This is a genomic window from Parabacteroides sp. merdae-related_45_40, from assembly GCF_001915675.1.
The window spans coordinates 1-50,202 of sequence record NZ_MNQY01000136.1; the positions used below are offsets into that span (position 1 = coordinate 1).

A 50,202-nucleotide genomic window follows, 5' to 3' on the forward strand; every position below is an offset into this window, starting at 1 on the left:
AAACGTTCCGTCATCAAACTATAGACAGAGCCATCAATCACATCATTACCATAAGCAATTGCTTTTTGATAGGCAGCTGGTGCCTCTCCACCTTTACCACCTTCTTCCAATGCTATACCCTTATCAATATACAACTGGCAAAGATTATGCTGAGCCGCACCTCTAACCAGACGTCCCATTGTTCCAGTAGTTTCCGGCAAATCATTCAAGATCGCTTCCAACTCGTCAATAGCATATTGATAAGTTTCCAGACGACTACTGCGCTTAAAATCATAACGTGGAGTTGTCGTAATTTCCGTTACAAGAGGAACACCTCCATATAATTCACCCAAATTCCGATAAGCAAAAGCCCTGAAAAAACGAGCCTGAGCCATCACATAAAGCTTTTCAGCTTCCGAAGTCCAAGATATCTGAGGAAGTTCTGCCGCATACAAAGCAAGATTCGCTTTCGATATTAACTGATACCAATGTGAATAATTAATATAAAAAACTTCCGTAGTTGAATTCAATATACTATAATCATTGAAACGGTTACTACGACGGATAGTCGCCACGTCAAACATATCCGTTCCATTCCCTCCACGAAAGACAAAGGCAGTATTACTTTCTTCAGTCATACACATCATAACACGTACATGGGAATAGCAGCCGACCAACACTTGATCAACCTGTTCAGAAGTAGAGAAGACATTATCTATCGTATAAAATGTTTCAGGATCTTCTTCCAAAAACTTAGAATCATTACAGCTACCAAGTAAACAAACACTCAACAAGCCACAAACACTATATTTTAATACATTTTTCATTTCCGTATATTTTATCTGTTAGAAACTGATATTTGCACCCAAAGAAAAAGATGTCAATACAGGATAAGTATTTTCGCTAACGGTAACACCAACCTCAGGATCTCCTCCCTGCCATTTGGTTATCGTAAATAAGTTTTTCGCCGTAAAGAATACTTTCAAATTTTGGATATTTACTTTTTGCACCCAAGGTTCACGGAATGTATATGACAAGGTCACATCCTGCAAGCGAACGAATGCCCGGTTTTGCAATCCTAAGAAACGTCCGCCATCATCATTAAATGTAGCTGCTGGATATTCATTACTTTTATTCTCAGGAGTCCACCAAGGTATATAGATACCATTGGTATTGAATCTACCGGAGCCATTTGTCAAATAAGCGCCTTTATTAGACTTTTGATAATATCCACCGCCGCCAAATGTGCCGGTCAGCATAAAGTATAAATCCCAATTTTTGTATGTAATCGTGTTACTCATATTCAACTTGAAGTTAGGCGTAGAATATCCCAAAATAATACGGTCTGCAGAAGTAATCACTCCATCATTGTCCATGTCTTTATATTTAGGGATACCTGGAGTCGCACCATTCGCTTTCATATATTCAACATCCGTCTCTTGTACTATGCCATCTTGCAGATAACCATAGATAGCCCCTAAAGGCTTCCCTATAAAACGAGAGTTCGAGATATCGTCATCTTCTCTCCCATCACCATCTAAATCTTCACCGTATAGATGGATCAATTTATTGCGGTTCAGCCAAAATGTCAAGTTTGTCGTCCAATACCAATCCTGTGTATCGATATTCACGGAACGAATTGTCAATTCGACCCCTCTGTTATTAACCTGCCCCATAGAGGACTTCATATTTTTAAAACCTGTCATAACAGGGATATCTCTCGTAAATATCTGATCTGTTGTTTTAGAAAAATAAAGATCCAGATCTACAAACAAGCGGCTACCTAACCAAGCAGATTCAAAACCTGTATTCCAAGATTCTGTCGTTTCCCAACCTAAATTGGCATTGCCAAGTGCTTTCTGATTCAATCCATAGATAATATCGCTGCCCCCAAACTCATAGCGAACACCACCAGAAGCACCATTGTTAATAGTCGACAATGTTCCATAAGGATCCAACCCCTGATTACCGTTCTTACCCCAGGATAACTTCAATTTCAAATCATCTAAATATGAAATTGAAGACATAAACTTTTCACTGCTCAATCTCCAGGCACCACCAAATGCAAAGAAATCTCCCCACTTTTGATTAACCCCAAAAACAGAAGCTCCATCACGACGATAAGAACCGGTAAAGAAGTAACGATCATCATATGAATAAGATGCACGTCCCAAATATCCGATATTGGAACGCTGGTTATTATCCATATTGACTTTCTGGACTGTAGCTTTATGCAAACCATTTATACCTAAAGTCGTATTACCATTTGCGGCAAAGTTTGAACCAGTAGTTTCTATCATCTCGTATTTTTTCCTATCACGCGTAGCAACGGCAGTCAGATCAATTGAATGTTTTCCAAATGTATTTTTATAGTTCAGGATATTATCGATCACCCAACTGTCTGTCGTATTATTATTAATCTTTCCATTCGCACTTGCTAACAAACTTTGGAGCGTCGCTGGGGAATAACGGGTTTCATCATCATAAGCACCTTCCTTAACAAAATACCCTTCATAATAGAAATCTCCAGACTGGTTTTTGCTTAAGTTTCCGGCATAATTAAAACGATAGCTCAAACCTTCAACCCAAGGGAGTTTGACTACGGCATAAGCATTTGCACGGAAATTGTTTCGTATATCCTTATTGTCACGAACACTCTTGTCGGTATTCCACAAGGCATTTACACTCGACTGTGTATACGGGTATTTTTCCAACAATTTTTCCGACTCATTTCTATACATCACACCGTAAGGAGATGTTTGCGTAGCCTCACCAATGTTAGCTCCCACACCCGAATAATCAGACTTAGTAAATGCAGCATCCACACCGATCTGCAACCAACTTGTTATATCTGTATTGATTTTTGCCAAGGCCGTTATTCTATTATAATCATCGCCAATGACCACACCTTGATTATCCGAATAGGCAGCAGACAAATAGTAATTCATTTTCTCTCCAGCCCCGGAAACTGCTACTTGGTAATCCTGTACCCAACCTGTACGGGTTGACGCATCTAACCAATTTATCTCCCTGCCGGCTTCCATATTGGCCAATTCCTGAGGCTTCAACCAACTTAAATCCGAACTATTATTTCGCGCCATCACAGACTCAAGCCATTGTTCTCCTTTCATCAAATCCGGTTTATTCTGCCAAGTCTGCATACTACCCGTAGCATTAAAAGTGACAACAGGCTTTCCGGTTTTTCCTCTTTTAGTCGTTATAATAATCACGCCATTTGCCGAACGGGAACCATAGGCTGCGGCTGATGTCGCATCTTTCAATACATCATAAGAAGCGATATCATTCGGGTTTATATCATTAATGCTTCCCATAAAAATCACTCCGTCCACTACAATCAACGGATCATTCGACCCGGATATGGACTTTTGTCCGCGCATCTGCATGCTCGGTTCCCCACCGGCAGAATTAGTCGCACCGATATCCAAACCTGAGACATTGCCTTTCAGAGATTCCAATGCATTCAAATTCGGAGACAGGGCAATCGGAGAATTTTCCAATTTAACGGAACTGACAGAACCAGTGAAATCTTTTCTTTTTGTCGTTCCGTAACCAATAACAATGACTTCATCCAACGTCTCCGTATCTTCCCTCAATAATACATCCAACGTATTGTTCTTTCCTACCGGAATTTCCTGTGTAATGTATCCGATATAGGAAACAACCAAAATACTGTTCGAACCCACTTCAAGCGAATATTGTCCATCGATATCCGTAATCGTTCCATTTGTTGTTCCCTTCTCAACAATATTTGCCCCGATTACCGGTTCACCGCTTTGGTCCTTAATAATACCGGTAATCTTCCGGGTATTCTGTTGGGTCGACGAAGATACATAACCGAGGGCAGATAGTACAATTTGATTGTTTTCTTTAATTATATAAGTGATCTGTGCCTGTGACTTTATCTGTTCCAACACATCCCGGATATCTTCTCCCTGGGTAGAAACCGAAATCTTTGTATTCAGACCGGATAGATTGTCATTATAGAAAAATCGATAATCACTTACTTTTTCAATTTCGCGAATCACCTCGCGAGTGGATTTGTTTTGCATGGATAAGGATATCTGTGCAGAAAGTATCGTACCCGAAACAAGGCAAAAACTTCCAATTGTGATTCCTTTCCGTAATAAATTCTTTAAGGTATTCATTTTTTTTAGAGTTCTCCATTAATTAGTAATAAATTAATCAGGTAACTTTGTGTCTGAAATCAAGTGGTGAGAAGCGATGATTTCAAATTAGCAAAATTACATTGCGTAGATCTCAGGTGTGTCTATCCTATTAGATACACCTGCGTTTCTTTATACTTCCTTCCCCATAGGCATTCTGTTTATGTTAATTCCATTCTGTTATTTTCTCTCCTCTATAATAATTTCGCCACCAACCTTTTTGTACATGATCGGTGCCGTAAGACTAATCAACTCAATCACATTGTCCAGACTATTATTTTTGATGACTCCGGAAAAACGATAATGCTTTACCTTTTCAGAAGTAAACCGTACTTTCACATTGTATAAACGATCCAACATTACAGCTACTTCTTCCATCGTTGCTCCCTTAAAAACAAGCTCATTATCCTTCCACATCCGGGCATAAGCCGCAAGGTCATCCGACACAATCATTCTACGCGAAGACTTATCAAAACTCAAACTCTCATCAGGCTTCAATATGACTTCATCTTTTCCTACCGACGTACGAACTTTTCCCTCGAAAAGAGTTGTTGTCAACTCTCCATCTTCCTGATAAGCTTTCACATTGAAAGTTGTACCTAACGCCTCGACCTCCATTTCTCCGGCTTTCACAATAAATCGCAAAGTGGTATCTTTGGCTACTTCAAAATAGCCTTCTCCAGACAAAACTACCTGGCGATTCCCTTTTCCATAATCACCATTATAGGTCAATTCCGTATGAGAATTCAACCAGACTTTTGTCCCATCCGGCAATATGACACTTGCCCGCTGTCCTTTATCGACTAAAACTTTATAGACCTGAGACGAATAATTTTCCGTTTTATCAACCAAATTCATATATAGATGAACAGAAGTCGTCAAGCCTAAAAGAAACACAACAGCCGCGGCATACGGCAACCATTGGCGAAACAGTCGCTTTCGAACTGATTTTTCTTCCATCTTCCTCTCTCTTCCTGCATGTATCCGGCTCTGAATATTCCGGAACATCCGATTCTGAATTTCGACCGGAAGTTCCTTTCCCTCCGCCTCTGTCCAAGAGTGTCGATAATGTTGAAACAACATCTCACGGACTTCAGGTTGTTTGAACCATGTCCTCAACTCATGTTCCTGTTCAGCAGGAAGTTCACCACGCATAAAGCAATCCAGCAACTCGATGTATATATCTTTTCTTTCCATCTTCTATATTGTATATCCTTCACAAGGGAAAATCACTTACAAAGGCATTTGTATTTAACACTGATTAACTAAATAGCAAAAAAGGAGTATCCACCTCTTATCTGAGGGCAGTTTGGAACGTAAATATTGAAAAGAGCGATAAAGCTGTGTCTCTACCGTTTTTTCTGAAATGGACAATTTATGGGCAATTTCTTTATTTGATAGTTGTTCAAGGCGGCTTAAACGAAATATTTCTCTTCGGGCGGGAGGAAGGTTTTCAATTAAATGGTCAATATATTCAAGAAGGGAATTCACTTCATGTTGTTGTTCTTCCTTTGAATTGTCGCTTAGATCAATATTCTCAACATGCAACGTTGCATGTTGAGACAGACGGAATTCCGTCTCCTTAAAAACTAAATGCCTGGCAATCGTAAAAAGATAAGCCGTAATCCCCAACTCTAGTTCTATCTGCTCATGCTTTTCCCAAATTTTCAGAAAGACATTCTGTGTCAAATCCTCTGCGAGAGATTTATCAAACAATAAAGAGTTAATGAAGTTATACACCTGAGGGCTATAAGTCCAATACAAATCCTCAAAAGCTTTTTCTTCACCAGCTTTCAAGCGTTTTAATAAATCTTCATTGACTCTCATTTTATGTCGTTTTTTGTAAATATGCATTAGACAAATTTACCCAAGTATATACAATAAACTATATACTTGGGTAATATATTTAGAGGAGACCACTATCTCCACAAAAAATTACAACGATTCAATATCCGAACAATTCTTCCTGTGTCAGTTTCTGGATCGGACCATATTGTGACAAACCTTTCAGATCGAGATCCTTTTCATCGCCTAATACACAATAGATATAGGTACGCCCTTTCACCCATTTTTCCTGGAATGCCTTGATTTCAGGCAATGTCATTGTCTGCGCCTTCTCGAACAGTTCTTTACGGCTGTCCGTGTTCAGACCTAAATCCTGGGCATTCAGATAAGACCAAAGAACATCCGATTTGGTAATACGCTCCGTACGCAAACGGGTAATAAGAGCATCTTTAGCCAAGTTGAACGCTTTTTCTGATTCCGGCATATTATTGATAATTTCATCGAAAGCTTTCATCGCATCAATCATCTTATCATTCTGAGTCGCAATGAACGTACGGTATACATACGGATATTTCAGTTTGGACGGAGTAATAAGGAAAGCTCCTGCAGAATAAGCCAGCCCACGCGATTCACGCATTTCCTGAAATACGATCGCGTTCATGCCGCCACCGAAGTATTCGTTATACATATTCAATGTAGGTTGGATAGCCGGATCGAACTTTTCACCTCGGTTAGAGACAGCAGAGAAATAAATCTGTTTAGCATCATACTGTGCAAGCAGAACTCTATTTTCAGGAGTTTCCTGCTGGCTAAACTCAATTGCTGCCGGAACCGGTTGCAACTGTTCAGGGACATTATGATATTGTTTGATGATGTCCAGAACGGCCTGTGGTTTTTCCGGACCATAATACAAAATCTTATGATCGAATGAGTTGATCTTATGAATGCGATCGACCAGTTCCTGCGGGTCCATCTGCTGCAACTCGGCAGTTGTCAGCACATTTGTAGCAGGAGACTTCGGCCCCCAGATAGCATACTGGATCAGTTTGTTGAAATTCTGTCCCTGGTTCAATTTAGCATCAGTCCTTTTTTTCAAGATATCACCTGCAAGGTTTCCATAAGCCTCCTTATTAACCTGTGCATCGGCCAAGATCTCTTCAAACAGAGCCATTGCCTTCGGCATGTTCTCTTTCAAACCTTCCAGCATCACATATGTGCGGTCTGAACCTGGGAATACATTGAAATAACAAGCCAGTTTGTAGAATTCTTCATTGATTTCCTTCAGACTCATTTTAGATGTGCCCAAATACTTCATATATTCGAAAGCGGTGCCCATTGCCTTATCATTATTCGTACCCATATCGAATACATACATCAGAGAGAAGAGATCATTGGAAGTATTCTCCTTATACAATACCGGAATATTGGATTGGGCGGTCAGTTTTTGCAAATCCTTACTATAATCCAAGAATACCGGTTCGATCGGAGCCACTTTTGAAGCTTGTATTTCTTTCAAGAACAGACTTGAACTATCGCGATTCATCACGATCGGAGTGATTTTAGGTTTGTCGATCTTCTTTTCGTTCGGGTCTTTACCTTGTCTTTTATAGATGAGCGCATAGTTGTCACCGAAATATTTGTTGGCAAAATCGACGATCTGCTGCTTTGTCACTTTGCTCATGCGATCTAACGAAGCGACTTCATCTTTCCAATCGACACCGTCGATGAAAGAAGAGACAAACATATCGGCACGACCGTCGTTACGATCCATCCGGTACATTTGCATCAGTTTATAGTTATTGATAGCAGCTTCCAGCAAGCCTTCGTCAAACTCACCTTTCTTTAGCTTATCAATTTCAGCCAGGAATAGGTCTTTTACTTCATCCAAAGTCTGTCCCTGTTTCGGACGACCACTAATAACAAATGCATTATAATCGGACATTCCGTATGTTCCGGCATAACAACTTAGTACTTTCTGTTGCTGAACCAAATCGATATCCAACAAACCTGCTTTACCGTTATTAACAATTTCGCCTGTTAGATTCAGCAAATCCTGGTCAGGAGAAGCAGCTCCCGGGAAACGCCAACCCAAAGTCACATTTTCAGCATCGACACCCAACACTTCTTTTATAACCGGTGCTTTAATCGGAGACTCATGCGTTACTGGCAACTTCGGCAGATTGGGATTCGGTTTCAAATGGCCAAAATATTTATTGATCGTCTCGATCATCTGGTCCGGATCAAAATCACCGGACAGACAGATTGCCATATTATTAGGGACATACCAAGTTTTATGGTAGTTTTTGATATTCGTGATAGACGGGTTCTTCAGGTTTTCCTGTGTTCCGAGAACAGTCTGCGTCCCGTATGGATGATCGGGGAAAAGAGCGGTCAGAACAGCTTCATACACTTTACGGCCATCACTGGTAAGAGACATGTTCTTTTCTTCGTACACAGTCTCAAGCTCCGTATGAAAGCCACGGATTACATTGTTTTCAAAACGGTCCGCCTGTATCTTGGCCCAGTTGTCAATCTGGTTGGAAGGAATATCTTCCACGTAGACCGTTTGGTCAAAGCCGGTATACGCATTTGTTCCAGTTGCACCAATAGCAGACATCAGTTTATCATATTCGTTCGGAATTGCCAATTTCGAAGCCTCATAAGAAACACTGTCGATCTGATGATAAATAGCCTGGCGCTCTGCCTCATCAGTAGTCTTACGATACACCTCAAAAAGCTGTTCGATCTGATCGAGCATCGGTTTTTCCTGTTCGTAATTCTGCGTGCCGAACCGCTGAGTTCCTTTAAACATCAAGTGTTCAAAATAGTGTGCCAGACCGGTCGTTTCGGCAGGATCGTTTTTACCTCCCACGCGAACGGCAATATACGTTTGAATACGTGGGGTCTCTTTATTCACAGTCATATACACTTTCAGGCCGTTATCCAAAGTATAGATACGGGCTTTCAGAGGATCGTTCGGGACCGACTCGTATTTAAACGGGGAAGTCTCTGCACATGCAGTTGCCAAAAGGAGAAGAAAGGCTAACTGAAGAAACTGAATCGTTTTACGCATAAATTTTAGATTTAGATAATTACATGCGTCAAATATATGCAATTTAAAATAAAAATAGCTCTTATCCGAAAAAAAACAGAACAAGAGCCGATTTTTTCGGATAGGAGCTAATATATGCTCGTACAAAGATTATATTTACATTAAAGGCCGAACGCTTCTTTTACTTTATCGACATAATCCAGTTTTTCCCAGGTAAACAGTTCCACTTCGCAAACGGTCGGTTCCGGATTATAACGAGAAGTAAATGTTTTTGTCACAACCTGCGGTTTACGTCCCATATGACCGTAAGATGCAGTTTCCAGATAGATCGGGTTACGCAATTTCAAACGTTCCTCGATTGCTTTCGGGCGCATGTCAAACAGATTCCAGATCTTTTCTGCAATCTCTCCGTCTGTCATTTTCACGTTAGCACGGCCGAATGTATTCACGAAGATATTCATTGGCTTAGCCACACCGATCGCATACGAAACCTGTACTAGCATTTCATCAGCCACGCCAGCGGCAACCAAGTTCTTTGCAATATGACGAGCAGCATAAGCAGCAGAACGGTCTACTTTCGAGGGGTCTTTTCCAGAAAATGCTCCACCACCATGAGCTCCCTTGCCACCGTATGTATCAACAATAATCTTACGACCTGTCAAACCGGTATCTCCATGAGGACCACCGATCACGAACTTTCCAGTCGGATTCACATGATAGATAATATCATCATTGAACAAAGCCTGAACATGAGCCGGATACTGAGCCTTTACGCGCGGGATCAGTATACTCTTGACATCTTCTGCGATCTTTTTCTGCATAGCCAAGTCCGCTTCTTCCTGTGTGATACCTTTTGCAGTGATAAATTCATCATGTTGTGTAGAAACAACAATCGTATCGATGCGCAGCGGTTTTCCGTTATCATCATATTCAATCGTCACCTGACTCTTTGCATCCGGACGGAGGTAAGGCATCAGGTCGTTTTCATTCTTACGTATCTCGGCAAGCTCCCACAACAGGCTGTGTGAAAGATCCAATGCCAGAGGCATATAGTTTTCTGTTTCGTTAGTGGCATAACCAAACATCATACCCTGGTCGCCCGCTCCTTGATTATAAGGATCTTCGCGCTCGACACCACGGTTAATGTCGCCACTCTGTTCATGGATAGAAGAGAACACACCACATGATTTCGCTTCAAACTGGTATTCGCTTTTCGTATAACCAATTTTTTCGATCACGTTACGGGCTACATCCTGTACATCCACGTAAGCACTTGATTTTACTTCTCCAGCCAAGACAACCTGTCCAGTTGTAACAAGGGTTTCGCAAGCAACTTTAGAGTTCTTGTCATAAGCCAGGAACTCATCCAGCAAAGCATCCGATATCTGATCGGCTACTTTATCGGGGTGCCCTTCAGACACCGATTCGGAGGTGAATAAATAACTCATTGTTTTTTGAATTGACAATCGACAATTGACAATTGACAAGTAATGGAGCGATCCAATAAAGCCAACAGACAATTTACAATTGACGGTTAATAAATCAAATGAATGGATTGACGAGGGGAAATTTGCTTTGCCGGACGGCAGTTAAAAAGGGCTTGTTTTTAGCATTTTTTCCTGTGGTTGCAAGCAATACAAATCTATCCACATCAATTCGCATGCAAAAGTACGAAACAATTGATAATTGACAATTGATAATTGACAATTATTTTTTCTTTTTAGTGTTACGCAGTGCTTTTTTATACTTGAACTCAGCTCTCATCTTGGCAGCACCCGATTTATGCGTACCACGCAAGAAGTCCGAAAACTTAATCTTTTTCTCTCCGGCATTTTCGTCTTTTCCCTTTTTCTTAAAGACCATGCCACCGCCGGTCAATATCTTTTCAAAATCATTCATAATCGTTCTTTCAAATCTATTATACGTTCTTTCAACACAGGATGCACGACAAACGGAGCTATTTCGGCCAAAGGTTCCATCACGAACTTCCGTTCATGCATAAGAGGATGCGGCAAGGTAAGCTCCGGAATCTGCAAAACCTCATCCTCATACAGAAGGATATCGATATCGATAATACGGTCATGATAGACTCCGCTGCTTTTTTCCGCGCGCCCCAATTCTTTTTCGATCCGCTGGGTTACCCGCAATAATTCCAACGGAGAAAAAGAAGTCTTCAATTTAACAGCCGCATTCAAGAAAAAGTTCTCCGACTCGAACCCCCACGGTTCCGTTTCATAGAAACCGGAAAGGGCGAGAATATCTCCCACCCTTTCAGCCAGCAATGCTGCAGCTGTTATCATGTTCCGTCGCTTATTCCCTATATTGGTTCCCAAGCCCAGGTATGCAATCGCCATAAGTACCCGTTTTTACAGGATCAACATGGCATCGCCATAAGCACCGAAACTATATTTTTCTTTTAACGCCACGTCATAAGCATCCATAATCAGATCATATCCCCCGAAAGAAGCTGTCATCATCAACAAAGTTGACAACGGCATATGGAAGTTTGTGATCATGCTGGACGCCACACTGAAGTCATACGGCGGGAAAATGAACTTATTGGTCCACCCTTCAAACTCTTTCAGATGGCCATCCGTACTGACAGCCGTTTCGATAGCACGCATCACGGACGTACCGACCGCACAAATCTGTCGGCCGTTATCCTTTGCCGTATTCACGATGTTCACGACATCTCCGTTCACGACCATCTGCTCAGAATCCATCTTATGCTTGGTCAGATCTTCCACATCGATTTCGCGGAAGTTGCCCAGACCGGAATGCAATGTCAGGAAAGCGAACTGGCAATCCTTGATCTCCAGACGCTTCATCAGCTCACGGCTGAAATGAAGACCTGCAGCGGGAGCCACAACTGCACCTTCTTCCGTCGCAAAAATATTCTGATAACGATCTTCGTCATCCGGTTCTACAGGACGGTCGATATATTTAGGCAGCGGAGTTTCCCCCAATGCGTACAATGCCTTTTTAAATTCATCATGGTTCCCGTCATAAAGGAAACGCAAGGTACGGCCGCGTGATGTCGTATTGTCGATCACTTCAGCCACCATCGAATCATCTTCACCAAAATACAATTTATTACCGATACGGATTTTACGGGCAGGATCGACCAATACATCCCAAAGACGAAGATCTTCGTTCAGTTCACGCAACAGAAAAACTTCGATACGAGCCCCGGTCTTTTCCTTATTTCCGTATAAACGGGCAGGAAAAACTTTCGTGTTATTGAAGATGAACACATCTTTTTCTCCAAAATAGCTGAGCAAGTCTTTAAACACTTTATGCTCGATCTCTCCGGTCTTGCGATTGACAATCATCAATCTGGACTCGTCCCTGTTCTTTGCCGGATGGAGAGCGATCAGCTCCTGCGGTAAGTTAAATTTGAATTTCGACAGCTTCATAATATAAATTCTATTTTTATTTTATTCTTATCATTATCAATCCTCACAATCCTTTCTGATTATGATATTTTCATCTAAAAAGGTATCGATATCATCGGGAGACATACATTTGGCCAGTGTGATGTCTCCGATACGAGTCCGTTCGAGAGCTATCAGATGAGCACCCGACTGAAGGGCAACACCGATATCACGTGCCAAAGCGCGAATATAAGTGCCCTTGCTGCAAACCACCCGTATCTTTATTACTGGCAGATCACACTCCAACAGTTCCATTTCATCGATCACAAGCGTCTTGGACTTCAATTCCACTTCTTCACCCTTGCGAGCCAACTCATACGCCCGCTTACCATCCACCTTGCAAGCCGAAAACACAGGTGGAATCTGCTGAATCGTTCCCACGAACGACTGTAGCACCTTCTCTACTTCCTCACGGGTAATATGTTCTGTCGGATATACTCCGTCTATCTCTTTTTCCAAATCAAAAGAAGGCGTCGTTTCCCCCAACTTCAAGGTAGCGACATACTCCTTTGTCTGATACTGAAATTCATCGATCCTCTTGGTGGCCTTGCCCGTACAGACAATCATTACCCCTGTCGCCAGCGGATCCAAAGTTCCGGCGTGTCCCACTTTTATCTTTTTCACCTTCAGCTTCCGCGATAATTTATACCGGAACTTGTTCACCAGGTCAAAGGAAGTCCACTTCAAGGGCTTATTGAAATATAATACTTCTCCTGCTATAAAATCCATTCTTATTTAAGTAACGTACAGGCAATCGTAACCAAACCTGCAATTGCACAATAGATGGCGAAATAAATCAGTTTTCCCTTCTTTACGATATTAATCATCCATTTACAGGCGATACATCCCGATACGAATGCAGCAATAAACCCGACCACCAATGACAATGCCGGAATATCACCTGCTACCGCTTCGCCTTTTACCGCTTTCATGACATCCAACAACGCTTCACCCAAAATCGGAGGAATAACCATCAAGAATGAGAACTGGGCCAGTTTTGCCTTATTGTTTCCCAATAACAAACCAGTCGCAATCGTTGTTCCTGAACGGGAAAGCCCCGGCATCACGGCACACGCCTGAGCCAAACCGATGATAAAGGCATCTTTCATCGAGATACTTTCTTTCTGGCGGGGTTTGGCATAATAAGAAAATGCGAGCAACGCAGCCGTCAGCAACAACATACAACCGACAATCAGCAATCCCGACCCGAAAATATCTTCCACCGTATCCTTGAAGAATACGCCTACAATACCAATAGGAATCATAGAAATCAGGATATTGATCACATAACGAGTTTCTGCATTCATCTTGAACTTAAACAAACCACGGAATATCCATTCGATCTCTTTCCACAAAATCACCAGCGTACTAAACACGGTCGCCACATGGACAACAATCGTAAATGCCAGATTTTCTTCTCCTTGAATACCGAACAGAGCAGAGCCGATAGCCAAATGTCCGCTACTGCTGACCGGCAGGTATTCCGTTAGTCCCTGAACAATCCCCAGCACTAAAGCCTCAAACCAACTCATTCCGCTACTTCCTTATTTTTGCTGTTTTTTAAAATTCCGAAAATCATCAACACGAAGCCGATCACTGTCACAGCCGGAGCCACAACAATACGGCGGGAACTGAAAATCTCAGGATTAAAACCTGTCGGATCCTGCGAACCGCCACCACTCATCAACATAAAACCAATCGCGATAACAGCAACAGCAACAGCGATCAAAATAAAATTTTCTTTTCCAAAAGCAAAATCTCTCTTAGCCATACATTTATATATAATATAGTTTATCAACACCCATTCGTAAATACTTGTTCACCGCAAAGACAGTAGCCGTAACCGAAAGCAGGATCCCCATTATCAATACACCGGTATAAACAATTATCAATACTTTAATATCCAGCAACTGGACGAAGCCAGATAATTCGTTTTGTAAATAATACAACGCTCCCGTCAACATTAATATTGCGAAAATGGACGCAAAAATACCACTGACCACATTGTACCGCACAAACGGCCTTCTGATAAAACCAGGTGTAGCCCCCACCAACTTCATCGTATGGATCAGAAAACGTTTGGAATAAATCAGCAAACGGATCGTGTTACTGATCAGCACAAACGAGATTGCCATCAACATTACGGCAAGTGTAAGCAAGATCAGGCTGACACGTTTCACATTGTCGTTCACCATCTGCATCATGTCTTTCCGGTAAAGCAGATCTGAAACGGAAGTATATTTTTTTATTTTCTTTTCGATCAATTGCAAGCTGTCGACATTAGCATATTCCGAATGCAATTTCACTTCAATGGAAGCCTGTAGCGGATTAAAGCCCAAGAACGTTTCGGGATTTTCCCCCAACTCCTCCTCAAGTTCCTTGACAGCCTGTTCTTTCGATATATATTCAGTCGATTTGATATAAGGCAAGGCATCCAGCGTCTTCTGCATCTTCTTTATATCCGCCTCTTTCTGATTATCTTTCAGCACGATCGAAAATGAAATGTTCTCCTTCACATATACGGAAAGTTTGTTTCCCAACAACCCTATCAGAAAAACGAGCCCCAGCAGAAACAGTACCAATGAGATACTTATAATGGAAGTCAGACGAGAATTAAAGAAAGAAACAGAACTAACCTTTTTACCTTCAGCCATTAGACGTAACCTTATTGTTATTAAATAAAGCGAGGAGATGCGTTCAGAGAACACACCTCCCAATTTTTCTGCAAAAGAACGAATAATTTATGAGATAGTGATTACTTTACAATTCTTTAACTACAAGTCACCGAGCATAGATAGATAAAAAGTAGCATGCTTATCTTAAACAAACGAAGAGACTGTATCCATACACATAGTGTATTTCGACACAGCCTCTTGTTTTTTTAACTGCCTTCGACCTTCACAGGCTACTGGCAGAAGAACTTTATTTCAATACTTTAGTATTAATAATACGATCGCTTGTTCACCTGTCGCAGGATAATTGCCGTTATTTGTAGAGATGCACCGCCGTGCATCTCTACGGCGCACGATCTTATTTAGAATTATTTGATTATAATTGTAATGTTATTATTCTGAGATTACTTTACAATTGCTTTTACAGCGTCTTCACCTTCAATAGCAACTACAACTACACCAGCAGGAGCAGCGATAGTAGCATTATCAGAAGTAACCACTGTATTAGCGACTGTCTGGCCTAAGATGTTAGTGATAACCACTTTCTTGCCGGCAGCACCTGCAACCGTTACCTGACCGTTACCGGCGATGACTGTTACAGAAGATACTTCTACGTCTTCGTTTGCAGTAGCATCACTTTGAGCTGTCGTATTCAGCAACAAAGCCTGATAGATATCTTCATAAACATTTTGATGCCAGTAGCCATTATGATCACCAGTTTCACTATAACCACGACCGGTAGAAACAATGTTGTGGTTTTGTTCCTTCACCCAAGTGTTACCATTGGCTGCATAACCATACTGTTTACCCTTCGTTTCGATATAGAAGTTTTCGTCATCACTCTGATCTTTCAAACGGAATGCGATAGAAGCTCCATCGTAAGCCTTTTCTTTCAGAACAACTTTCTTGGCAACGTTTTTGCCGTCATACAAATCGCGGTCATACTTGATTGTTGCATCAGCAGCATCCATGATGTACAATGTATCCTGATAGTGGATTGCATTTACGAATGCATAACGAGTATACACATTTTCGAATGGTTTAACGCTGTTCTTCAAATAAGCCGGAATTACGCTATCGACAGAAGCATCAACCATGTAACGTCCCTGTAAGTAATCAATCACCTGATAATGGTCACCGATAGCCGGATGATCTTCGTGATTGCATTCTGCTGTTTTCTTAGCCTCAACATCAAGAGCCAACAGATAAGTAGGCATGCTCGATACATTTACATGAGCTGTATCGATAAAGAACTCGTTGTTGCGTTCCGGTTCTTCAACAGCACTGAAGATGTTCATATAAGTAACACCATCGATTACAGATTCGCCCAATGTACGGTTTTCATTGTTCGTTGAATAGAACTTTTCAGTCTTCAGACCGACAACTCTGCGATAGTACGGCATTGTATCTGCCTCCAAGATGAACGATTCGGTACGATCCTGACACAAGTTTTCAACTTTTGCATCCAGTTGACCTTGTTCGATAGCCAGTTTATCCAAAGCATCGTCAAAGACGTATTTCCAACCAGCAAATTTATTCACATCGTCAGTATACACATCATCTTTATCTACAGGATAAGCAGAAGGATACTCAGTACGAACCAACGCATAATAATGGCCTTCTTCGTTATCGGCAGTCCAATGGTTATTTTCTTTCAATGTAAAATAAGCCAATGTGTAATTTGCATTACGATCCAAAGTATCAGCCACGCAATATTTACCATTCTTGTTGATACCAACAAATACACGGTCATTGTTGATCATATCTGCATCCTTCACTTTCAGCATATAAACTGATTTGTAAAGTTGAGTTGCACCAGCAGCTTCGCTTGTATAACCGTAAGGTATGTTCGTTGATTCGTAAGCAGCCGCATCCCAGTTAACTTTAACCGGAACCAGTTCAAAGTTAGAACCTTCAGCCTGAGCTCTCAACAGCGTATCTTTACCCTGCTTAACAGCGTTCAGATAATAAGGATCTGTTCCATAATCGAAGAACTGTTTCAGTTTGAATGTATTTTCGATTACTTTATCACCCGGATTCAGATAACCCAATGTATTGACCGGATCAACTTTCGTGAACTTCAGTGTATCAGAGCAAGCGAACTTACTGTTGTGGTGTCCTAATGTATTATCATAATTATGATTGATAATGAATACATTGTCATCAGCTTTATAAAGCTGGCCTTCGAATGCTACATTTGAATATTCACGGTTTACAACTTTGACACGAGCAACAGGATCTTCTTCACAACCTGTATATTCAACAACCCACTGCGTTGCAGGCATGTGAGCGAAGTTCTGAGAAGCCTCTTTTTCATCATATACAACATGACCGCTCATATCTGCCACAACATTCACACCATTTGCACGATGAGTGGTCAAATTCGGAGCTTTATCTGTTACTAACTGGATGGTGTAAACAGCCTGATCCAAAGTTGTACGAGTCAAGTACGGATAAGAATGATCAAATTCGATGCAAGTGTGAAGAGTACCTTCAGCAGCAGAGCCTTTAGGTTTATCTGTTCCACCAGCAGTTACAACCCAACCGTCTTTCGTATTCAACTTGCTCAACATTACTGCAACGGGAGCTTCTTCCGGAGCTGTAGCCAATTCCGTATTACTTGCACTTAAACCCTTACGACCTGCTGTAATATCAGAAGAAGAGATAAACTGACTTGCCACAATTGAGTTTCTCCAATAAGTATCAGCCTTATATTCTGCATCTGTCATAACAGAAGCGTTCAACGGTTCAATAACCAAACTGTCCTGAGTCGGGAAATAAGTCAAGCGGAAATTAAAACGAGCATCCACAAATAAACCATTTTTCATATCCGGCTTCTTATTAGCCAAATACAATTCTGGAGAGTTAGATGGATTTTCTGTAGCTTCTTCCCAACGAGCAGTATCGACCATCAAATACTTATCGTTCTTAGATGGATCAGCATTAATCTGAGCTTGCAAACGAATAGAGAATTGACGAGCCACATCAGCTTGCTGTTTCCAATAAACAGAGGCATTCAAACCATCCAAAGCAGCCAAAGGAGAGACTAAAGCAACCAAATTAGCAGAAGCATTAAAACGTGAATCTGTTACAGTTCCTGTTCCATCAGCATTAACCCAACCAGAAATTTGTATTTCTGCCTGCTCTGGATAATAAGCTCTATAATCTGCAGCAATAGCAACTGCCAAATCTTTTGCAGCACAGATTTTGCTCTCGATAGAAGCAGCTTCGTGGTATAAGGAATAAGCAGTTTCTACAGCTTTAAAAGTTTCACGACCATCATTATTATTCCAGTTGTTACCATTAGCATCAGCAACAAACCAAATTTTATAATGGTTGTCAACCACTTTACAAGCTACTTCTATTTGTTCCTTTTCTGCTGCAGTTAATGCATTATTGGCTTTTTCCAACAAGCCATCTACAATAGATTTGTCTTCAACAGCAATATACTTATAAGTATCCAACGTGCTATTATCTTCCGGAGACATAGCCTCTCTATTGCCAATACCCGTCGGAGTCATAAAGTTGAAACCGGCAGCACCATCTTTCTGAGCATCGATCATGCGATTGATGTCTTTAGCATTCAAAACAACGGATTTTGCTTCTACCGGAGTCAATCTCAACGCATTACAGCTTTCAGCATCATTACCGGCATCCGCTGCTGTATAAACAACAGAAACGACTTGCTTACCCGGAATATTCAAACCATTCGGGTTAACAGCACCATTCATTGATTTCTTCAATACAAGAACCTTATCTGAATCATGGAACTGAGCATATAAAACCTCATTCACTAAAGTGCTATTATTGTCCTTATTAGAAGAGAACCAACTCCATTCAGTGTTGCAGCCTCCAAGAATTGAAATTTCTTCACCAGCTCCTAATTCTACAACATCCTTTCCAAATTCATCACTTGTATAAGCCGTTTTGTGGTCATATACAATACCCAAACCTGTCTCTTTGTTTTCAAAGGTAAACTTACCACCAGTCACACCATCTTTCTTATCATAAGAAATCCGCCACAAAGAATAATTCAGAGGTGCATCTTTCACATCAACGATACGAAGAGTAATTTCGCCAGTCTTAAAATCACGTTCTTGAATCAAGACCTTTTCACCTTCTTCACCATCAACACGTAACTGATACCATTTATCAGCCTCAATCTTGTTCACTTCAGAACCTAAAGTTGCATTGCTCTTAGTTCCGAAAGAACGATAAGTTAACCCAGTCGCACAAGGAGTAACCTGGCCATAAGCATTGCTTAGCCAGGCATCCTACAAGAGTAGAAAACTTTTTGTTCATAATCATTTGAATTAATATTAATAATACATATACTAAAAGTTCGATCAGCATCACGTACATCCCTGTGTTTTCGTCTTTTAACTAAACTTCTGTATTTTGACGAGAGAAAACGTACGTTTTTGTTCGCCATTTTCACTGCACAAAAATACAACTACTTTTTAAACCTGCAATCCTTTCTTCCAATTATTTTCCCTTTTCTATATTCTTTCTTATCAATCAGATAACTTAACAAGTACGAAAAACCGACTTTCCAACACAAACCCTCCAGAAAGCCCCTCAAAAATGACTAAAAAAAACGTACGTTTTCATTAGTCAGTTTGAAAAACACCTCTATATCACTATAATACAGCAACTTACAAGCACAAAATCAAGTATTTGTTATATATGTACGCATGTACATTAGTTAAATTGATAACAGATAGGTTATCAGACAGATACTACTCCTTAGCACACTCAAGGATTCCACTGAAAAAAAAGAGAAAAACAAGGTATTTTTGCAGAATAGCGACTTATGTGTTATTTTTTCTTTCAGTCAACAACTATTATTAAAGATTATATCTCAATAGTGTTGATTTATTTCTTGGCAAATTTGAAACATGAAAGAAGATCTATCGGTGAGCAAACGGACAAACCTGTGGAAAGGTTCAAATATTCTTACAATTGTCCTATTATTCCATAAACTTATTATTGATTACGAAAACAACTGTCATACTATCATGTTTACTTTTAAGATCATGAATATCAATACTTACATAAAATGATAGTAGGCATGACGGATGGTTTTTCAACTATCATACCATCATGGATACAATAGCTTTTTTCACGTATCATATAGCTTATTTTCAACAATATAGTTACATTTTTTTGTCGAGACCCGGGTGTCCGACACCGGCAGATCCGGGTCTCAAGACTGCTCAGATGGAGGTGTAAATGGCCCTGATATGGGTATTTTGAGGAAAAGATCTAACGTCTTTCTTACAAAAAAGTAACGTGTTCCGGAAAAAAAGGCTTATGCTTTCCGCAAAACATTCCGTTTTTAACGCTTTTGGAGTATGTCTATTTCGAGTAAAACAGCCGAAATGATAGTTAAATAACTGATTTATGATAGTTGCATGATAGTTGAAAAGGGAACTATCATATCTATACAATATGATATTCAATGTTCACGCAAGAAACATGATGGTATGATGGAGAATTTGTAAATAACGGGAGTCCGTAGGGGCAGGGTTACTCCGCCCATTAGGAATCAACGTCACCATAATTAAATGGCAATAGGCAGAGCAGAATCCAGCCCCTACAGAAAAATCCCCGCTCTTATTCGACCGGGTCTCCGAACAGAGTTGCGGAAGAGGCGCGGTTTATGCGTACTTTTATAAATTGTCCTACGTGATAATTCTTCTTGTCAAAAATCACAACCTTATTCTGGCTGGTACGGCCGAACAACTGTTCGCGCGAACGTTTGGAGAAACCTTCGATCAGAACCTCGAACACTTTGCCGATATCACGCTTGTTACTTTCTTCCGAAAGCTGGTTCTGCAAGTCGATCATGCCTTGCAAACGGCGGACTTTCTCTTCTTCACTGACCGTATCGGGAAGATGCTGGGCCGCATAGGTTCCCGGACGCTCGGAATATTTGAAAAGAAAAGCACTATCGTAGCCTACTTCACGCATCAGGGAAAGCGTTTCTTGATAATCCTCCTCCGTTTCGGAATGAAAACCGCAAAACAGATCGGTCGAGATAGCACAGTCCGGCAGGATACGACGGATAGCAGCAATACGATCCAGATACCATTCGCGCGTATATTTACGGTTCATCACTTTCAAGATACGGGAACTTCCCGATTGTGCAGGAAGATGGATCATCTTACATATATTGTCATGCTCGGCGATCACGTGCAGGGTTTCATCGCTCATATCCTTCGGATGCGAAGTGGTAAAGCGGACACGCATTTCAGGCACTTCCTCGGCGACACGCTTCAGCAAGGCGGGAAACGAAATTTTCTCCCCCTCTTTCTCAAAGAGATAAGAGTTGACATTCTGCCCCAGTAAGGTCACTTCCTTAAAACCTTTATCGCGCATATCGCGTATTTCGTTCAGGATACTTTCGATGTCCCGGCTACGCTCCCTTCCGCGGGTATACGGCACGATGCAATAGGTACAGAAATTATTACATCCGCGCATGATGGAGACAAAGCCCGAAATATGCACGCCTCCCAATTTCAATGGGATCACATCTTTGTAGGTTTCCTGCGTGGAAAGTTCTACATTGATCGCCTTTTCGCCGTGCTCGACCGCCCCCACCAGGTTCGGCAGGTCCATATAGGAATCCGGACCGACTACCAAATCGGCATGATGCACTTCGATCAGCTCCTCCTTCACTCGCTCCGCCATACATCCGAGCACGCCGATCACTAAAGATTTTTTCTTTCTTTTTAAAGACTGGAAATACTGAAGCCGTCCGTAGATTTTCTGTTCGGCATTATCGCGAACCGAACACGTATTGACGAAAATAGCATCAGCGTCTTCAATCTTGTCAGTCACTGCATACCCATCCATTTTCATGATGGAAGCGACTACTTCGCTGTCTGCCACATTCATCTGACACCCGTAGGTTTCGATGAACAACTTCTTTTCTTCCGTTACGGCTGCGGATTTTAAGTCCACGCCATTCTCTTGATTCGTCATCTTATTTACTAATTACTGTTAAATATAAATGTTTTTGAAAAATAATTCACTAAACACTTGCACAGTCAAAATACCGCGCTTATATTTGTAATCGAAAAACGTAAATTTTTTCATAGTTAAGGTTTTGGTTAAATCGAATAAGGGTGGCTGTGAAGTTACCCTTATTTACTTTTATACCTATTATATGTATCCTTTCTTTCACTTCTAAATAATATTTCCTACATTTGGAGTGCAAAAATAATCAAAGTTTATGGATAACGCAGGTGATTGGCTATATATTGTGTTCCTGATAATTGCAGGGATCAGCAGTTTGTTCGGTTCCAAGAACAAGAAAAAACGTCCGAAACAGATATTGGGACAACCGGACAGGGAAATCGTCACAAACGAAGATAATGTTCCCGACAAAGGCTTTTGGGAGATTCTGGAAGAAATGCAAAATCCGAAACCGGTAAAGCAACCTGTACCCACTCCTAAAAGAAAAAAGAAACAACAACAAGTTGCAGCCCCCTCACCATTTCTTGCCGCCGAAAAAGTGACAGACAAACAATCTCCTGCCGGCGATCGCCTTGTCGTTCCCTCAACCGAAGAGGAAATCCCACTTACGGATATCGAGTTCGACAATGCCGCCGAACTGAGAAAAGCTGTTATTTACACTGAAATACTTAATCGCAAGTATTAATCTATAGTCTTTTTTAATACCTTTGCGCCGCACTGTTAACTGAATAAAGTATTACTAAATTAATAATATCATGGCTTTAAAATTTATTACAGCTGAAGAAGCAGCTTCATTCGTACATCACGACGACAATGTAGGCTTTAGCGGATTTACTCCTGCAGGATGTCCTAAAGTTGTGCCGGGCGCCATTGCAAAAAAAGCAATTGCCGAACATGAAAAAGGAAACCCGTTTCAGATCGGTATGTTTACCGGTGCTTCGACAGGCGACAAGCTGGACGGCGAACTGGCTCGTGCCAATGCAATCAAATTCCGTACTCCGTATCAGTCCAACAAGGACCTGCGTGCCCTGCTGAATTCCCACGGTGCACAGTATTTCGACATGCACTTGTCTGAACTGGCACAAAGCCTGCGTTATGGCTTCTTAGGCAAGATCGACGTAGCCATCGTCGAAGCAGCCGATGTGACGGAAGACGGCGAAATCGTTCCGACAAGCGGTGTCGGTATCCTGCCGACAATCTGCCGCATGGCCGATCGTATCATCATCGAGTTGAACTGCCGCCACCCGAAAGAAATCCGCGGGATGCATGATATCTATGAACCGGCTGATCCTCCTTACCGCCGCGAAATCCCCATCTACACTCCGTCCGACCGTATCGGTAGCGACTGTGTGAAAGTCGATCCGGCTAAGATCGTCGGTGTTGTCAAGACCGACGAACCGAACGAAGGCGGCAAGTTCTCTCCGCTGGATGACGTGACAATGGCTATCGGCCAGAATGTTGCCAACTTCCTGGTTGGCGAAATCAAAGCCGGCCGTCTGCCGAAAGAATTCGTTCCTCTACAGAGTGGCGTAGGCAATGTTGCCAATGCCGTTTTGGGTTGCATGGGCGAAAACAAGGATATTCCGGCATTCAACGTTTATACGGAAGTTATCCAGGATGCCGTTATTGCTTTGATGAAAGAGGGACGCGTCAAGTTTGCCAGCGGTTGTTCACTGTCTGTCAGCAACGAAGTGATCCGCGACATCTACGCGAACTTGGATTTCTTCAAAGATAAGATTCTGCTTCGCCCGCAGGAAATCTCCAACAATCCGGAAGTAGCCCGCCGTCTCGGCCTGGTGGCCATCAATACGGCTTTGGAAGCCGATATATTCGGTAACATCAACTCCACCCACGTATCCGGTACAAGAATGATGAACGGTATCGGCGGTTCCGGCGACTTCACCCGTTCGGCCATGTTGTCCATCTTCACGACTCCGTCTACTGCGAAGGAAGGCAAGATCAGCGCATTCGTACCGATGGTTTCCCACCTGGATCACAGCGAACACTCCGTCAAAGTCATCATCACGGAATATGGCGTTGCAGACTTGCGCGGCAAATCTCCGATCCAGCGTGCACGTTGCATCATCGACAACTGCGTCCATCCGGACTACAAACCGTTACTGGAAGAATACCTGGCAATGGGTATCAAGGGACACACGCCACAGAACCTGAAATGTTGCTTCGCTTTCCACGAAGAACTGGCAGCCAGTGGCGACATGCACAATGTTGACTGGAGTAAATACAACAAATAATCGTTGTATCATATATACAGAAAAGGGCTGTGTCAAAACTCCGTTTTGCCATGGCCCTTTTCTTTAGAAGTTCCGCCTCAACCACAAAGAGAAAAAGCGATCGTAAACCATGTAAAAGTTTCCTTCTTTTGTTATGAAGTCCTTTTCCAACAGACCTCTTAAAGCCGATTGAACCGAACTGCTTGACGGCAAGCTGTATTTATGGATAAATTTTCCGGAAGTCAGTGCCGTTGCTTTCCCTTCTTTACAAATGGCAATCATCAGCTCTTTCTGCTTTTCCGGCAATTGATAAAGCAACTCAGAATAGGTAAAGGAATAAGAATCCAAAATGAAATCCACTGCCTGTTCAATCATCTCGCCACCGCACACCTCTCCTTTCGGAGTCATTGCAAAAAGAATATTCAATATCTTTTGCAGATACCAAGTGATTCCTTCAAAACGATTATACAAAGAGTCAAAGACTGTAATATCAATATTCTTTTGCGCCATCCTGAAATGATGTTGTACAAACTCCATGTATTTCTGTTTATCGATTGCCGATAAATGCAGGATAGATACACTCTGATAAAAAGGACGGGCAGGACTAATAAACATTTCACCCATCAAATGACGTTGTGAACCGGCAAATATAAAATGAGCCTTGTCGCAATGCTGGACATAAGTACGCAACAAAGCCTCCGTATTCTTTTCCGGATATTGTGCAACCTGTTGAAACTCATCGATAGCAATAATACAAGGCTTATCAGATACAGCCAAATAATGAAAAATTTCATCCAAAGTCGTTTCCGGCGACTTGATATCGCCCAATTCCAAATTCCATTGCGGCATTCCCGACATATCCAATGAAAAACCAGCCTTTAAAGAGACCAAACTATTAACAAACAACTCCCAAGCCTTTTGTCCTTTCGGTTTTAAAGTCGCCAAAATTACTTTTCCTAACTGAAAAACGAACTCTCGGAGTGTCTTGGTCGCATAAATATCAATCAGGAAGGTATAATAATTTTCCTTTATTTCTTTCAAATGGAAACAATGCTGGATTAGCCCGGTTTTTCCCATACGGCGGGTAGAGATGATGGCTACATTGTTTTCATTGACCAGCCAACGAAGCAACTCTTCGGTCTCCCTCTCCCGATCACAGAAATATTCGGGAGCGATGTAACCACTTGTAACGAATGGATTATTTAACAATGTCATGTTGTTTTCTTTTTACGCAAAGATAATTATTATCTTATAATAATCATCATAACGTAATCAGATTCCGATTTAGAGTCCTACCCTAAAAAAAGTCCTTTCGAAAGAAATCTGAATTTCTCCCGAAAGGACTCTTTTTAACGCAGAAAGGCAATAAGAGCCAGTGCGACCTTATCAAGGTTGTTTTCCGATATAAGCCAGAATACCGCCATCAACATACAGCACATGGCCGTTTACGAAGTTGGAAGCGTCGGAGGCAAGGAATACGGCAGGTCCCATCAAATCTTCAGGAGTTCCCCAACGGGCAGCCGGAGTCTTGGCAACGATAAAGGCATCGAACGGATGACGGGAACCGTCAGCCTGTCTTTCACGCAAAGGAGCGGTCTGCGGAGTTGCGATATAACCCGGACCGATACCATTACACTGGATGTTATATTCGCCATATTCGGAAGCGATGTTGCGAGTCAGCATCTTCAAACCACCTTTGGCAGCAGCATAAGCCGATACGGTCTCACGGCCGAGTTCGCTCATCATAGAGCAGATATTGATGATCTTTCCGTGTCCTTTCTTGATCATGGAAGGGATAACTGCTTTAGAGACGATAAACGGACCGTTCAGGTCGATATCGATCACCTGGCGGAATTCGGCAGCCGTCATTTCCACCATCGGGATACGTTTGATGATACCGGCATTGTTCACGAGGATATCGATTACGCCTACCTCCTTTTCGACTTGTGCAACGAAAGTATTCACCTGTTCTTCATTCGTCACGTCGCAAACATAACCGTGAGCTTTGATACCTTCAGCTTCATAGGCAGCGAGACCCTTATCCACCAATTCCTGTTTGATATCGTTAAACACGATAGTAGCACCGGCTTTAGCGAACGCAGTCGCAATCGCAAACCCGATACCGTAAGAAGCACCTGTTACAAGTGCAACCTTACCTTCCAATGAAAAATTTACCATAATAATAATATATTAATGTCCGAAATTCATTACTTCAAGTCAGAGATCAAAGAGAAATCCTGATCTCCGTAATCCAGGTTTTCACCTCCCATACCCCAAATGAAAGTATAGTTGTGAGTGGCAGCAGCACTATGGATAGACCATTCGGGAGACAAAACAGCCTGGTCGCCTTTCATCCAGATATGACGGGTTTCATCCACTTCGCCCATGAAATGACAGATAGCCTGGTCTTCAGGGATATCGAAATAGAAATAAGCTTCCATACGACGGCTGTGCACGTGCGCCGGCATCGTGTTCCATACGCTGCCCGGTTTCAATTCCGTCATACCCATTTGCAACTGGCAGGTAGGAAGGACCTGATTGACGATCATCTTGTTGATGTTGCGGTCGTTGGACATTTCCAAAGAGCCCATAGCGGCAACCACAGCGTCAGCCTTCGTTACTTTTTTATCCGGATAGTTGCGATGTGCAGTCGTAGAGTTAAAATAGAATTTAGCCGGATTCTTGGCATCCTTGCTTTCAAATGTCACTTCACGGTCACCGGAACCCAGATAAAGAGCCTCCTTAAAATCGAGTTCGAAGACAGCATCCCCAGCTTTTACAACACCTGGTCCGCCCACATTGAAGATCCCCATTTCACGACGAGTCAGAAAGAAAGGAGCTTTCAACGGATCGATTGCTTCCAGAACCAGTACCTCGCCAGCCGGCATAGCGCCACCGACGATCATACGGTCGTACATCGAATAGACCATATTCACTTCATTCGGAGTAAACACCTTTTCTATCAGGAAGTCACGACGGATACGTTTCGTATCATATTGCTTTGCATCTTCCGGATGCGCAGCATAACGCAATTCATAATTTGTTTTCATCTTCTTATAGTTGTATTATTTTTTAATTTTTAATTCTTAATTTTCAATCACTTGATCGCATGGTCAGCCTGCACCTTCTCCCCGTTCCAGGCTTTCACATTCGTCCATTCCGTATAAGGGGCAGACCAGAATTCATCCGTCTCCGGCAATCCCAGAGGCACTAAACCAAAAGCACAAAGATAGACGCTCCCCGTATTGATATAAGACTCGGAGATCTCGATTTGTTCACCTGTAAAGCCTACGCGCAACCAGCCGTTCTTGTCGAAATTTGCCGGAGACTTCAACTGGCGACGAATGACGGAAGTCAAAGCGCAACGCACCTGCGCCGGTTTCACCCGTTCGGGCAAAATATGCATCAAAGCAGCTTGTCCTAACGCATGGAAAGCACCGAAACGGTAGCAGATGGAACGACCGACAACCGGAAAGGAACCTTCGGGAGAAATAAAACGTTCCAGTATCTCGGCATAACGAGCATGACGTTTCAACTGTGTATCCAAGAAATCAGCTCCCTCGATATTATGTTTCTTCATCACGACCAGCACGTCCGTCAGCATCGGATGGATTACGAAACTATTATAATAGTCCATGTGAAAATCAACTCCATCACCATACATAGCATCCCCTTTATACCATTCGTCACGGAATTTTTTCACTCCATACAGCATCCGTTCCATGTCACATTCTCCTGTAAACTCCAACAAAGCAGCTTCGACGGTCGAAGCAAAAAGCAGCCAGTTGTTTTCAAAAGGCTTGATATTACGGCTACGCTTCAATTCGGTAATCATCCATTCTTTTGCCTGCGGATCAAGATTCCCCCAAAGTTGTTTCGGAGCACGCAATAACCCCTGAGCCAAAAAAGCAGCATCTACCAGAGGTTGCGACGGTTCACCGAAAACTAGATAGTCGGGAGCCCCAGGATTAACAGCATTCTTCAAACCTTTTACCGTCAGGTTGATATATTTCTCACGGAGCTTGCCTTCCGGCGTATTGTCCGGTCCCAGTTCCAGCCAGGGAGCGATACCGCAGACCAGACGGCCCACCGCCTCCAAATGCGAGAAACGACGACGGTTGCCCAACGATTCGTAAGGCATATTCTTCTTCAACGTATTATTGCTCAGATTGACAAGTACGGGGTCTGCAATGCGTGTCAGATTTTCCACCCAGAATGCACGATCTTCTTTACCTGTTGTTTGCTGGGCGTTGCCTGTAAAAGGCAGGCAAATCGTACATAGAATTAGTACGGCGATTTTCAATGAATTTCTCATGGTTTATATTCAAATTAATTTTTTCAGTCTCATCAATGCTTCCACATAATAGTAATCGGCATAGCTAAGCGGCACGTCCACCTCGCTGTTTCCAGGCAGATGGCCGGTCGAATGCTTGAGTACAAAGTTACAGTTTGTTCCCTTCTCCGCCAAATATTCAGGGGATGATAAAGAGCGCACCTGCTGTTCGGCAAAGTCCAGATAGCTTTTTGCCTCATCCGATTTATCCAACTGGCTCAATTCGATCAAAGCCGAAGCCATGATAGCGGCAGCAGAGGCATCACGCGGAGCATTCGGGATATTGGGAGCGTCGAAATCCCAATACGGGACTTTATCGGCAGGCATATTCGGATGGTTCATCAGGAAACGGGCAATATGCTTGGCCTGTGCCAGATATTCGGGACTGCCGGTTTCACGAGCCATCATCGTATAGCCATAGATTGCCCATGCCTGTCCGCGTGCCCAAGCCGATTCGTCGGCATAGCCTTGATGCGTCATTTTGATATGGGGTTTTCCGGTGATGGTGTCATATGAAACGACATGATAGCAGCTATAGTCATCGCGGAAATGATTTTCCATCGTCGTATTGGCATGCGTAACCGCGATATCATGGAAACGGTTATCGCCGGTAGTCTTGCTTGCCCACGTCAGCAGTTCGAGGTTCATCATATTATCGATGATAACCGGATACTGCCATTTACCGTTATTGGTAAAGTCCCAGGAACGGATCGCCTTGATCATAGGGTTGAATCGGGTACTGAGCGAGCCGGCGCCTGTCACCAGCACATCCTTGTAAGCAGGATTTTGTGTCAGCCGGTAACCGTTGCCATAGCTACAATAAAGCATGAAGCCTACGTCGTGGTTATCCGTCACATGCTGCACTTTTTCCAAGCGTTCGGTAAAAAGTCCGGCATACTTCTTCAATTCGGGAGTAGGATTGTTTTCATACAGATACCAGAGTTCACCGGGGAAGAAACCGCTGCACCACCAATAGCAGTCGCTGGTTTCCAGTTTGCCATCTTTGATGCTCTTAGGCAGCCGGCCATCCTGTTGTTCCAGTTCTTTGGCCATAAGCAGCGCCTGTTCGGTCGAGGCTTTCAAACCGCGGTCAATCACTTTCGCAAGAGGTTCCTCCTGCGGGGCATTACTACAAGACGACAACAGCAGTGTGGTCGCTAACACAGATAAACTTAAAAGTTTGTTCATAATCGAATAATTAGAAAGATTTTGGACAAATATAGGGATAAGTTTACAAATTACTGCGTATTACGATAGAAAAGCGATTGGTATACATGACGAAGCCCCGAAAATGTCATTTCATCTCCGGGGCTTGTGTCGTATCCTGATCTTGGTTGGCCTTTTCCCCCCCCCTGGTTTCACATCCACCTATATATATTTTCAAGTGAAAAATAAGAAGGCTACAATAATAACTAATAAACAAATACACAAGTATTTACTGCCATCACTACCACTCCTTACGTTTTCGCCCTTAGTCAAAAAGGTTTTTGACCTGTGTCGAAAGGGCTTTTGACCAAGGGCGAAAACGTATTCGACTAAAGGCAAAAGGTCTATGACCGGGCTGTTTGACAACAGAAACCATAGCTATTGTCGCTTAAACAGAACCATCCGGGGCCGACTTGATCTCTGATGAAGGCAAACATAAGCAGTGAAGCCACTTTCACTGTCAAACCTGCATTTAACCGGTTCCGTTTTTTCTTAAATACAGACTATTTCTTGAAATACAAACGTAACAATATCGTAACATCTCATTCAATCCCATGTAACCGCTTCGTAATATTTGTTTCGTTCCTTTGCAGGTAGAATAAAAAGGTAAACAAAGTGAGAAAGTTTTTCGAAAAGATTGTAGAAGGAGGGTTACTCATCAGCGGAAGCGTCAGCAGCTTTACGATTTTGCTGATCGTGTTCTTTCTGTTCAAAGAGGCCGGCGGCCTTTTCAATACTCCGGCCACAGAAGAAGGCTATGTTCTTGCCGTAAATAAAAGCAACGATGTCGGAAAATTATCACCGGAGAAGATCATGGACATTTTCGACGGTAATATAACCAACTGGAAAGATATCAGCGGGATGGATCAGGATATCCTGATATTCCGTTTCTCCGATCTGACCAACTATTATACGGAGGAGGAACTGGGCGACGAATTTCAATACGTCCCGCAAAAGATCAGCGAACTGGTGGCGAAAGAACCCGGTATCATCGCTTTCTTCCCCAAACAGTATTTACTGGAAAACGGTTTCCAGGGAAAGGTACTGCCGGAAGAGAAGATCACATTAGGGGAGTTCTTCGGAGGGACGAAATGGTATCCGACCTCGACACCGGCCCCTATATTCGGATTAATTCCTTTGTTGTTGGGCACATTACTGGTCAGTATCGGCGCAATCGTACTTTCACTTCCTTTCGGAATTGCGGTTGCCATCTACATGGCGGAAATAGCGAACAAGCGGACACGCGACCTCTTGAAACCTATCATCGAACTGCTCGCGGGCATTCCGTCTGTCGTCTATGGTTTCTTCGGCTTGGTGGTAATCGTGCCGCTCATACAGAAGACATTCGACCTGCCTGTCGGCGAAACGGCTTTTGCCGGCAGCGTGGTCCTGGCGATCATGGCGCTCCCAACGATTATCACCGTTGCGGAAGATGCCATGCGGACAACGCCCCGCGCCATGAAGGAGGCAAGCCTCGCCTTGGGTGCGACCCAATGGCAAACAATATATAAAGTAATCATCCCATATTCCATTTCCGGCATTACATCCGCAGTCGTGCTGGGTATCGGACGTGCGATAGGCGAGACGATGGCAGTCCTGATGGTAACCGGCAATGCGGCCGTCATCCCGACCTCCTTCTTCGAGCCGGTGCGGACTATTCCCGCGACGATCGCCGCCGAACTGGGAGAGGCTCCCGCCGGAGGCGCACACTACGAAGCCTTGTTCCTGCTCGGCGCCGTCCTCTTCCTGATCACGTTGATATTGAGTATCTCCGTCGAGTATATTTCATCTAAAAGAAAAATCTGATTAGCATTATGGCACCTGTACAAAAGTTAGGAAATATAGATTTAAAGAAACGGACCTCCCAAAAGTTTGCATTCGGTTTCTTCACCCTGTTGAGTTATCTGGTCGTAGCGATCCTATTCGTGATCTTAGGCTTCATCATCATCAAAGGAGGCAGCGTGATCAGCTGGGACTTCCTGACGAAAGCACCGGAAGAGGGAATGACGAAAGGGGGAATCTTCCCGGCGATCGTCGGAACCTTCTACCTGATCGTCGGAAGCAGTATCATCAGTTTCCCGATCGGGATCATGAGCGGCATCTACATGAATGAATATGCGACAAACGGCAAAGTGGTCCGCTTCATCCGTATCATGACAAATAACCTGAGCGGAGTCCCGTCAGTCGTATTCGGTTTGTTCGGTATGTCGCTGTTCGTCAATGCACTGGGTTGGGGAGATTCGATCATAGCCGGTTCGTTTACGCTGGCATTGATGTCGCTTCCCCTGATTATCCGCACTACGGAAGAGGCTCTGAAAAGTATCGACGACTCGTTCCGGCACGGTAGCCTGGCTTTGGGCGCAACGAAGTTACAGACCATCCGCCGTGTCGTGCTTCCGATGGCTTTCCCGAATATCATCACCGGCCTGATCTTGTCGGTCGGACGCGTATCGGGCGAAACAGCTCCGATTCTGTTCACCGTGGCAGCCTATTTCCTTCCCCAATTGCCGGGAAGCATCTTCGACCAGTGCATGGCACTGCCTTACCACTTGTATGTAATATCCACGAGCGGAACGGATATAGAAGCCTCCCGCGGCATGGCATACGGAACGGCTTTGGTGTTGATTGCCATCGTCTTGGTTGTCAACCTGCTGGCAAATCTATTGCGTAATTATTTCGCTAAGAAAGTAAAAATGAATTAATTGAAAATTATTTATGATAAAGATTGATGCTCAAAACGTAGATTTCCATTACGGAGACTTTCATGCGCTGAAGAACATTTCGATGCAGATAGAAGCCAACACCTCGGTAGCCTTTATCGGCCCGTCGGGTTGTGGCAAATCTACCTTCCTCCGTTTGTTCAACCGCATGAATGACCTGATCCCCGACACACGTCTGGAGGGTAAGATATTCATCGACGGGCGGGACATATACAGCAAAGGGGAAAAAGTCGATACGCTCCGTAAAAACGTCGGGATGGTGTTTCAGAAACCGAACCCGTTCCCGAAGACAATTTTTGAAAATGTGGCTTACGGTCTACGCGTAAACGGCATTAAGGATAACGGATACATCGAAGAAACCGTAGTCAAAAGCTTGAAACAGGTCGTTCTCTGGGACGAGGTCAAGGACAAGCTGAAAGATTCGGCCTTCGCTCTCTCCGGCGGCCAGCAGCAACGCCTTTGTATCGCACGGGCATTGGCCATCTCACCTTCCATCCTGCTGATGGACGAGCCCACTTCAGCCCTCGATCCGATCTCTACAAGCAAGATCGAGGATTTGATCCATGAACTGAAAAAGGAATATACGATCGTGATCGTCACACACAACATGCAGCAAGCTGCTCGTGTAAGCGACAAGACTGGATATTTTTATTTGGGTGAACTGGTCGAATATGGTGAAACGCGTAAGATCTTCACCAATCCGGAAAAAGAATCGACCCAGAATTATATCACAGGGAGATTCGGGTGAGAAGATTTATGATTTATCATCGACACATAAATCATAATTCATAATCCATAAATTATAAATCATAAATCACAAATCAAAACATGAAGGTTATTGAACAAGAAATAGCGGCGTTAAAGAATACGATCAACGAGATGTGGGCACTCGTCCACCAGCAGATATACAATGCCGGTGAAGCGATGCTGACCGGAGACAAGGAACTGGCCTACAAAGTGCTCAGCCGTGAACGCCGCGTGAATGCATTCGAGCTGAAGATCGACAGTGATTGCGAGGATATCATTGCCTTGTACGCACCGGTGGCTATCGACCTGCGTTTCGTACTTGCCATGTACAAGATCAATACAAACCTGGAACGCCTCGGCGACTTCGCCGAAAGTATCGCACGCTTCTCCGTCAACCTGCCGGAAGGAGAACCGATCGATCCGGAACTGGTAAAAATCGCACGCGTAGAAGAAATGTTACACGAACTTCTCGGCATGATATCATTGGCTCAGGAGGCTTTTGAAAAGGAAAGTTCCGAAATCGCGTCACGCATTTTCCTGAAAGACAACATCATCGATGAGATCAATCACGATTCGACTCCTCTGATCGCCCAGTATATCGAAGCGCATCCGGGCAGCGCACTTGCCGGCCTTTACATGGCGGGCGTCATCCGCAAGATGGAACGCTTCGGCGACCATTGCACCAACATTGCAGAAGAACTGATCTTCTACCTGGATGCGAAGGTGATGAAGCACATCGGCAAAACGGAAGAAAAGTAATATCTTTGCAGCCAGAATCAAACATAATCGTAATCGACAATGAAACGACTAACGGCATTCTGGCTGTCAGCCTGCTTTTTATGCACTATTTCCGTACAGGCGCAATCATTTATTCCCGAACGGGATTCCTCCGATATTTCCCTGTTCGAATATGCAACGAAGATTCCCAAGCGCAATAATGTATTCAACCTGGATCTGGAAATGCACGCTTCTTTCAATACTTTCTTCACCGGGCACAAGCTGGATGAAGCTGCTTTCCGTTTCAACCATATCAAGATCGAGGCGACCGGTGAAGTAAACGACCGTCTTTTCTACTGGTACCGCCAGAACCTCAACCAGGGGAATGAAGGCATGGATCTGGAGAACCTGCCGGAATCGATCGAATATGCGATGATCGGCTATCGCCTCAACGATAAATTCACGATTACCTTAGGGAAACAGGATGCAGCCTGGGGAGGGTTCGAATATGACCTCGATCCGTATGCTATATATGAATACAGCGACATGAACGAATACATGGATTGCTATTTTACAGGAATCACACTTGGTTATCAGCCGACTCCTTCCCAGGAACTACGTTTGCAAGTAACAGACAACCGAATCGGGAGCATGGAAGACGCTTACGGCCTGCTTCCCGCCGGAATCGAAAAGCCACGTGCCCCGCTTTTCTACACATTTAACTGGAACAGCAGTTATCTGGACGAGATTTTGAACCTCCGCTATTCCGCCACGGTCGGAGAACAGGCCAAAGGGAAATGGATGTATATGGCATGGGCCGGGCACAATGTTTGCACCGGCCCGTTTGACGGCTATTTCGATGTGATGTACACACGCGGCTCACTCGATCCGTTAGGTATCCTGACCGAGTTAGTCCCTCCGTCCGCCGAGAATGAGGAAGGACCTGGCTGCTTGCGTAACGTCCAGTATCTTTCACTTGTAGCGGAGATGAATTACCGCTTTCATCCGAAATGGAACGCCTTCGCCAAAGGAATGTACGAAACCGGGGCGGTCTATAAAGCGGGAGATGAAGAAGAAGAACTCCCGGACGGGAAATACCGTACGGCATGGGGCTTGCAGACCGGCATCGAATTTTATCCGATGGCGGATGAAAACCTGCATATCTTCCTCACCGGAACAGCCCGCTTTTACAATCTGACGGAAAAAGCAAAAGCGCTGTGTGCTTCCATTGAAAACACACAACGCTTGTCGGTAGGGTTCATATACAAGTTGCCGCTGTATTGATCAAAACATCAGTACCAACTGATCTCCAGCCTGCAATTCTACTTTCAACATGCCGTCGACAACCGGGAGAGATACGGCTTTTTGGTTGATCTTGATGCTCATATTCGCCGAATCGGCCGGGAGTTTAATACGGAACGAACCGGGAACCAGGGCTTTCAAACCGGCTTCCGCCAAGCGGCTTTCTTTCCATTTGGCAGATACTTCGCCGCCTCCGCGAACTTTCAGTCCTTTGAAACTGCCGCTTTTCCAGGCGGAAGGCAGGGCGGGAAGCAGTTCGATTTCTCCCGTCTGGCTCTGTACCAGCATTTCGGCAATACCGGCACAACCGCCAAAGTTACCGTCTATCTGGAAAGGAGGATGCGCACAAAACAGGTTCGGATATGTCCCGCCGCCGTTCGTCATATTTGTCTTACGGTCCACACACGGACGGAGCAGGTCGGCAAACAACTTATAGGCATGGTCGCCGTCATGCAGACGCGCCCAGAAATTCATCTTCCATCCCATCGACCATCCCGTGCTCTTATCGCCACGGGCAATCAGCGACTTACGGGCAGCTTCGGCAAGCTCAGGTGTACGCTCCGTTGATATCTCATTGCCCGGATACAGTCCATAGAGATGAGACACATGGCGATGATGAGGTTCAACCTCTTCGTAGGGTTCAAGCCATTCCATGATACGCCCGTCCTTGCCGATCGTCGTCGGCATCAGGCGGGCACGCTTGGCAGCCAGTTCGCCGGCGAAAGCAGAATCAAGTCCTAATATGTCGGCAGCCTCGATCGTATTGGTGAACAGTTCGCGGACGATCTGGTTGTCCATCGTCGAACCGGCACAGATATGAGCCGTCTTGCCATTCGGCAACTTATAACCGTTTTCAGGCGAAGTGGTCGGGGCCGTCACCAGATATTTGTTGCGGGGATCTTCCACCAACATATCCACAAAGAACAGGGAAGCTCCTTTCAAAACCGGATACACATCTTTCAGATATTCCTTATCCAACGTATAAAGATAATGCATGTACAAATGTTCGCAAAGCCAAGCGGCGGAAGTATTGGTTGCCCCCCATGACGGATGTTCGCCCGGTGCAGTGAACTCCCAGACATTTCCCAAGATATGCGTCACCCATCCACGGGCGTTATAATAAGCCTTAGCGGTCCGTTCGCCACTGGCAACCTGTTGTTTCGTCCATTCCACAAGCGGAAGATGAAGTTCGGAAAGGTTCGCCACCTCCGCAGGCCAATGGTTCATCTGAAGATTGATATTCAAATGATAGTCGCCGTTCCAGGGCGTATTGATCGTATTACACCAAAGCCCCTGTAGATTGGGAGGCAGCAAGCCCACACGCGTGGACGAGATCAGCAGATAACGGCCGAACTGGAAATAAAGCGCAGCCAACGAAGGATCGTCCGGGTTTTCGTGGAAAGCAGCCAAACGCTCGTCCATAGGCAAGTCTTCGCGGGAAGAATGTCCCAAATCCAGCTCCACACGGCCGAACAGGGAACGGTAAGCAGCAATATGCCCTTTCTTCAAAGAGGCGAAATCTTTCTTTTCGGCATTAGCCAGCAGGGAAGAGACCTTCCCTTCCAAATCCTTATCAAAATAATCGGTTGCCATACTCACCAACAAGATCGCTTCGGAGGCATTCCGCACGGAAACAGTCGAATCTCCCGGAGTCACATTTCCCCCTTTCGGCAGGATGACGCGGACACGCGAGGCATAGCGGAGGCCTTTCATCTCCAGCGTATCGACACCGTCAGGCAACTGCCCCTGCATCAGAAGGTCATTACCGTCGGCCGTCACCTTATAATGTTCGGGACGGTTCATCCCAAACGAGAAGTTCAGCGCCCTATCCGCATCGGCAGTCAAATGAATCACCCCCAAATCATCGGCAAAAGAGGTAAAGACTTCGCGGTTATACGTCACCTTTCCCCTTCTAAAAGAAGCTGTTGCAATCGCGTTGTCAAGATTCAATTCTCGTCTATATCCGAAGATCGAATCGGAAGTACCTTGATAATCGTAATTCAGCACGAGGTTACCTAGCAGTTGGTAACTGCCATACGGGACATTCGCCCCTTGCCCCTGTCCGCTCCCTTCGCCTTTGCAGACAAAAGTATTATACATCAGTTCCTGTGCTTCGTCGTTACGTCCTTCGAACAGAAGTTTCCGGATCGTGCCCAACGAGTGATATGCCTGCGGGTTATCTGTATCCTGCTTACTGCCCGACCACATGGAGATCTCGTTCAAGACAATATTTTCCGTGTCGACACCTCCGTCCGGCATCAATCCGAGGCGTCCGTTACCCAACGGGAACGATGCTTCCCAAATTCCGGCTGGGGCATCGAAATGATAAGACAGCGGTTTACCCGTTTTCACTTCCGGCATATTGCATCCTATCAGAATCATAAACAGAAAAACAAATGCGTTATATTTCATAATTACAATTATTTGATATTTCTTCCTGTAAGTATATATATATCAGATCCGTTTGCGGTATACCTTGCTCTATAATTCCGAAACCACCTTTGTAATCCCAATTGGCTCTCGCAATTTCATACTTATCAAACAACTCTATCATATCTTGATACCAACGTTCTTTATCGGCTTTTGGGGTTGCGGCGATACAACCAAATTCACCACAATACAACGGGAGTTGATGTAAACGGGCAAAATCGACCACCTCCTTGAAATGTTTTTCAATCACCTCTTTGTTAAATTCCACTTTATTCCAATAGGCGAACTTGTCATACAATTCACCTTTTAAGTGTTTCAAATCTTCATCAGCAATCAATTTTCCCGGATAATGCACCTTTCCGGTATAGTCTTTTACATCCGTCCAACCTGCCCTATAATGGGTCAACAAGAAGGGATTATAATAATGAAAACTAATAATCAAGTTCGGATCATTCTCAGGTATCTTCAAATATCGCATCGTTTCATATCCTTGCCACCTATTAGAACCAACAAGTAACGACCGTTCGGGTTCTAACAAACGAATGGTCCGAACACATTCAGCTACAATATTATTCCACTGTTCATGGTCGTCAGCTACCGGTTCGTTCATCAATTCGTAAGCTAAAAAATCGACTGAATAGGTATGCAATTCCTGACTTAGTTGCTTCCATAAATCATAAAATCGAATCTGCTCTTTCCGATCAGTAAAAAGAGGTTTTTCCTTCGCATTAAAATGGTGCGAACGCAATATATGCAAATCCACGATTGCTTTTAACCGATATTTTTGACACCACGACAAAGCATTATGCAGCAAAGAAAAAGCTTCTTTTTCTTTACTGCCATCGGGCGCAAACATCTGTTCTTCATCCACAGGCAAGCGCAAATGGTCAAATCCTACTTCTGACAAAAATTTAACATCAGCCTCCGTAAAAAAGACAGCCCTATTTTCACCTCTTACATTACTTTGTGACAACCAATGACTGATATTGACGCCTCTCTTAACCGAAAAATTGTTCTTTTTCGGTGCAGAAACACCACACATACAACAAAGACAACAAATACAAATCAACCATGCTTTCTTTTCCATAAAACTATTATATTTAGATTATCAACACTTTAGCTATTATTCCTTATCAAAAACTTTGCATATCGCACAATCTTTTATAATATCCATCCAATGCAATCAGCTCCTCGTGCCGTCCGCGTTCCACAATCTCCCCTTCATGCATCACGCAAATCTCGTCCGCATTACGAATCGTCGAGAGCCGGTGTGCAATCACGATCGTCGTACGGTTACGCATCAGGTTCTCCAAAGCCTCCTGCACCAAGCGTTCCGACTCGGTGTCGAGCGCCGAAGTCGCCTCGTCGAGGATCAGGATCGGCGGGTTCTTCAGAATGGCACGTGCAATGCTGATACGCTGGCGCTGTCCGCCCGACAACTTACCGCCGCGGTCACCGATATTGGTATCGTATCCATCTTCGCTCGCCATGATAAAATCATGCGCATTGGCGATACGGGCCGCCTCTTGGACCTGTTCGAGTGTAGCCCCTTCCACTCCGAAAGAGATATTATTGAAAAATGTGTCGTTAAAAAGAATCGCCTCCTGGTTGACATTCCCCATCAGGCTGCGCAGATCGTACAAGGTCGCATCACGCACATCCGTTCCGTCGATCGTTATGCTCCCCTTGTCCACATCATAGAAACGAGGCAGCAAATCCACCAACGTGCTCTTTCCCGACCCCGACTGGCCGACCAGCGCTACCGTACGTCCTTTCGGAATCGTCAGGTCAATGCCTTTCAGCACCCATTCATGCTGGTACTTGAACCAGACATCCCGGTAGCAAATACTTTCCGTCAGAGCAATCGGTTTCGGATCCTCAGGATCGTTAATATTGCTTTCCGCCTTCAGGATCTTATCGACGCGATCCATAGATGCAAGCCCTTTCTGAATGGCATAAGAGGCCTTGCTAAGATCCTTCGCCGGATTGATTATACTGTAAAAAATCACCAAGTAGTAGATGAAAGTAGAGGCGTCGATCGGACTGTTACTGCTCAGGATCAGCGTACCGCCATACCACAGCACGATCGCGATCGTGGCTGTCCCCAAGAACTCGCTCATAGGATGCGCCATCTGCTGGCGGCGGTAAATGCGGTTCGTCAGCCGCCGAAACGTTTCGTTGCTTTTCTCAAAACGGTCCTGTATCTTGGCCTCCGCATTGAAAGCCTTGATAACACGCAGGCCACCCAACGTCTCCTCTATCTGACTCATCAGATACCCCCATTGTTGCTGTCCCTCGAACGATTTCCGTTTCAACTTCTTTCCGACCGTTCCCATCACATATCCGGCGAAAGGCAGCAGGATGAAGACAAAAAGCGTCAGCTGCCAGCTGATGGCGATCATCCCGATCAGGTAGATCAAGATCAGGATCGGGTTTTTGAAGAGCATATCAAGCGAACTCATGATCGAAGTCTCGATCTCGTTCACATCTCCCGAAACGCGTGCGATTATATCCCCCTTCCGCTCTTCCGAAAAAAAGCCCAGAGGGAGTTCCGTTATTTTGCGGTTGATCTGGTTGCGGATGTCGCGGACGACACCCGTACGGATCGGGATCATCGTATAAAAAGCCATATACATTGTCCCGACCTTCAAGAAAGTCGACACGATCAGGAAAACACCCAATATGATCAGCGTGAAGGAACCGCCTTTCGTCTCGATCATGTCGGACACGAACCAAAAGAAGTTGTTTTTCAGCAATTCCGGAGTCGCTTTCCAGGCTTCGAACGAGAAAGGGGCGAACGTCCAATCCGTATAGGTATAGGTTTCGTCACTGATTTTAAACAAGATATTCAGAATCGGGATGATTAATGCAAAAGAGAACAGGTTCAAAATGGCAGACAGGACGTTAAATATCACATTCCACACCATAAATTTCTTATAGGGAGGCACAAAACGCCTCAGTATACGCAGAAAATCCTTCATGTTTGATCGATCAATTGAATTTGGGGCGCAAGTTACTCAATATCCGGCTGATTCCGGGCATTCCCGCTGTACTTTATTTCGTCCATCCTTATTCTTTAGCCCGCCAGCCCTGCTCTTTTAGGGCTTCAGATTACTCTCATAAGTCGTCCGCCGCCAAGCAGACAACTTATGGATCGTATCCGAAAAACGAATCTATTCCATAGAAGAATATAATATATCCAAAAGAAAATGATAAAGAAGCAGCTATAAAAAGTATATTTGCATCAATATAGTATAAACAAATGCTATAAAAGTATGAAAAAGATCTCTTCCTCCTTCCTGAAAAGTCTCAATTGGCTATTAACCAGCGTACTAATGCTGCTAGGTTTCTCCACATGTGACTCTGAACCGGGAGCCGCCATGTACGGTACTCCTCATGCCGACTTTACAATCAAAGGAAAAGTCGTAAACCAAGAAAATATGCCGATTCCGGATATTGAAATAAAATGTCTGGTAGAACATCATGGCGATAACAGACATTGGTTTGACACGATACCAGCTGTTTCCACAGATCCTGCTGGAGTCTTTCATTGCCAGTTTGAAGAATTTCCAACCGACAAATTACGGATCATAGCAACGGATATAGACGGTCCCCAAAACGGTTCATACGAAAAAGACTCTACGAACCTTACACTTTCCAGCGATGATTATAAGGGAAACACAGGAAGTTGGTTTAAAGGCTCTGTCGAAAAAGAAATAAAGTTCAACCTTAAAAGAAAAGACAAAGAATGAATAAACGTCCCGGATTACGCAAACGCCTTGCATTAGAATTATTCAGAAGCATCCGGAAGAACCGAGCCAAGATACATGAATTGCGTACGCTCTTTTGGGAGTGCACGCTCCGTTGTAACGCCTCCTGCCTCCATTGCGGTAGCGACTGCCATGTCTCGTCCGCCCATCCGGACATGCCGGTCGAAAATTTCCTGAAAGTGATAGACGAAATCACGCCTCACGTGGACCCGCATAAGGTAATGATCACGTTTACCGGCGGAGAAGCATTGGTCCGTAAAGATATCGAAGCATGCGGGCGGGAATTGAACAAACGTGAATATCCCTGGGGAATCGTCTCCAACGGATTGCTGCTCAACCGCACACGACTGGACTCGCTATTGGCGGCCGGAATGCACTCCATCACCATCAGCCTCGACGGGTTCGAAGAGGCGCACAACTGGCTCAGGGGAAACCGCCGGAGCTTCGAAGGCGCTGTCAATGCCATTGCGATGCTGGCAGAAGAGAAGGAAATCGTCTGGGACGTCGTGACCTGCGTCAATCAGAAAAACTTCAAGGACCTGATGCTGTTCAAGGATTTTCTGATCGAGCTGGGAGTCAAGAACTGGCGTATCTTCACCATTTTTCCTGTGGGCCGGGCGGCAGAGACACCGGAATTGCAGATCGACGACACACAATTCACTTGGATCCTTAAATTCATCCGTCATTGCCGCGCCGAGGGAAAGATACATGCTAGTTTTGCCTGTGAAGGTTTCCTCGGCAATTACGAGGGGGAAGTACGCGACCAGATTTTTCACTGCAATGCTGGTATCAGCACGGCATCGGTACTGATCGACGGATCTATATCCGGCTGTCCGAGCATCCGTGCCAACTTCCATCAGGGAAATATCTACAAAGACAGCTTTGTTGATGTCTGGAACAACGGCTTCAAAGAATATCGCAATCGGGAATGGGCACGAAAAGGACAGTGCGCAGACTGCGACATGTTCCGCTATTGCGAAGGAAGCGGTATGCATCTCCATGACGATAGCGGCGACCTGATCACCTGTCATTATCGGAGAATTGAGAATTGACAAAGAGCAATTGACAATATCTTTCCCTCCCTAATTATCAATTCTCCATTGTCAATTGTCAATTGTTTCCTATCTTTACCCACGTAAACTAAAAAACATCAATCATTTCATGAAAAATGCTCTTATCCTATCGGCCTTGCTGACATTAGGGCCGGTCTGTTTCGCTCAACAGACAGAAAAGTATCCTTTGGGCAATTATGAGGAACTAACAGACACCAAACCGCATGACGGCGCAGAAGTCTGGAACAAAATGACAACGCCAACCTGCCTCAGCTGGGGAACAACGGATATCCGCTACAAAAAACTGAATGTCCCCGACATCAAGAAGACAACCCGCTGGAAAGGGAAAGCCTGGAAAGGGGAACGTATCAATGCACAAGCCGTGTTGTGGACTAAAGAAGCGTTGGACGACGTAACGGTCACCGTCAGCGAACTGAAAAGCGGCTCGGCCGTCATCCCGGCTTCTGCCATCACGACGAACTTCGTACGCTATGTCATGACCGACGAGCTGAACAAGGACCGCAAAGGTGGTTGCGGACATCGCGAAAACAAGGCCGAATGGGATTCGTCTGTCGTAGCCGATGTCTTGGATATTGTAAAAATACAGGATATCAAAGCTTGTACGACACAACCGATCTGGCTGAACGTATGGGTTCCGTCAGATGCCCGCGCAGGGAGATATAAGGGGACGTTGACCGTTTCAGGAAAAAATTTCCAAGATATGAAACTCCAGGTAGAAATCGACGTGCTGAACCGTACGCTGCCAGCTCCACAAGACTGGGCTTTCCATCTGGACCTGTGGCAAAATCCCTATTCAGTAGCCCGTTACTACCAGGTTCCTCTTTGGAGCAAGGAGCATTTCGACGCCATGCTTCCGATCATGAAGATGTTGGCCAATGCCGGACAACGGGCCATCACGACCAGCATCATGCATAAACCTTGGGCCGGCCAGACGGAAGACCATTTCGACAGCATGGTAACCCGCATCAAGAAAATCGACGGGACATGGGTATACAGTTATGACGTATTTGACAAATGGGTGGAATTCATGATGAATGAAGTGGGGATCAAAGATATGATCAGTTGCTACACCATGATCCCTTGGGCTTTGACTTTCGACTATTACGATGAAGCGACCAGCCGGGTACAGTTTATCAATGTCAAACCTGGCGATGCCGAATATACCGAATACTGGGGTTCGTTCCTGAAAGACTTCTCCCGTCACCTGCGTAAAAAAGGCTGGTTTGAAAAGACTGCCATCTCTATGGACGAACGTCCTATGGAAGCCATGCGCGAAGCTATCAAAGTCATCAAGCAGGCCGATCCCGAATTCAAGATCACGCTGGCGGGCAACTATCATCCTGAAATCCAATCCGACTTGTATTACCTGAGTATCCCTTACGGCCATAAATTTCCAGAAAACGTAAAAGCCGAACGCGAACGCAAAGGACAGATCAGCACGGTCTACACGTGTTGCTCGGAAGCCTTCCCGAACACCTTTACTTTCTCCGATCCGGCCGAAGCTACTTGGACAGCCCTGCATGCCATCGCCGGAGGCTATGACGGTTACCTGCGCTGGGCCGTAAACAGTTGGACAGCCGATCCCTTGCGCGACTCACGCTTCCGCACTTGGGCAGCCGGCGATACATACAGTATCTATCCTGGCCCCCGCAGTTCGATCCGTTTCGAACGTTTGGTCGAAGGTATTCAGGACTGCGAAAAAATCCGTATCCTCCGCGAAGAGCTGGCAGCCAAAGGGGCTAAAGGCAAATTGAACAAATTAAACAAAGCAGTGGCTAAATTTACCCCGGAAGGCCTGTCCGAAACTCAACAGTCGGCAGCCGAAATGGTAAATGAATTGAATAAATTGCTGAACTCGCTGTAAGCATTCGTCGCTTAAAAACAAAAAAAATCATAAAAAAATCCCCGGAGAGTGCATGACTCCCGGGGATTCATTTTATCTTTACAGCATCGGAACCGTTAGCTCAGCTGGTTTAGAGCGCTGCCTTGACAGGGCAGAGGTCGCCGGTTCGAATCCGGCACGGTTCACACTCCGCCATAAAGCGCCAACCGGCGCTTTTCTTTTTACTTTTCCCGAATAAATACATTAATCGGCGTTCCCGTAAAGTTCCAGTTTTCCCGGATCTTGTTTTCCAGGAAGCGTTTGTAAGGCTCTTTGATCCATTGCGGCAAGTTACAGAAGAATACAAACGAAGGAACCTGGCCGGCAGGAAGCTGCGTAATATATTTAATCTTGATATATTTTCCTTTCCAAGCAGGAGGCGGATAGTTCTCGATGATCGGCAGCATGATTTCGTTCAGCTTGGCTGTCGGAACACGGCGCTGACGGTTTTCGTATACATCTTTGGCTGTTTCCAGCACCTTCAGAATGCGCTGTTTTGTCAATGCCGAAATAAACAGGATCGGAAAATCGGTAAACGGAGCCAGACGCTCACGAATCGCACTCGTAAAGGTATCAATCACCTTTTGGCTTTTATCTTCCACCAAATCCCATTTATTCACACAAACGACCAAGCCTTTCTTGTTTTTCTGAACCAAAGAGAAGATGTTCAAATCCTGACTTTCGATACCTCGGGTGGCATCTAGCATCAACACGCAGACATCCGAATTCTCGATGGCGCGGATCGAACGGATCACGGAATAGTATTCCAGATCCTCATTCACCTTCCCCTTCTTACGGATACCGGCCGTATCCACCAAATAGAAATTCAGGCCGAACTTGTTATATTTCGTGTAAATAGAATCACGGGTCGTACCAGCAATATCCGTTACAATATGGCGGTCTTCACCGATAAAGGCGTTGATCAAAGAAGATTTGCCTGCATTCGGACGGCCGATGATGGCGATACGGGGCAGCTCTTCTTCGAGCATCTCCTGCTTGTCATCCGGAAGCGTAGCAACGATTTTATCCAACAAATCGCCCGTACAAGAACCGTTGATAGCAGAGATACAGAAAGGGTCACCTAATCCGAAAGAATAAAATTCGGCAGAGGAGGGATGCAATTCGAAGTTATCCGCTTTATTGGCCACAACAATCACAGGCTTCTTGGCACGACGCAGGATAGCAGCTACTTCGTTATCCAAATCCGTAACTCCATTCAAGACATCAACGACAAACAAGATCACGTCTGCCTCTTCAAGAGCGACTTTCACCTGCTTGTTTATCTCTTCTTCAAAAACATCATCCGAATTAATCACCCATCCGCCGGTGTCAATCAGCGAAAATTCTTTACCTGTCCACTCTGCCTTGCCATACTGACGGTCGCGGGTAGTACCTGCTTCCTCGTTGACAATCGCCTGGCGCGTCTGTGTCAAACGGTTGAAGAGGGTGGACTTTCCTACGTTGGGTCTACCAACTATTGCAACAATATTTCCCATAAACAACTTTTTCTGTCTGTGCTGTTAATTAATCCAGCTGATAACCGAAGTTCTTCAGCATGTTGTCCCGGTTACGCCAGTCTTTTTCTACTTTGACAAACATTTCCAGGAAAACCTTCTTATCAAAGAAGCGTTCGATATCCTTACGTGCCATAGCACCTACCTTTTTCAATGCCAGGCCACGATGCCCGATGATGATTCCTTTTTGGGAATCGCGTTCAACAATAATGAGCGCTTTGATATGAATCAGCTCGGCTTCTTCTTTAAACAGCTCAACAACGACTTCCACCGCATACGGGATTTCTTTCTGATAATACAGGAGAATCTTCTCGCGAATGATCTCTGTCACAAAGAAACGGGCCGGCTTATCGGTAAGCGCATCTTTCTCGAAATAGGGAGGAGATTCAGGCATCAGATCTTCTACCCTACGTTTCACGTAATCTATATTAAAATTCGAAAGGGCGGAGATCGGAATGATCTCAGCTTTCGGAAGAAGTTCTTTCCACTCGGCTACCAGCTTTTCCAATTCTGGTTGGGTAGTCGTATCAATCTTGTTAATCAGTAACAGGACCGGACATTCCACTTTCTGGACCTTCTGGAGAAATTCTTCATTCTTGTCGATCTTTTCGACGACATCGGTTACATAAAGCAATACATCGGCATCACCAAGTGCCGACTGAGAAAAATTAAGCATAGATTCCTGCAACTTATAATTCGGATGCAGGACTCCCGGCGTGTCAGAATACACAATCTGCATATCTGCGGTATTCACGATCCCTATGATTCGGTGCCGCGTTGTCTGTGCTTTCGAAGTGATGATCGAGATACGCTCTCCCACCAAACGGTTCATCAACGTAGACTTCCCGACGTTCGGATTACCGACAATATTAACAAAGCCGGATTTATGCTTGTTTTCCATTATATCCCCATTTAAGATAAATTGCACCCCAGGTAAAACCGGCGCCAAAAGCGGCAAGAATCAGATTATCGCCTTTCTTCAGTTTGTCTTCCCACTCCCAAAGGCAGATAGGGATTGTCCCGGCGCTGGTATTTCCGTATTTCTGGATATTGATCATCACCTTTTCCATGTCCACACCCAGACGTTTTGCTGTCGCATCGATGATGCGCAAGTTTGCCTGATGAGGCACGATCCATGCGATATCATCGTGTGTCAGCCCGTTCCGTTCGGCAATCTCGGCAGCAACATCAGCCATATACGAAACTGCGTACTTAAAGACATATTTGCCATCCTGGAAAACGAAATGTTCGCGATTATCCACCGTATCGTGTGAAGGAGGATAGGCCGAACCGCCGGATTTCATAATCAGATGTGAATAGCCTACACCATCGGTACGCAAGATCGTATCCATCACACCCACTTCTTCCGTTGTAGGTTCGAGCAGCACAGCACCACAGGCATCGCCGAACAAAGGACAGGTAGAACGATCTTGATAGTCCGTTATAGCAGTCATTTTATCGCCTGCCACAACAACCACTTTCTTATAGCGTCCCGAACGGATATAATTGGAACCTGTTTCCAAGGCATACAAAAAACCGGCACAAGCCCCCTGCAAATCGAAAGTCATTGCATTCTTGCAACCGGTATGGTAAGCTATAATGGAGGAAGTGGTCGGGAAATGATGGTCAGGCGTAGTTGTTGCTGTGAGGATCACTTCTATCTCTTCCGGGTTCACATTTGTCTTTTCGAGTAACTGCTTCACAGCCCGTATACCCATATATGAGGTTCCCAAGCCCTCACCTTTCAAAATTCGGCGTTCTTTGATGCCAACACGCGTCATGATCCATTCATCCGTCGTATCCACCAACTTCGAAATATCTTCGTTCGTCAACACATCTTCGGGAACGTATCCGCCTACGCCTGTTATTACCGCATTTATCTTATCCATATCTTTAAAAATAAAAAGGACTATATATCCCAATTAAAAAAAAGCCCTAAAAATACTTTTAGGGCTATTTCTTGGTTTATCAAAACTTAATCAGTTAGGATAAACTTACACAGCTGCTTCTTTTTCGATAGCTAACTTACCTCTGTAATAGCCGCATTCGCCGCATACAGTGTGATAAATGTGCCATGCGCCGCAGTTCGGGCAAATAGCCATTGTGGGAGCAACAGCCTTGTCATGAGTTCTTCTCTTGGCTGTTCTTGTCTTACCTTGTCTTCTTTTAGGATGTGCCATGTTTTAATTTATTTAATTGTTATCATTCTCAAGTAAACCTTTCAGACCATCCCATCTCGGATCTGTTGCCACAGGTACGTCGTCATCAATCGCGATATCTTCTTCCACGCTATCGTCTTCGTACTCTTCATCTCCGTCTTCAGTGCTTCTGGCGGTATGCTTCTTCAACTTGGACGACATAGCCTTATTACATTTTCCCGGAGCATGTACATGCTTCATCGGTATTGCCAATGCAATAAATTCATACAGGAACCACGCGAGGTTAATAGCACCTTCGTCTTCCGGTATAACCACTACTTCGTCACTTTCTTCGGCATATTCTTTACCGAACTTTACCACCAGGCGATTATGCGTGTCGATTGGGATTTCCATATCGTCCAGACATCTGTCGCACGGAACCATAACAACACCTTCAATCTGAAAGTTCATTTCAAACATCATGGAAGACCGTTTTACCGTGAGGTTAACCTTCACTTTGCCCTTCTGGACTTGGTCTCCATCAATATCCACAAAAAACTTATTCTCCAATAAATACTCGAATTCGTGTATTCCTGGAGTGAGATTTTTCAAATCTACATTATATAATTTAAACTTTCCCAAAGCCTTTTAGTGTAAAAACCTTGCAAAGGTACGAAAAAACTAAACACAAATGCAACATCTTTGCAGTTATTTTTTACTATCTAAGATTTTAGCCCTTATATTTCCGAAGCTCAATTCGAAAAGTCGTGCCTTTGCCGACTTCCGAACTCTTAACAAATATCCTTCCGCCGTGATAAGATTCGATAATACGCTTTACCAGAGACAAGCCTAGCCCCCACCCACGCTTTTTGGTCGTATAACCGGGATTAAATACGGTTTTAAACTTAGATTTGGCGATCCCCTTCCCGGTATCGGTCACATCGATACGAACGACTTTATCACGTTCCTCCACCTGAAAAGTGATTTCCCCCTGCCCTTCCATTGCATCTACCGCATTTTTTGTCAGATTCTCTATAACCCAAGCAAAAAGAGAGTCATTCATCAACACCGGAACCGGCCCGTCGGTAAGATGCGTATAAATCTTGACCTTCGAAGAAATACGTGTGCTCATATAGCTCAAGGCCGAACGGATAGAATTATTGATATCCACTGGGACTGGGTCCGGATTGGAACCGATCTTGGAAAAACGCTCCGCAATCGTTTCCAAACGCTTCACATCTTTTTCCATCTCGTTCAAGAGAGAAGAATCTATATCTTTTGTCCGCAGATATTCCACCCAAGCTATCAAAGACGAAATAGGCGTTCCTAACTGATGAGCCGTTTCTTTAGACAGTCCAACCCACACTTTATTCTGTTCGGCCTTCTTCGTGCTTGCAAGCGCCAGAAAAGCAATCACAATAAAAACGAATACAACCGTAAGCTGCGCATAAGGATAAATCAACAATCGCTTTAGGATGACAGAATCATCATAATAGACATATTGGAAAGTTCCATCCTCCATATCGATCACAATCGTATTTTTGCTTTTCAGCTCCTTTACTTTTACTTTCTTAAATTCTTCCACATCATTTTCGGGGAAGCTTATATTCTTTACGAACATGATGCTATCTTTGTCATTACAAAGTACAACCGGGATAGTCGTATTTCCTTCCAGGATTTTCAAAACAAGAGACAAATCCACAGCCGTGTTCTTACTTGCCGTCAAACGAGTAGCCTCCGCCCATACTTCCATTTTCTGGCGTTCTTCCTGGGCCAGATCTTTTATCAGCATATCAGAAACAACAAGTGAAGCGATCGCGATCAGGATAGCCGTAAAAATAAATACAAACTTCAACCGTTGGCGGGAATCATATATACTTTTCATATCGAAATATTCAGTCAATATATATTGAACGATAAAGATAGAATAATATTATATTATACCAGAAGAATACGGAAAACCAAAAGGGAAAGGGCAGAAATACTGTTTAAGGAATACCCTGGCATCCACATGGCTTATGGGCTGTCGGAAACGAAAAAAGCCGACTCAAA

40 protein-coding genes and 1 tRNA gene are annotated in these 50,202 nt (G+C 44.2%); 12 read left to right on the forward strand and 29 right to left on the reverse strand.

Going from position 1 to position 50,202, the window contains the following annotated elements; all coding sequences use genetic code 11:
- From BHV83_RS19440 to miaB, 15 genes are all read right to left on the reverse strand, one after another.
- Positions 1–806, reverse strand: an 806-nt coding sequence (locus BHV83_RS19440; RefSeq protein ID WP_286757922.1) for a RagB/SusD family nutrient uptake outer membrane protein, incomplete at its 3' end; no start/stop codon positions are given.
- Positions 807–824: 18 nt separating this feature from the next.
- Entirely contained in the window at positions 825–4,049 is a 3,225-nt protein-coding gene (locus tag BHV83_RS19445) for a TonB-dependent receptor (RefSeq protein WP_259324867.1), read from the reverse strand.
- 294 nt (positions 4,050–4,343) lie between these two features.
- Positions 4,344–5,360: a FecR family protein gene (locus BHV83_RS19450; protein WP_122116016.1), complete on the reverse strand. Its 1,017-nt coding sequence runs from the start codon at positions 5,358–5,360 to the stop codon at positions 4,344–4,346.
- A 54-nt stretch (positions 5,361–5,414) separates the two neighbouring features.
- Positions 5,415–5,990, reverse strand: a complete 576-nt coding sequence (locus BHV83_RS19455; protein WP_046451659.1) for an RNA polymerase sigma factor — start codon at positions 5,988–5,990, stop codon at positions 5,415–5,417.
- 118 nt (positions 5,991–6,108) lie between these two features.
- Complete coding sequence (locus tag BHV83_RS19460) at positions 6,109–9,021, reverse strand: M16 family metallopeptidase (RefSeq protein ID WP_122205327.1); 2,913 nt, start codon at positions 9,019–9,021, stop codon at positions 6,109–6,111.
- A gap of 140 nt (positions 9,022–9,161) precedes the next feature.
- Positions 9,162–10,448: a methionine adenosyltransferase gene (gene metK, locus BHV83_RS19465; RefSeq protein WP_055285019.1), complete on the reverse strand. Its 1,287-nt coding sequence runs from the start codon at positions 10,446–10,448 to the stop codon at positions 9,162–9,164.
- A 259-nt stretch (positions 10,449–10,707) separates the two neighbouring features.
- Complete coding sequence (locus tag BHV83_RS19470) at positions 10,708–10,899, reverse strand: hypothetical protein (protein ID WP_005634679.1); 192 nt, start codon at positions 10,897–10,899, stop codon at positions 10,708–10,710.
- Entirely contained in the window at positions 10,896–11,354 is a 459-nt protein-coding gene (folK, locus tag BHV83_RS19475; protein ID WP_055285020.1) for a 2-amino-4-hydroxy-6-hydroxymethyldihydropteridine diphosphokinase, read from the reverse strand. The genes BHV83_RS19470 and folK overlap by 4 nt, the downstream gene beginning before the upstream one ends.
- Before the next feature lie 12 nt (positions 11,355–11,366).
- Positions 11,367–12,416: a tRNA preQ1(34) S-adenosylmethionine ribosyltransferase-isomerase QueA gene (gene queA / locus BHV83_RS19480; protein ID WP_005634677.1), complete on the reverse strand. Its 1,050-nt coding sequence runs from the start codon at positions 12,414–12,416 to the stop codon at positions 11,367–11,369.
- A gap of 36 nt (positions 12,417–12,452) precedes the next feature.
- Positions 12,453–13,163: a tRNA pseudouridine(55) synthase TruB gene (gene truB / locus BHV83_RS19485; protein ID WP_005634676.1), complete on the reverse strand. Its 711-nt coding sequence runs from the start codon at positions 13,161–13,163 to the stop codon at positions 12,453–12,455.
- Between the two features lie 2 nt (positions 13,164–13,165).
- The gene (locus tag BHV83_RS19490; RefSeq protein ID WP_005634675.1) at positions 13,166–13,966 is read right to left on the reverse strand and encodes an undecaprenyl-diphosphate phosphatase; all 801 of its coding nucleotides are present in this window, start codon (positions 13,964–13,966) and stop codon (positions 13,166–13,168) included.
- Positions 13,963–14,205, reverse strand: a complete 243-nt coding sequence (locus BHV83_RS19495) for a DUF3098 domain-containing protein (RefSeq protein WP_005634674.1) — start codon at positions 14,203–14,205, stop codon at positions 13,963–13,965. The genes BHV83_RS19490 and BHV83_RS19495 overlap by 4 nt, the downstream gene beginning before the upstream one ends.
- 4 nt (positions 14,206–14,209) lie before the next feature.
- On the reverse strand, positions 14,210–15,088 hold the full coding sequence (locus BHV83_RS19500; RefSeq protein WP_122300148.1) for a cell division protein FtsX: 879 nt from the start codon (positions 15,086–15,088) through the stop codon (positions 14,210–14,212).
- 422 nt (positions 15,089–15,510) lie between these two features.
- Positions 15,511–19,278, reverse strand: coding sequence for a DUF6383 domain-containing protein (locus BHV83_RS19505; protein WP_286757923.1), 3,768 nt, complete (start codon positions 19,276–19,278; stop codon positions 15,511–15,513).
- Between the two features lie 1,444 nt (positions 19,279–20,722).
- The gene (miaB, locus tag BHV83_RS19510) at positions 20,723–22,093 is read right to left on the reverse strand and encodes a tRNA (N6-isopentenyl adenosine(37)-C2)-methylthiotransferase MiaB (protein ID WP_005645708.1); all 1,371 of its coding nucleotides are present in this window, start codon (positions 22,091–22,093) and stop codon (positions 20,723–20,725) included.
- Between the two features lie 250 nt (positions 22,094–22,343).
- Between miaB and BHV83_RS19515 the strand changes: the two genes are divergently transcribed.
- Complete coding sequence (locus BHV83_RS19515; protein WP_046451658.1) at positions 22,344–22,772, forward strand: hypothetical protein; 429 nt, start codon at positions 22,344–22,346, stop codon at positions 22,770–22,772.
- A gap of 70 nt (positions 22,773–22,842) precedes the next feature.
- On the forward strand, positions 22,843–24,339 hold the full coding sequence (locus BHV83_RS19520) for a butyryl-CoA:acetate CoA transferase (protein ID WP_005634657.1): 1,497 nt from the start codon (positions 22,843–22,845) through the stop codon (positions 24,337–24,339).
- Positions 24,340–24,402: 63 nt separating this feature from the next.
- Here BHV83_RS19520 and BHV83_RS19525 read toward each other — a convergent pair whose 3' ends face one another.
- From BHV83_RS19525 to BHV83_RS19545, 5 genes are all read right to left on the reverse strand, one after another.
- Entirely contained in the window at positions 24,403–25,533 is a 1,131-nt protein-coding gene (locus BHV83_RS19525; protein WP_005634654.1) for an AAA family ATPase, read from the reverse strand.
- A gap of 171 nt (positions 25,534–25,704) precedes the next feature.
- Positions 25,705–26,496 carry a gluconate 5-dehydrogenase gene (locus BHV83_RS19530; RefSeq protein WP_286757924.1) on the reverse strand — a complete coding sequence of 264 codons (792 nt, stop codon included), beginning with the start codon at positions 26,494–26,496 and terminating at the stop codon, positions 25,705–25,707.
- 29 nt (positions 26,497–26,525) lie between these two features.
- Entirely contained in the window at positions 26,526–27,368 is an 843-nt protein-coding gene (gene kduI, locus BHV83_RS19535; protein WP_005645698.1) for a 5-dehydro-4-deoxy-D-glucuronate isomerase, read from the reverse strand.
- A gap of 47 nt (positions 27,369–27,415) precedes the next feature.
- On the reverse strand, positions 27,416–28,633 hold the full coding sequence (locus BHV83_RS19540; RefSeq protein WP_055285097.1) for a DUF2264 domain-containing protein: 1,218 nt from the start codon (positions 28,631–28,633) through the stop codon (positions 27,416–27,418).
- Positions 28,634–28,642: 9 nt separating this feature from the next.
- Complete coding sequence (locus tag BHV83_RS19545; RefSeq protein WP_046451657.1) at positions 28,643–29,839, reverse strand: AGE family epimerase/isomerase; 1,197 nt, start codon at positions 29,837–29,839, stop codon at positions 28,643–28,645.
- A 633-nt stretch (positions 29,840–30,472) separates the two neighbouring features.
- On the opposite strand from BHV83_RS19545, the gene pstC reads away from it, so the two are divergent.
- The 5 genes from pstC to BHV83_RS19570 all read left to right on the forward strand — a co-directional run bounded on the left by pstC (position 30,473) and on the right by BHV83_RS19570 (position 35,325).
- Positions 30,473–31,663, forward strand: coding sequence for a phosphate ABC transporter permease subunit PstC (gene pstC, locus BHV83_RS19550; RefSeq protein ID WP_005645694.1), 1,191 nt, complete (start codon positions 30,473–30,475; stop codon positions 31,661–31,663).
- 8 nt (positions 31,664–31,671) lie between these two features.
- Positions 31,672–32,559, forward strand: coding sequence for a phosphate ABC transporter permease PstA (gene pstA, locus BHV83_RS19555; protein ID WP_005634640.1), 888 nt, complete (start codon positions 31,672–31,674; stop codon positions 32,557–32,559).
- A gap of 13 nt (positions 32,560–32,572) precedes the next feature.
- On the forward strand, positions 32,573–33,325 hold the full coding sequence (gene pstB / locus BHV83_RS19560) for a phosphate ABC transporter ATP-binding protein PstB (protein ID WP_122121956.1): 753 nt from the start codon (positions 32,573–32,575) through the stop codon (positions 33,323–33,325).
- Positions 33,326–33,405: 80 nt separating this feature from the next.
- On the forward strand, positions 33,406–34,083 hold the full coding sequence (phoU, locus tag BHV83_RS19565) for a phosphate signaling complex protein PhoU (RefSeq protein WP_005634636.1): 678 nt from the start codon (positions 33,406–33,408) through the stop codon (positions 34,081–34,083).
- Between the two features lie 39 nt (positions 34,084–34,122).
- Positions 34,123–35,325, forward strand: a complete 1,203-nt coding sequence (locus BHV83_RS19570; RefSeq protein ID WP_286757925.1) for a porin — start codon at positions 34,123–34,125, stop codon at positions 35,323–35,325.
- On the opposite strand, the gene BHV83_RS19575 is transcribed toward BHV83_RS19570, so the two are convergent.
- From BHV83_RS19575 to BHV83_RS19585, 3 genes are read right to left on the reverse strand one after another with little or no spacing between them, the layout of a single operon-like run.
- A complete protein-coding gene (locus BHV83_RS19575) occupies positions 35,326–37,755 on the reverse strand; it encodes a glycoside hydrolase family 95 protein (RefSeq protein WP_286757926.1) in 2,430 nt (809 codons plus the stop codon). It lies immediately after the preceding gene.
- The gene (locus BHV83_RS19580) at positions 37,745–38,860 is read right to left on the reverse strand and encodes a glycoside hydrolase family 5 protein (RefSeq protein ID WP_286757928.1); all 1,116 of its coding nucleotides are present in this window, start codon (positions 38,858–38,860) and stop codon (positions 37,745–37,747) included. Before BHV83_RS19580 ends, BHV83_RS19575 begins: the two co-directional genes overlap by 11 nt.
- Positions 38,861–38,906: 46 nt before the next feature.
- Positions 38,907–40,754, reverse strand: a complete 1,848-nt coding sequence (locus tag BHV83_RS19585) for an ABC transporter ATP-binding protein (RefSeq protein ID WP_119216585.1) — start codon at positions 40,752–40,754, stop codon at positions 38,907–38,909.
- 2 nt (positions 40,755–40,756) lie between these two features.
- Between BHV83_RS19585 and BHV83_RS19590 the strand changes: the two genes are divergently transcribed.
- From BHV83_RS19590 to BHV83_RS19610, 5 genes are all read left to right on the forward strand, one after another.
- Entirely contained in the window at positions 40,757–40,957 is a 201-nt protein-coding gene (locus BHV83_RS19590) for a hypothetical protein (RefSeq protein ID WP_005634623.1), read from the forward strand.
- A 91-nt stretch (positions 40,958–41,048) separates the two neighbouring features.
- Complete coding sequence (locus BHV83_RS19595; RefSeq protein WP_005634621.1) at positions 41,049–41,525, forward strand: radical SAM-associated putative lipoprotein; 477 nt, start codon at positions 41,049–41,051, stop codon at positions 41,523–41,525.
- Complete coding sequence (locus BHV83_RS19600; RefSeq protein ID WP_286757929.1) at positions 41,522–42,595, forward strand: TIGR04133 family radical SAM/SPASM protein; 1,074 nt, start codon at positions 41,522–41,524, stop codon at positions 42,593–42,595. The genes BHV83_RS19595 and BHV83_RS19600 overlap by 4 nt, the downstream gene beginning before the upstream one ends.
- Before the next feature lie 109 nt (positions 42,596–42,704).
- Positions 42,705–44,480, forward strand: coding sequence for a DUF4091 domain-containing protein (locus tag BHV83_RS19605; protein ID WP_046451653.1), 1,776 nt, complete (start codon positions 42,705–42,707; stop codon positions 44,478–44,480).
- 89 nt (positions 44,481–44,569) lie between these two features.
- Positions 44,570–44,644 (forward strand) — tRNA-Val (locus BHV83_RS19610).
- A gap of 36 nt (positions 44,645–44,680) precedes the next feature.
- On the opposite strand, the gene der is transcribed toward BHV83_RS19610, so the two are convergent.
- From der to BHV83_RS19640, 6 genes are all read right to left on the reverse strand, one after another.
- Positions 44,681–45,994 (reverse strand): ribosome biogenesis GTPase Der, encoded by a 1,314-nt coding sequence (der, locus tag BHV83_RS19615; RefSeq protein WP_005645683.1) that lies wholly within the window; start codon positions 45,992–45,994, stop codon positions 44,681–44,683.
- A 28-nt stretch (positions 45,995–46,022) separates the two neighbouring features.
- Positions 46,023–46,913 (reverse strand): GTPase Era, encoded by an 891-nt coding sequence (gene era, locus BHV83_RS19620; RefSeq protein WP_046451652.1) that lies wholly within the window; start codon positions 46,911–46,913, stop codon positions 46,023–46,025.
- On the reverse strand, positions 46,897–47,901 hold the full coding sequence (locus BHV83_RS19625) for a beta-ketoacyl-ACP synthase III (RefSeq protein WP_005634609.1): 1,005 nt from the start codon (positions 47,899–47,901) through the stop codon (positions 46,897–46,899). The genes era and BHV83_RS19625 overlap by 17 nt, the downstream gene beginning before the upstream one ends.
- Before the next feature lie 105 nt (positions 47,902–48,006).
- Entirely contained in the window at positions 48,007–48,192 is a 186-nt protein-coding gene (gene rpmF, locus BHV83_RS19630; protein WP_005634607.1) for a 50S ribosomal protein L32, read from the reverse strand.
- 12 nt (positions 48,193–48,204) lie between these two features.
- Positions 48,205–48,792, reverse strand: a complete 588-nt coding sequence (locus tag BHV83_RS19635; protein WP_005634589.1) for a YceD family protein — start codon at positions 48,790–48,792, stop codon at positions 48,205–48,207.
- 88 nt (positions 48,793–48,880) lie between these two features.
- Entirely contained in the window at positions 48,881–50,035 is a 1,155-nt protein-coding gene (locus BHV83_RS19640; protein WP_005634588.1) for a sensor histidine kinase, read from the reverse strand.
- Positions 50,036–50,202: the final 167 nt, after the last annotated feature.

What these genes read in the sequence shown, in the direction of transcription:
- folK (WP_055285020.1), bottom strand. Translation starts at nt 11,354, where the DNA reads ATGGCGATTGCATACCTGGGCTTGGGAACCAATATAGGGAATAAGCGA.
- BHV83_RS19525 (WP_005634654.1), bottom strand. Translation starts at nt 25,533, where the DNA reads ATGACATTGTTAAATAATCCATTCGTTACAAGTGGTTACATCGCTCCC.
- BHV83_RS19570 (WP_286757925.1), top strand. Translation starts at nt 34,123, where the DNA reads ATGAAACGACTAACGGCATTCTGGCTGTCAGCCTGCTTTTTATGCACT.
- BHV83_RS19530 (WP_286757924.1), bottom strand. Translation starts at nt 26,496, where the DNA reads ATGGTAAATTTTTCATTGGAAGGTAAGGTTGCACTTGTAACAGGTGCT.
- BHV83_RS19600 (WP_286757929.1), top strand. Translation starts at nt 41,522, where the DNA reads ATGAATAAACGTCCCGGATTACGCAAACGCCTTGCATTAGAATTATTC.
- BHV83_RS19520 (WP_005634657.1), top strand. Translation starts at nt 22,843, where the DNA reads ATGGCTTTAAAATTTATTACAGCTGAAGAAGCAGCTTCATTCGTACAT.
- rpmF (WP_005634607.1), bottom strand. Translation starts at nt 48,192, where the DNA reads ATGGCACATCCTAAAAGAAGACAAGGTAAGACAAGAACAGCCAAGAGA.
- BHV83_RS19470 (WP_005634679.1), bottom strand. Translation starts at nt 10,899, where the DNA reads ATGAATGATTTTGAAAAGATATTGACCGGCGGTGGCATGGTCTTTAAG.
- BHV83_RS19540 (WP_055285097.1), bottom strand. Translation starts at nt 28,633, where the DNA reads ATGAGAAATTCATTGAAAATCGCCGTACTAATTCTATGTACGATTTGC.
- miaB (WP_005645708.1), bottom strand. Translation starts at nt 22,093, where the DNA reads ATGACGAATCAAGAGAATGGCGTGGACTTAAAATCCGCAGCCGTAACG.
- pstA (WP_005634640.1), top strand. Translation starts at nt 31,672, where the DNA reads ATGGCACCTGTACAAAAGTTAGGAAATATAGATTTAAAGAAACGGACC.
- metK (WP_055285019.1), bottom strand. Translation starts at nt 10,448, where the DNA reads ATGAGTTATTTATTCACCTCCGAATCGGTGTCTGAAGGGCACCCCGAT.
- era (WP_046451652.1), bottom strand. Translation starts at nt 46,913, where the DNA reads ATGGAAAACAAGCATAAATCCGGCTTTGTTAATATTGTCGGTAATCCG.
- BHV83_RS19455 (WP_046451659.1), bottom strand. Translation starts at nt 5,990, where the DNA reads ATGAGAGTCAATGAAGATTTATTAAAACGCTTGAAAGCTGGTGAAGAA.
- BHV83_RS19445 (WP_259324867.1), bottom strand. Translation starts at nt 4,049, where the DNA reads ATGCAAAACAAATCCACTCGCGAGGTGATTCGCGAAATTGAAAAAGTA.
- BHV83_RS19450 (WP_122116016.1), bottom strand. Translation starts at nt 5,360, where the DNA reads ATGGAAAGAAAAGATATATACATCGAGTTGCTGGATTGCTTTATGCGT.
- BHV83_RS19605 (WP_046451653.1), top strand. Translation starts at nt 42,705, where the DNA reads ATGAAAAATGCTCTTATCCTATCGGCCTTGCTGACATTAGGGCCGGTC.
- kduI (WP_005645698.1), bottom strand. Translation starts at nt 27,368, where the DNA reads ATGAAAACAAATTATGAATTGCGTTATGCTGCGCATCCGGAAGATGCA.
- pstB (WP_122121956.1), top strand. Translation starts at nt 32,573, where the DNA reads ATGATAAAGATTGATGCTCAAAACGTAGATTTCCATTACGGAGACTTT.
- BHV83_RS19545 (WP_046451657.1), bottom strand. Translation starts at nt 29,839, where the DNA reads ATGAACAAACTTTTAAGTTTATCTGTGTTAGCGACCACACTGCTGTTG.
- BHV83_RS19580 (WP_286757928.1), bottom strand. Translation starts at nt 38,860, where the DNA reads ATGGAAAAGAAAGCATGGTTGATTTGTATTTGTTGTCTTTGTTGTATG.
- queA (WP_005634677.1), bottom strand. Translation starts at nt 12,416, where the DNA reads ATGAAGCTGTCGAAATTCAAATTTAACTTACCGCAGGAGCTGATCGCT.
- BHV83_RS19500 (WP_122300148.1), bottom strand. Translation starts at nt 15,088, where the DNA reads ATGGCTGAAGGTAAAAAGGTTAGTTCTGTTTCTTTCTTTAATTCTCGT.
- BHV83_RS19575 (WP_286757926.1), bottom strand. Translation starts at nt 37,755, where the DNA reads ATGAAATATAACGCATTTGTTTTTCTGTTTATGATTCTGATAGGATGC.
- BHV83_RS19490 (WP_005634675.1), bottom strand. Translation starts at nt 13,966, where the DNA reads ATGAGTTGGTTTGAGGCTTTAGTGCTGGGGATTGTTCAGGGACTAACG.
- BHV83_RS19585 (WP_119216585.1), bottom strand. Translation starts at nt 40,754, where the DNA reads ATGAAGGATTTTCTGCGTATACTGAGGCGTTTTGTGCCTCCCTATAAG.
- BHV83_RS19495 (WP_005634674.1), bottom strand. Translation starts at nt 14,205, where the DNA reads ATGGCTAAGAGAGATTTTGCTTTTGGAAAAGAAAATTTTATTTTGATC.
- BHV83_RS19640 (WP_005634588.1), bottom strand. Translation starts at nt 50,035, where the DNA reads ATGAAAAGTATATATGATTCCCGCCAACGGTTGAAGTTTGTATTTATT.
- BHV83_RS19625 (WP_005634609.1), bottom strand. Translation starts at nt 47,901, where the DNA reads ATGGATAAGATAAATGCGGTAATAACAGGCGTAGGCGGATACGTTCCC.
- BHV83_RS19460 (WP_122205327.1), bottom strand. Translation starts at nt 9,021, where the DNA reads ATGCGTAAAACGATTCAGTTTCTTCAGTTAGCCTTTCTTCTCCTTTTG.
- truB (WP_005634676.1), bottom strand. Translation starts at nt 13,163, where the DNA reads ATGGATTTTATAGCAGGAGAAGTATTATATTTCAATAAGCCCTTGAAG.
- BHV83_RS19595 (WP_005634621.1), top strand. Translation starts at nt 41,049, where the DNA reads ATGAAAAAGATCTCTTCCTCCTTCCTGAAAAGTCTCAATTGGCTATTA.
- der (WP_005645683.1), bottom strand. Translation starts at nt 45,994, where the DNA reads ATGGGAAATATTGTTGCAATAGTTGGTAGACCCAACGTAGGAAAGTCC.
- phoU (WP_005634636.1), top strand. Translation starts at nt 33,406, where the DNA reads ATGAAGGTTATTGAACAAGAAATAGCGGCGTTAAAGAATACGATCAAC.
- BHV83_RS19515 (WP_046451658.1), top strand. Translation starts at nt 22,344, where the DNA reads ATGGATAACGCAGGTGATTGGCTATATATTGTGTTCCTGATAATTGCA.